Source organism: Vibrio sp. TRT 17S01 (assembly GCF_050113695.1).
Lineage (GTDB): Bacteria > Pseudomonadota > Gammaproteobacteria > Enterobacterales > Vibrionaceae > Vibrio.
In genome coordinates this window covers 1-57671 of record NZ_JBNJOG010000019.1, presented here as the reverse complement: position 1 = coordinate 57671, position 57671 = coordinate 1, and the positions used below count along the sequence as shown (strand labels likewise).

Genomic DNA, 57671 nt, shown 5'->3' with positions numbered 1-57671 from the left:
GCCTTTAATGGCTGGACGCCAGAAACCACTAGCGTCGATTACCTTGTGAACACATTAGGTTACGACAAAGTTGCTGCGCAAAACTTCAACTCACTATGGGGTGAAAACCTTGGTGTATTTTCTTACAACATGGGGATCTTCAGCGGTATCATTGTGGGCTGTTTAACAGCATGGTTACACAATCGTTTCTACAAATTTGAAATGCCCTCCATGTTGAGTTTCTTCTCTGGTCCGCGCGCAGTGGTGATTTTCTCTTACATGGCAATCATGCCCGTGGGTTTGATCACGTATTACGCGTGGCCACCGATTGCTGGTGGGCTACAATCAATTACCACTCTAATCACCAGCTCGGGTATCTTTGGTTCATTCCTGTTCGGTGTGTTCGATAAAGGTTTATTACCTTTTGGTTTGCACCATTTGATTGCATTTCCAATCGAATACACTCGTGTTGGTGGTGTGATGGAAATTGATGGTGTGCTTTACGAAGGTGTTCGTAACATCATGAATGGTCAAATGAGTTCACCGGATGCAACAGGCTACATCACTCACAACTTCACCAGTGGCCGTATTCCAATTCAGATTGGTGGTTTAACGGGTGCAGCGTATGCAATGTACGTAACAGCGAAAACAGAAAACCGTAAGAAAGTGGCGGCAATCATGGTTCCTGCGGTGTTTACTGCAGCGGTTATCGGCATCACAGAGCCTCTAGAGTACACCTTCCTATTTGTTCAGCCATTCTTGTTCTTTGCTGTGCACGTACCACTCAATGGACTTGCGTATGTGATTACAGAAATGATGGGCGTGTCTATCCACGGTAACCAGCTGCTGTTTATGGTGCCGAACTTACTGCAACCTGAGAAGGTTCATGCATGGGCACTGCTGTGGATCATCCCGCTTTACTTCGTGGTTTATTTCTACACCTTTAAGTTTTTTATCTTGAAGTTCGACTCAAAAACTCCGGGTCGTGAAGATTCAAATGAAGGTGATATTGCGCTGTATAGCAAAGAAGACTTTAAGAAGAAAAAGAAGCAAAACTCAGCAGGGTTGCCAGTTGAAATAATTAAAGCGTTAGGCGGTGCAGAGAACATTGAGAATGTCTCAAACTGTGCTACACGTCTGCGTGTCTCCCTTTACGATGAAACGCTCACTGCCAGCGATGACTTCTGGAAGAAAGAACTCAACGCTATTGGTGTGGTACGCATGCCAAAAGGAATTCAAGTTATCTACGGTGCAAACGTGATTACCATTGCCTCAGGTATCAAAGAAGCACTCGGCGTGGACTCTTAACACTTCATTTAACCAATACCAATAACAACCAATTCCTCCTGTGACCAAAAGGTCACAGGCAGGATGCTTTGTGCCCAAAATATGGAAATAAACCAAATGAAAACCATCACAAAATGTTCATTGAGCTTACTGGCATTGTCAATTTCTGGTGTTTTGTATGCTGGTGAAACCGAAACATCTACTTGGAATGAGCGTAATCCGATTGTGTTCTGGGGGGATCGTGCGAATGAAGATTGGAGCTACGTCGATAACCTCGATGAAAGCCAAAAGAGCTTTTCAGAGAAGCTAAAGCGTCTTGATATCTCAGACGACGGAGACTGGAAAGTCTCGTTTGCTGGTAACGTCAAAATTGCCTTGGATAACCGCTGGAATCATATGTATGACCCAGATGCACGCAAGCACAACGAACTGCGCTCACGCTTACAACTCTCCGCTGATGTCACCTATCAAGATTGGATGCGTGTATTTGGTGAAATTAGGACCAATTACACCAACCTTGATGCTGCTGGGCCAGTTGATGATGCGGGTACAGATTTCCACCAACTTTTCACTGAATTCAAGTTACTGGATGATGGTGAGCAGTATCTGAGTACACGCCTTGGTCGCCAAGAGATCTATCTCAATGAATGGCAGATGATGAACCGCGAACCCACTCCGGTTCAATCAAGCTGGAATGCCGTCAGTGCAAAATACAGTATGAGCGGGATTAATTTTGACGCCTACTATGGTGAGGAGGTATTCCCTCTGTTTGAGGATGGCAGTTTCAGTGGTAATTGGGACGATAAAACCAATGGGAAAAAGTCTTTGGGGCTTTTTGCTAACTGGCGCACCGACTTTGGTGCGATGCAAGCTTACGTGATGAGTAATCAACTGACTAATTCAAGCTTTGTTAATGCACCGGATGGGGATGTTGATATTCAAGTCCTCGGTGTGCACGCCCACGATTTTGTCAGTGAAGGCTTTGGCTACATGGTGGATGGTGTGTATCAGTTTGGTGATCATGCGGGTAAAGATATCTCGGCTTACATGGCGTACGCAGATTTAAACTACAACTGGAAAGCGGATTGGAACTACCGGGTGGGTATGAACCTGCACTATGCGTCAGGCTCTGATGCAGGCAGCGATAAAGTCACCACCTTCAACCCTTTATGGACAGGTGACCCACTTGGTTTTGCCCATGATGGTGCTTACGGTAACGCGATGCAATTGGGCGGTTACTCAGTAATCGAATATGCGCCAAAGCAGAGCATCATTACGGGCTTTATGTCGACGTGGCGCGCCAATACTGATGATGCGATTTATACCCTAAACCAAGATGTATTGTTTGGTGAAAATTCAGATGAACAATACGCCTACACTCAATTTTATCTGCAGTTCCACAACTACATTACTGGTAACCTCAAGACAGAAGTAAACACTTACTATGCACTTTCAAGTGACTATACCGATGATGTTGTTGGTCCTAATAGTGATGATGTTGCACGTATTGAGCTGACACTCATCTATAACTTTTAGTCTGACATTTGTTATTCGGGGTGCGTGACGTATTCCACTGCTTTTTAGCCCAAAGTGATCTTTGGGCTTTTTTATATCTTTGAAGCTCGGTTTAACGTTTATGTTTAGGTATAACAAAGCAGGATTATGTCGCAGTTTTTTATATCGCCAACCTACTGATTTCTTGTTAGTAAATATTAATTTTTCTGCTTTTGGGAAGTGATACGCAAAGTGATATTAATGTCAAAAATCTGACTCGCAAAAATACAGTATGCCCATATTTGAATATTGACTCTACTGTTATGTTTGTGAACTGCGGGCAATGGATTTGTAACATGCTGTGTTGTTACCAGTTGTTTTGTGAATGCATGTCTAGTTTATGGATTTTATCGATGATTAATTACGGAGAGGTAAGATGAATTCTCAACGTTCACTTTTAGCCGTCGCGATCGCGCTAGGACTAGCAGCATGTGGTAGTGATAGCACGGATACTGGTAATTCAGGTACAGATACGTCAACCACTACAACGTCTTTAACTGCCAAGGCCGCTGACGGTTATCTGGTAGGGGCTAATGCGTGTTTAGACTTAAATGACAATAAAGTTTGTGATGATGATGAACCGAATGCTACAACAGGTGATGACGGTGAATTTACGATTGATGGGCTTACTCAAGAGCAAATCGATCAAGGTGTTCTGTTAATAGAAGTGGTTGCAGGTCAAACAATTGACACTGATAACCCAGATGTCGTTCTGAGCAAGAGTTACAAACTGACTGGACCTCCGGGTTCTTCATTCATTAGTCCGCTAACTACCTTAGTACAAAATGAAGTTGAAAAAGGCTCAACCTTAGAAGAAGCGAAAACAGCGATTCAGGCAAAGTTGGGCACAACGTTAGACCTCACGCAAGACTACATCGAAGCGAAAAACTCTGACCAATTTGATGCGGCTGAACAAGCGGAATATGCAAGTTTGCACCGCGTTGCTCAAGTTACGGCTTCAGTGATGGCAGACAACACTGATGCGCTAACGCAAGTAGCAGCTGGAGCGGGTATCACGGTTGAAGCGCTTACCTCTTTGATCGTTGAAGAAGTTACCCGTGTGCTTGAGAATGTCGTGGCGAACATCGATGCAGCTGGTGACAGCTTTGACCCATCTGCGATTGCGTCCGACATCAACCGCGATCATATTGGTTTGGATGAAAGCAATCTAGCCGACAAAGTGAATGAAAATGAGGCCAATAAGCAGGCAGTTGTCACTGATCTTGGCGAACTTGTGAAAGGCGATGGCCTCAACTGGTTTGGTGGTGCTGATGTTGCTGACCAAGATCTTCGTTTAGAGTACGGTACGTTAAAGCTTGAAGCGGATGATTCAATCTCTGATGTTGAGCATCATTATGATTACGTTGCAGAGCAGTTCTATCCATCAAAATCACAGCCAATCAATACGAATCAAATGGTATTGGGTGAAGGTGGTTGGGTTGCTGAAAACGACACTATCGTCAGCATCAAAGTGAACGATGATGCATCCATAGAACTTGAAATGGCGACTCCGGTACTGAATGAGCGTGCGAGTGCGAAGCAGGTTGATAGGTTGATGTGAGTGGTTTGAACGTTGGTTCAATCATGAACAAAACTGCGGATGAAGGGGTATGGGGGCAAGTCATGCCAACTGCACTGACATTCCCTGATAATGCGGTAGCGTATAAGTTGTCTGTGCAAAGTGTGAATGATGGCTTCTATTCATTCAATAAAGGGGATTGGTGTATCGCCAGTAACCCAGATCGTTATGCTGCACTCAACAATATGTGTAATGGTATTAGCGCCTTTAAAGAGGGGGCTGATACATGGTTAGCCACATTGGCTGACACCGTAGCGCAGGATGAGAGCGATCGCGATGGTGCAACCAACAATGCTGATCTGATCCCGATGGCGGGTATGAGTAATGGTGATATTTTTGCTCAGTTATTGGCTGATGGTACCGTTGTTTACTACGAACGCTCTTGGGATTGGAGTGCACCGTTTACTAAATTTGCTGATGCAGGTTCATGGGAAGACATCACAGTCAATGGTCAGCAGCTTCGCAAAGTGACACTACCGGCGTCTGTGAAAGCGCAGGCCACATGGTCAAACTACGGTGCGGATAACGCGACTTATCTTGCTGTCGTTGATGGTTTTGTACGTATCACTTGGCACGTTGCAGCAGAGCGTGGCAGTGAAGAGTACATCTTTGATGCGGCAACGAAACAGTTCATTCTGGATAACTTTGTTAAGCCAGAGCCGCTGCCACAACCAGAACCAACCCCACTCAACCTACAAGCGTGTTTAGACTCACTACCTGATGCTGGTTATCAAGCAGCGGCTGGGGATGTTACTGTCTACGATGTGCAGCGTGCAGTACCATGGGCAAATGATGGTTTACCTCAAAGCTTTAGTTATGAGTTTGAGTTTCAAGGCAGCACGTTCTCTTGGCTAGACGATGTGACTTTGGTGACAGGCTTGCCAAGCTGGATCACCGACATGCAAGACACACTTGAGAAAACGCGTGTCACAATGAAAGACACTGTGGGTGATGTGATTGGTCATGAAAATGCATACAGCTCAGCGGATCATTACTTAGGTCAAGAAGGGTTTAATCCAGATGGTTCGTTTGGTTGGGGGACGGCAAAAGCCATTCTGCCTCTGGCGATTGCTGATGCTGAAAAATTGCTGAATGTACCTGCGCTGTTTGGCAGTGCGACCAATATGCCTTTAGCGTCTGAGTTTGATTACAGTGTTGATCCTGCATTGGAAATCAGACCAGGGGTGAGAACAGTAACGGTAGAAACGCCACTGACAGACATGACAGATATTTGGTCATTAGCCGTATTCGACTACCAAGAAACCTACCTTGGCAAAGAAGAAGTGACGGTCGGCGCTGGAACCATAGAAGCGTGTAAAGTCAGCAGCGAAACTTATTACCCAGCGATTTTAACAACGGACACGAAAGTGTCTTGGTTGACCAACCGTGGTTTTGTGAAAGAAGAGCGTGACGAACCTTCATGGGGTGCAACCATTACGATGGAAGCGGCGTCACTGCCAGCATCGATTCATTAAAGCAGGTATTTACCTTGTTCAAAGCCAGCGTATAACGCTGGCTTTTTTCATGGAATCAAGGAAATTATGCAGAGGCCCTTATGATCAGACTTGGAGGAAGAATTAAACTATGAGGCTGATGTTGCTCGGAGTTCATGTTTTCAATTAAACGTCTCGCCGCTTGTTTTCCCATTTCTCTGGCATTGGAATTAACGAAAGTCAGTGGTGGTTCGATAAGCTCTGCGGCTTCCACATCATCAAAACCAATAACGGAAACTTGTTCGCCGACAAACTGATCTTTACCCACCTGTCTTCCTGCACGATTGATCCCATATACCGCACCTAGAGCTGTTGCTGAATGGTGACAAAGCACAGCGGTGACTTGAGGATGATCTGACAATAACTGTTGTACCGTTTGCGCCGCAGAGGCTTGAGTCTTCTGGCATTCTACAACCCATTCTGGCTTAAATGGCAAACCAAATTGCACTAGGGTACTGCAATAACCCCCAATCCGTTCCGCTCGAGATAGTGAATTGCTTTGCCCACCAACATAAGCGATGCAACGATGCCCCTGTTTGATCAGGTGCTCTGTAGCCAGTTTTGCTGCGTAGCTGTTGTCGGGACCAACATAATCGACTTGTTTATCGACAGACGCTCGAGAAATACACACCAAAGGCAGCTTAAAGGTGTTGAGTTGATCGATATCAAACTGCTGATTTTCACCAACAGGACAAAATGCAACACCACCTACGCCTTGGTGGGCAAGGGTTCTCAAACAATGATCAAACTTTTCCTGACTCTCTCCACATTGCGCTAAAAACAGCATATAGCCTTGTTTTTCGGCTTCTTCACTTAGCCCAGCCGCCACTTCCGCATAGTAAGGATCGCTAATGTCTCTCAAGATAAGACCAATGATTTCGCTGGTATTGGAGCGCAAGTTAGCAGCTGCACGGTTGCGAATATATCCCAGGGCTTCAACTGCTTGATTCACTTTTTTCGCGGTGTCTGGGGAGATACGTCCCTTATTGCTCAACACCATTGAAACCGTGGTGACAGAGACGCCAGCGTGTTTCGCAACTTCGGTAATGGTCACTTTTTTGGATGACATAAGCCTACTAGTAATTGAAGAAACGTTTCATCAGGAAAACATACAGGTATTGTCCTGATTATTAAAGGGCGATCACATAACAATCGAAAGAAATATAACTGGATCACAAATAAATTGATAAAACGTTTTACCAAAAATTTTAGCGGTGTAAGTTCGGTTGCATAAACAAAATAAAACCCTACGTTCTCATCTTCGGAGAGTTGTTATGTCCAGCAATGCTAATAAAACCACAATGTGGGAATTTCTACAGAGTTTAGGAAAGACATTTATGCTGCCTGTCGCCCTGCTTGCCTTTTCAGGTATTTTGCTTGGGGTAGGGAGTTCATTGTCGAGCACCGCCATTCAAGAAGCGATACCTCTGCTCGATAATACGATCTTGCAATACCTATTTATGTGGATGACCAAAATCGGTTTGGTCGCATTTATTTACCTGCCAGTAATGTTTGCCATTGCGATCCCTCTCGGTCTAGCTCGTGAAGAAAAAGGGGTAGCGGCTTTCTCGGGTTTTGTCGGATACGCGGCGTTCAATCTAGCGATCAATTTCTTTCTAACCGTCAATGGTGTGCTGGCCGATGAAGCGCAGCGCACTGCCTACGGTGTTAAAAGCATTATCGGTATTGAGTCCATTGATACAGGGATCCTAGGTGCGGTCATGGTGGGCATCATTGTGGCTCGTCTTCACCAGCGTTACTACACCTTTAAAATGCCAGATGCTCTGGCGTTCTTTGGTGGTGCGCGTTTTGTCCCGATTATCTCTGCCATCGTATTAGGTATCGTCGGTGTTCTTATTCCATTTATCTGGCCATATTTTGCAAAAGGCATCAACGGCATCGGTTATGCGATTGCTGGTGCTGGGGACTTCGGTCCAATGCTGTTTGGTACTGGTGAACGCTTATTGCTACCAATTGGTTTGCACCATATTTTGGTGGCGTTGATCCGCTTTACAGAAGCGGGTGGCACAATGGAGGTGTGTAATCACACGGTATCTGGTGCGCTGAATATTTTCTATGCGGAACTATCATGCCCAACCACGCAAAGTTTTACGCCTGAAGTCACAGCGTTCTTATCACAAGGGAAAATGCCGACTTTCCTTGGCGGGTTACCGGGTGCGGCTCTGGCGATGTACCACTGCGCCAAGCCGGAAAGTCGCCATAAAATTAAAGCACTGCTTATTTCAGGTGTTGTGGCGTGTATGGTCGGTGGTATTACTGAGCCATTGGAATTCCTGTTCTTATTCGTTGCTCCGGTACTTTACTTCATTCACGCGATACTCACTGGCCTTGGCTTCATGATCATGGGTATGCTGGAAGTCACTATCGGGAATACCGATGGCAACCTAATTGACTTCCTCGTCTTTGGGGTTCTGCAAGGGACGGCTACCAAATGGTACCTAGTGCCTGTTGTTGCCGGTATTTGGTTTGCGGTTTATTACAGTGTGTTCCGTTTTGCTATTCTCAGATTCAACCTCAAAACCCCTGGCCGTGAAGTCGATACCGCAGAAGTTGACAAAGAACTTGAGGCAAGTTTTATCAATGAATCAGGCAAAGGTGCGGCAGTACTGGCAGCTCTTGGTGGGAAAGATAACATTACTGCGTTAGACAACTGTATTACCCGTTTGCGCTTATCGGTTAAAGATATGTCCTTGGTTAACGATGCCAGCTTGAAAGCGCACGGTGCGTTGGGGGTGGTGAAACTGGATGAGCATAACTTGCAGGTGGTGATCGGGACGCAGGTTCATCTCGTCAAAAATGAAATTCAGTCTTTGATGACTGCCAGCTAAAACAACATTCCCCCGTGCGGTAATGCAAGGGGGAATGAGGAGACGGTAATGACTCATCAGTATGACTTTGATACCTCAATTGATCGCACGGGGACCTACTGCACGCAATGGGACTATGTGCAAGATAGGTTTGGTAAGGAAGGTTTATTGCCTTTCACAATCTCGGATATGGATTTCGCAGCACCGAATGTTGTTCTAGATGCCTTGAAACAACGTTTGGAGCATCCGGTTCTTGGTTACAGCCGCTGGAATCACCGCGACTTTAGATCTGCAGTGACAGCATGGTTTCATCGGCGTTTTGATGCCATGTTTGACGAACAAGCGATCGTTTATGGCCCTTCGGTTATCTACATCATCTCTAGTTTGATCCAACAATGGAGCAAGCCAGGACAAGGCGTGGTATACCACGCGCCCGGCTACGATGCGTTTGATCGCATGATTGCCGGCCAGCAGCGCGTGTGTGTTCCAAGCTCACTGCTCAAAGAGCATGGTCAGTTCAGTATCAACTGGTGTGAGCTTGAGCAGCAACTGGCTGATCCAAATAACCGGATTTTCTTATTGTGTAGCCCACACAACCCAACGGGGCGAGTGTGGAGCAAAGAAGAATTAATACGCATTGCCAAGCTGTGCCAGCGACACAAAGTGGCCGTGATCTCCGATGAAATTCATATGGATATTGCGTTCAAACCGCACACACCATGGCAAGGTTTTGGGCTTGAAATGCCATGGGCATTGGTGAGCTCGGCAAGTAAGTCGTTCAATATCCCAGCCCTAACTGGTGCGTATGCCATCATTCCCGATCAGCAATGTCGTGATGATTACTTATTTAAACTCAAGCATGTTGATGGGCTTTCTTCGCCAGCGATTCTCGGTGTGCTCGCAACCATGGCTGCCTACCAAAAAGGGCATGAGTGGTTGGATGCACTAAATGACTATGTGCTTGGTAACCACAAATATGTACAAACGGCCCTAAATTCAGCGATACCGCAAATCCATTATCAACTGCCGGAAGCAACTTATCTTGCTTGGATAGACCTTTCTTCGTTACCGCTGGATATGGCGGCGTTAAACCGGACGTTAATTGATCAGTATGATGTGGCAATCATGCAGGGCAGTACGTATGGCGACGTTGGAAAAGACTACGTGCGTTTAAATCTTGGATGTCCAAGAAGCAAGGTTGAAGCGGGTGTGGCGGCGTTGATTGCCGCGATACAAGCTCAGTTGACTGGTGAATGACCACAGCAAGAGAGTGAGCATTATGTCATTGTATAAGCTTGATAATGTAATTAAACACTACGCGTGGGGGAGCAAACAGTCCGTCACCGAGCTGTTTGGTATCACGAACCCAACCAATGAACCGATGGCGGAAATCTGGATGGGGGCTCACCCAGCAGGGTGCTCTAAAGTATCGGAAACGCAGTGCCATATTTCTGAAGTGATTAATGCCGACAAATTGGGCCTGTTGGGGGACTATACGACGGCAAGGTATGGCGAATTGCCTTTCTTGTTCAAAGTGTTGGCCGCAGAAACGCCATTATCGATTCAGGTTCATCCAAGAAAAGAAAAAGCGGAAATTGGTTTTGCCCGAGAAAACCAACAAGGTTTACCGTTGGATGCGCCGAACCGCAGTTACAAAGATCCGAACCATAAACCGGAGCTGGTATATGCACTGACCTTTTACCGCGCTATGAACGGTTTTCGCCCGATAGCGCAGATCGTATCGCTGTTTCGTCAGGCAGGGTTGTATTCGTTGGAACCAGAGCTGGATTTGCTGGAGTCGACGCCCAACTCCGCAGGGTTAAAACAGTTCTTTACCACCATCATGTCGTTGGATGAAATGCGTAAAGAACGCGTATTGACGGAGCTATATACCTCGTTAAATAGGCCTGCGAAGACCGCTCAGCTAAGAGAAGCGTATCACTATATTCGAGAGTTCATGCAACACTATCAAGATGATATCGGGTTGCTGTCTCCCCTGATTTTGAACACGATTGAACTTGAGCCCGGAGAGGCGATGTTCTTGCATGCTGAAACACCGCATGCGTATGTTCAGGGAACCGGGTTAGAGTTGATGGCCAATTCGGATAACGTGTTGCGGGCAGGATTAACTACGAAATTTATAGATATTCCAGAGCTAATTGATAACACCGCGTTTATTCCCGTGTGCGCGGATGCATTAAAAGTAAGTCCAGTTTCGAAAGAAGATCGCCAAAGTTTTCCGATCCCAGTGGATGACTTTAGCCTTGATATCATCACGGTCGATCATGTCGGTAAAATTCAATTCATTCGCAGTGCAGAAATTCTGTTTTGTATTGAAGGTAATGTGGTGATTTCTTCAGGAGAGCAAGAATTAGCGCTGAAAACTGGTGACTCGATATTGATCGGTAACAATAGCCATTCCTATGTTTATAGCGGTCAAGGAAGGCTCGCAAGGGCATACAATTAAAGAACAGATGAGCAAAAGCCCTGAACGTGTTCAGGGCTTTTTCGGTTTAGTATCCCATCAATTGGAGAAGGTTTTCTGCAGTTGAAATCGCTTCTTTTCGATTGGCGATATTCAGCTTTTGATAGAGGTTTCGAATGTGAGTTTTAATGGTGGTGCCGGCCACATCAAGCTCTTGTGCAATTTGCTCGTTACTAAAGCCAGAATAGATCAGTCCAAGCACCTGCCATTCACGCTGAGTTAGTGGGCTAGTACGAACCAATTCCGGAATGTTTGGGTGGTTCACTAACTTTTCTACAAACTCTTCATCAAAGTGGACAGAGCGGCTGCGTTGCGTGGTGGAAATCTCTTTGGTGAGCTTCTGCGCACGGTGGCGCTCCAAATCACCCAGCTCCGACTTGTGACTTAATTTCTCTAAAATATGACCAATTTTGCTGCCATCTACTAGGAAGTTGCCTAAAATCCCTGTTTGGTTGGTCAGCTCCAATGCTTGCTTTAATAACGCTCGTGCAGCTTCTTCGTTTTCTTCTGTGGCAGCCAGTACCGCTTCAACAATCAAGTTACGGTTGGTATCGGTGATCAACTGGTTTTCTTGGGCTTGTTGTTGTAAGAAATCCAGTGTCTCGTGGGCTTTTTCAAGCTCACCCAAATTGATATACGCACGAGCAATATTGCGCCATTGTAGCTGGGTGAAGTGGTTGCACGCTTTCTCTGGTCGAGTCGTCGTTTTGAGCCAGTGTTGAATGGATTCCATATCTCCACGGGCTTGCCAGTATAGAATTAACGACAGAGAGGCATTGGCTGTCCAGTCAACATGGTAGGTTGACTGTTTTAGCAGATGGACAATTTGATCGATAAACTTGGCTGCTTTATCCAGCTCTCCTCGACCAATGGCTATACGTGCCAACATCGAGTAGCTATGTAAGTGCTTACTCGGTGAGTGGTTACCCAGCACATCAAGTCCTTTGTACGAACACTCTTCAGCTTCATCTAATCGATTCCAGCACCAGAGGATCTGGGCGCGAACTCGCAGCAAAAATTCATGCAATGGCACTTGATGTAACTGCTGCTCTTCAATCAGACGAAAGGCATTGTCTTGCACTTCATATGCCGCCTGAACATAACCCTGAGCGATCAAAATTTCGCTCTGCTGTAACATGGCCCAAAGCGCTTGATGGTAGACCTGATATTGACGCGCCAGTTTCTCAGTTTGCTGCATCATCGGTAGTGCACGACTCAGTTGCCCAAGCACGTGATTGACTTCGCCCACCACAGAAGTGGCGACGATTCGACTGCGGTAAACTGTGCTGTCGAGTTGGCTCAAGGCCAGCTCAGCCAGCTCTAAAGCTTTTTCTGGTTCGTTTTGGTTAATGGCGACCTGTGCTCTCAGCGCATTGAACTCACCCTGCTCATTAGTAGAGAGCTGCACGTTAAACGCGTTCATTTGGTCATCGGCTTTTTTCAGTAGATCGCCGACATCGTCATAGCGATGCTGACTTTGTGCGAGCCATGCCTGCAACATACACAGTTTAGGTTCGCTATAAAGCTGTTCAGGTTTCAAAGCGTTAATGGCACGTTCCAAGGTCTGCAACTCACCGTGGTTGAACATTTTCCAGCCATATTGAGTCAAGATATCCGCGACTAGTTGGCCGTTGCGAGCTTTTCGTGCATGGCGCAACGCTTGATGCGGTGAGGCTTGGCTCAACCACGCGTGGGCGGCTGCCTCATGTAACTCTTGTTCTTGTTGTGGAATACGTGCTAATCGTTCGTGAGAGAGAAATTCGGCAAATAGATTGTGGAATCGGAACCAATTCTGCTCCCCTTCCAACGGATGAATGAACAAACCAAAACGATTGAGGGACTCAATCATACTGAGCGCATCGTCGCGCTTGGTCAGTGCTGACACCAATGCATCGTTAAAATGGTCGAGTACGGAACACTGCATTAGAAACTGGCGGGTTTCTTGGTCGAGCAAATCAAACACTTCTTCAACCAGATAATCCCACAGGTGGCCGTGATTAAACTGGGAAACGGATTCTGCTGATTGCGCGAGGGTACGTTTTTGATGCTGTGCTTGCAGTGCGATTAACTGCAAGGCGGATGGCCAACCTTCAACATAATGGCGCAGGCTATCTGCCGTGACATCATCAATGCCGTCAGCGACTCGTTGGTTGAAGAAGCGGGTTGTTTCTTCGGTATCAAAGGCCAAGAGATCGTTACCAATCTCAATCATTAAATCACGAACACGTAAGTTTGCTGTACCAAGTGGAGGTGCGGCGCGACTGGTCACAACCAGTGTGAGATTGTCGGGCATATGTTTAAGGAAAAAGCGCATCGCTTCGTGAATATCGTCTTCTGCGATCAAATGATAATCGTCGAGTACCAAGTAGCACTCTTGATGAAATTGCGACATTTCGGCAAACACTTCGCCGAAAAGGGAGTGTAGGGAAGAAAACTGGCGCTTTTCCGCTAATTTCTGCGAGTTTGGGCAGGCATCATTGGTGGCTTTGTTCAAGGCTTTAAGCAGGTAGTTCATAAAGCGAAATGAGTCGTTGTCGCTTTCATCAATACTGTACCAGCCGACATTAGGTTTATCCGCTAACCACTGTGCTGCCATGGTGGTTTTGCCATAACCAGCTGGTGAGCGAAACAAAATAAGTTTGTAGCAAGGTGCTTGCTGGAGTATGTCGAGTACTCTTGGACGTACAATCGCATTATGCAAGCGCCCAGGACGAGTTAACTTCGAAGGAATCCACATCTTCTTACATCCTGTTCTTATATCTTCAGTGCTTCGGATGAGCACGTTATATCTTGGGTTATCAATCTATTCCCGGAGGATTGGGCGGATGGTAACGGAACTCGATCACTACGGTTATTGATCAGAGGCCCGTTTTTTACTTATTTCGCGAAGCGTAGTTTTCTACGCCTTATATTTGTGAACTAAATCACTTAAAGGTGGGTGTGAAAGCAGGCTGTTCGCACAAAACTGCACCGTTATTAGTGCAATTCTATGAATGCGAAAAAACAGAGTGTGATCTCACGTACATTCTTATCAATTCACCCAGAGACTCTCCATGCTCGGTCTTCATTAACGACTAGTTTTATTTGAGTTGGCGTTGTGATCTTAATCACTATGGATTTGGCTGCGTGTCGTGGTTAATGAGAGTTGGATCACCTGGCCGTTGTTTGTACGCCGTCTACGCCCTGACATCTCCTCCTAATACTCCTCTGGGGTAGGAGGATGTTTTGATGTCTGTCGCCATGCACGATATGGCACAGATGGATTAAAACTAAAAAAATGTAAGTGAGATTTCGGAATGAAACCTGCGCAACAAACTGCTTTTGATAAAGCTGCTTTCCAAGAAAGCGTGAAAAAACACCTCTCAGCAACCTATGCTACTACGGTAGAGCGAGCCTCTAGCCGTGCATGGTATTTAGCTATGGGACGCGCTCTAGCTGAGCTGACCACCTTTGATATGCTGCAAACAGAACAAGACGATGCTATCCGTAGTGCGAAGAGTGTGAACTACCTTTCGCTTGAGTTTTTGATTGGCCGTCTAACCGGTAATAACCTGATCAGCATGGGATTATATGAACAAATCACCGAGGCTATGAGCGAGTTAGGCCAAAACCTAACAGATTTGCTTGAAGAAGAGCGCGATCCTTCGTTAGGAAACGGTGGTTTAGGCCGACTGGCGGCTTGCTTTATGGATTCACTCGCTGCGCAAGAGTTTCCAACGGTTGGCTATGGTCTGCACTATGAATACGGCCTATTTAAGCAATCTTTTGCGAAAGGGCACCAACAAGAAGCGCCAGATGCATGGTGTGGTGTTGAAGGGTATCCATGGGAAGTTGCACGTCCTGAACTCGCTCAGGAAATTGGTTTCTATGGTCATGTCGAGGTTTATCAAGACAACGGTAAAGAGCGTCGCCGCTGGGTTCCGGGTATGGCTGTAAAAGCAATGCCGTGGGATCTGCCAATTGTTGGTTACCAAAGTGAGACGGTTTATCCGCTACGTTTATGGGAATGTCAGGCTATCGCACCTTTCTCTCTCGCCAGTTTTAATAACGGCGACTATTTTGAAGCGCAGCATGCATTGATTGATGCAGGTAACATTACCAAAGTGCTGTATCCAAATGATAACCATGAAAAAGGCAAGACACTGCGCCTGATGCAACAGTATTTCCACAGTGCAGCCTCGGTTCGAGATATTCTTCGTCGCCACGAAGAAACGGGTCATACGTTGGCCTCATTACCAAAATACGAAACAATTCAGCTCAATGACACCCATCCAACCATCGCAATCCCAGAGTTAATGCGTATTCTGATGGATGAAAAAGCGCTGTGTTGGGATGATGCATGGCATATCTGTTCACAGACATTCGCCTACACCAACCACACCTTACTGCCTGAAGCGCTTGAAACATGGGATGAATCTCTGATCCAGCGCCTACTGCCTCGTCATATGGAAATCATCTACGAAATCAACCACCGCTTCTTGGAAGAGGTTCGTGCTAAATGGCCGGGGGATGTCGCTAAGCAGCAAAAGCTGTCTATCATCCAAGATGGTTTCCACCGCATGGTGCGTATGGCTAATCTTTGTGTGGTTGGATCTTATGCAGTAAACGGCGTTGCCGCATTGCACTCAGAGCTGGTGAAACGCGATCTCTTCCCTGAATTCCATGAACTCTACCCAACGCGTCTACACAATGTGACCAATGGTATTACGCCGCGCCGTTGGCTGAAGTTCTGTAACCCGGGTTTATCGGCGTTGATTTCCGAGAAAATTGGTGATGAATGGCCTGCGGATCTAGACCAATTAGAATCCATTGCTCAATACGCAGAGGATGCGGCATTCCAGAAGTCATTCATGGCTGTGAAAAAAGAGAATAAGCAGCGTTTAGCCGATTGGGTACAAGAAAATATGGGGATCGAGCTGGATACGAATGCGATCTTTGATGTGCAAATTAAGCGCTTGCATGAATACAAACGTCAGCACCTGAACATGCTCCACATTTTGTCGCTGTACCATCGTTTGGTGAACGATCCTGAGTTTGATATGGCTCCGCGTGTGGTGTTCTTTGCGGCTAAAGCAGCACCGGGTTATCACTTAGCCAAAGAGATCATTTATGCCATCAACATGATTGCTGAAAAAGTGAATAATGACCCGCGTATCGGCAACAAGCTTAAAGTGGTGTTTATCCCAGACTACCGCGTCAGCATGGCTGAAATCATCATTCCAGCGGCGGATGTTTCTGAGCAAATTTCGACTGCGGGTAAAGAAGCTTCGGGTACCGGCAACATGAAGATGGCGCTGAATGGTGCGTTGACGATCGGTACGATGGATGGTGCCAACGTTGAGATCCGTGAAGAGGTGGGTGACGACAACATCTATATCTTCGGTTTGGAAGTGGATGAATTGGAAGCGCTGAAAGCCAGCGGGTACAACCCGTATGACTATTACAATGCGGATCCATTATTGAAAGCGTCTCTGGATTTGCTACTGACGGATGAGTTTACGCCGGGTGAAGTCGGTAAACTGCGAGCTACGTACGAAAGCTTGTTGGATGGCGGTGACCCGTACTTGGTGTTGGCCGATTTTGCATCCTACATTCAAGCGCATGAAGATATGGATAAGCAATACCGTGATCAATCAGGTTGGGCCAAGAAAGCGATACTCAATACCGCATTGGTCGGTAAATTCAGCTCAGACCGCAGTATCCGTGATTACGTGAATAACATCTGGAAATTGGAAGCTGTTCATCGTTAATCACAATCCTATTAAGCCAAGGCCATTGTGCCTTGGCTGCCTATTATTAATGAATTAAACCCTACATTTTTGAAGGTGTAAGCCGTCCTTCGGAGAGAGCGATGAAACACGATAATGCATTAAAACAAGTCGCTGAAATGGCAAAAATTGCCGACAGCTACGTTAGCGCGTGGGGAGATGAAGCGAAAGTGGAAGAGTCCACGATCCTTCACTTACTGACGTCTTTAGGTTACGACACGACAAATGATGAAACTTTGCTTAAATCTGCAGAGAAAAAACATAAAAAAGATGTTATTGACCCAGTATTAGTGGTGCGTGATAGCAAGCCTGTTCACGTCCCTTTATATTTAGGAAGCAGTGCCCGAGAGAGTGATTTTAGCTGGCGTCTGGAGACGGAGCAGGGAGAGGTACTGGAAGGCTATCTTCAATCGCAAATTGTGTCTGATGAGCGTAGTGAGGGTGGCCCTTTAGTGTTTGCTCTGCCAAGTGATCTACCTTGGGGTTATCACACTTTAACGCTGGTACGAAAACGCCGTAAGTCGCCTTATCAGATGACGCTTATTGTCACGCCGAACGCATGTTTTAAACAACCGGCGATGGAACAAGGTAAAAAAATGTGGGGGCCGAGTATTCAGCTTTACACCCTACGTACGCAGCATAACTGGGGGATTGGCGATTTTGGCGATCTAAAGCAGTTGGTGGCGGATATTGCCTCTCGTGGTGGTGATTTTGTGGGGCTAAACCCAATTCATTCGCTCTTTCCTGCAAACCCAGAAGGGGCCAGCCCATACAGCCCATCCTCGCGTCGCTGGCTCAACATCTTGTACATCGATGTAAGCTCTGTGCCCGAGTTCGCGCTGAGCGCCGAAGCGCAGCAAACCGTTGGCAGCGCAGAGTTTCAGCAGCGTCTGCAACAAGCGCGTGATGCTCATTGGGTCAACTATACCGAAGTTGCTGCATTAAAAATGGCCGTATTGCCGTTGCTGTTTGCTGAGTTTAAAGCGCGCCATTTGGATAAAAATACTGATCGCGCTAAAGCGTTCCTCGATTTTGTGGAAGTCGGTGGTGATAGTTTAATGCATCAAGCGGCTTTTGACGCCTTGCATGCGACGCTGCACGCAGAAGATTCGTCGGTGTGGGGCTGGCCAGTCTTCCCTGAGCAATATCGCCATTTCAGTAGCAATGCAGTACAAAAATTCATTCAAAATAACCAAGATCTGGTTCATCTATACATGTATTTACAATGGGTGGCTGATGTTCAGATCAAAGAAGCGCAGGTGCTAGCAGAAGAAAAAGGCATGAAAGTTGGCCTGTACCGAGATTTAGCTGTTGGGGTCGCAGACTCGGGCAGTGAAACTTGGGCAGATGACGGCAACTTAATTCTGGATGCCAGTATTGGTGCTCCACCGGATGTGCTTGGGCCACTTGGTCAAAATTGGGGGTTACCGCCACTGAACCCTCAAGTGCTAAAAGCGACAGGTTATGATGCGTATATCAAACTCCTGCAAGCCAATATGAAACATTGCGGTGCATTGCGTATCGACCATGTTCTAGGTTTATTACGTTTGTGGTGGATACCGAAAGGGGAGAACGCCACAAAAGGTGCTTATATTTACTACCCGGTTGAAGACATGCTGGCGATTTTGGCACTGGAATCCCACCGTCATCAGTGCAGTGTGATCGGAGAAGATTTGGGCACGGTACCGGATGAGATTGTCGAGATTCTTCGTGATGCGGGTGTGCACTCTTACAAGGTATTTTTCTTTGAAACATCAAAAGAGGATGGCGGTTACATCTCGCCAAAGCATTATCCAGAGCAATCGATGTCGGCACTATGCACTCATGACATGCCAACTCTCCGTGGTTTTTGGCATTGTGACGACCTGAAAACGGGTCGTGAGCTAGGTTTATACCCTGATGAAGCGCAACTAGAAAAACTCTTTAGCGATCGCTTGGAAAGTAAGCAAGGCATTCTCAACTCGGTGGCATGGCACGGATACTTGCCTGACGGTGTCGGCCGAGATGCTCAATATGTTCCGATGGACTCACATTTGGCTGAGGCTTTGCAAGAACATGTGGCTGGTGGTGCTTCTACGTTGCTGAGTGTGCAACTGGAAGATTGGTTAGAGATGGATAAACCGGTCAACATTCCGGGAACCGTTAGTGAATACCCAAATTGGCGTCGCAAACTGTCGATGAACTTGGATGAAATCTTTGCTCATCAGGGCGTTAATCGTATCGCAGAAAAGTTAACGAAAGCTCGGGCTAAAGTTAGTAATCAACGTTAATAACAAAGTGTTACATAGAGAAGTATCGAGCCTGTCACTCTACGTGCAGCGTGAATACTGTAAAGTAACCTCATGCGATTTGAAGCCCGCTGTTTGCGGGCTTTTCGCTATAAATATTGGTTCCAATTAACTGGGACAGTCAGAAAGTTAGGTTAGGGAGATAATCGCTTGAAAACCACCATGCTTGATAAAAAAACCAAGGCTTATAACCAACTTTCACACGCTTCGTTTGCTGATCCTTTTGCATTTTTAGGCCCATTTATTGACGAAAGTGGTGTGTCTTTACGGGTATGGATGCCCGGAGCGGATAAAGTCTCACTGGTGATTGAAGGAGAGGAGCGTATCGAGCTAGTGCGCGAAGACGCTTCAGGGTTTGTACTCAATCAGCCACGCGATTTGCGCTTTACTCACTATCAGCTTGCCGTGAACTGGCAAGGAGTAGAGCAGCTTCTTGATGACCCATATCAATATCACACCATTTATGCAGAATATGATGATTTGCATACTCCAAAAACCATGTATCACCACATGGGGGCCCAGTTCATCACCTTAGAACGAGACGGCCAGAAAATCAGTGGCACACGTTTTTTAGTCTATGCGCCGCACGCTTCGGCTTGCAGTTTAGTCGGTGATTTTAACCATTGGGATGGACGACGCCTCCCTATGCAGAGGTTGGATTACGGTATCTGGGGACTCTTTATTCCGGGGTTGGCTGAGGGGGCTCAGTACAAATATGAGCTTAAAGGGCCAGATGGTGAAGGTCTACCGCACAAAGCGGACCCTTGGGGCTTTTATGCAGAGCAGCACCCTTCTTTCTCTTCTGTTACTTACGATCACACGCGCTATCAATGGCAAGATGACGCTTGGCAACTGCGCGCTATCACTGAAAAGCGTAAAGACGCACTCTCCTTTTACGAACTGCATGTTGGCTCTTGGCGCCGAGATAGCAATGGCGATTTCCTCAATTATCGTGAGCTGGCGGATCAACTGGTGCCGTACTTGGTGGATATGGGATACAGCCATGTAGAGTTGATGCCGGTTTCGGAGCACCCGTTCTATGGCTCATGGGGATACCAACCTGTCGGTTTGTTTGCCCCGACCAGCCGTTTTGGCTCTCCGGATGATTTCAAATACTTTGTCGATGCCTGTCACCAAGCCAATATTGGTGTGGTATTAGACTGGGTTCCTGCCCACTTCCCATCTGATGATCACGGTTTGGCCAATTTTGATGGTACTCCTTTGTTCCACGATCCAGATCCTCGTCGTGGTTGGCATCAGGACTGGAATTCCTTTATTTACGATCTTGGACAGGAGCACGTACGTCGTTTCTTGGTGTCGAATGCGCTCTACTGGTTGGAGCAATTCCATATTGATGGCTTGCGGGTCGATGCAGTGGCATCGATGTTATATCTCGATTATTCACGCAGCCATGATCAGTGGATTCCCAATGTTGACGGGGGGAATGAAAACTATGACGCCATTGCCATGTTGAAGTGGATGAATGAGGAAGTTTACAAGTTCTTCCCCAATGCGATGACGATTGCTGAAGAATCCACGGCGTTTCCCGGTGTTTCTGCCCCAACATTTATGGGTGGGCTTGGCTTTGGCTTTAAATGGAACATGGGGTGGATGCACGACAGCCTTTCTTACATTAAAGAAGATCCAGTTCACCGCAAATACCATCACAATACCATCACATTCCCAATGGTTTATGCACATAGCGAGAATTATGTGTTGTCGTTATCACATGATGAAGTGGTCTATGGTAAAGGGGCGTTACACTGCAAAATGCCGGGTGATGAGTGGCAGCAAACAGCCAATTTACGTGCTTACTATGGTTACATGTATGGTCAGCCGGGTAAGAAGCTGAATTTTATGGGGGCAGAATTTGGTCAAACGGGTGAATGGGATCACGATGATCAGTTGCAATGGTATTTGCTAGACTTCGAGCGACATCAGGGGATTCAGAAATTAACCCGTGATCTGAATAAGCTCTATTGTAGTGAGAAAGCATTGTATGAACTCGACAGTGAACCTCGTGGCTTTGAATGGCGGCTCCAAGATGCGGCGGATGCAAGCGTTCTTGCCCATGAACGATTAAGCGATAACGGTGAGCGGATTTTAGTGATCACCAATTTTACGCCAGTACCACATGATGAGTTCCGTCTTGGTGTGCCATTAGCAGGCGAGTATCAATTGCTGCTCAATACGGATGATTTGGCTTATCACGGCAGTGGGTACAACGTGTCACAGCGAGTATCAAGTGAGCCTATCGAAAGTGAAGGGTTAGCACAGTCGTTACAACTTCATATTCCGCCACTATCAACGGTATTTTATAAACTAGTTTAATTAAATGACTTTTTAGATTTAATTCAAAATAGTCCCTACTAACGGAGTTAGTAGGGATTTTTTATACCATCATAAAAATACTTTTATTTACATAAATAATATTATCAATAATTATTTGTCATTATAGTTTTTTAACTTGACTCAAGTAACTAAATAGAAATACCGATAACGGTGATGAAGGACATCATGATATTAATCAGCCAATAAAAATAGGAATGATCTATGTTTTTTAAAAAGAATAAAAAAGAAGTGGAACTTCCAAGTGATACATTATTTTATCGCTCCATAAAAAATAATTTACCTACCATCGAATTTGATGTGAATGGCTACGTGATTGAGGCAAGCGATAAGTTTCTAGGCTGTGTCAGTTATACAAGAGATGAAGTTATAGGTCAGCATCATAAGATCTTCTGTGACAAAGAATATGTTAACTCAACCGCTTATCAAGATTTTTGGCATACCCTAAATCAAGGAAAGAGTTTTACCGGAACGTTTCAGCGATTTGATAAATATGGTGAGCTGATCATGCTTGAAGCAACCTACTTTCCAGTTTTAGACAGTAAAAATAACATTTTAAAAATAGTAAAAATAGCGGCTGATATAACAAAGTCATATGTTGATAGCCAACAAAAGAATAATATTTTTTCTGCACTGGATAAATCTCTGGCCGTAATTGAATTTGACGTAAATGGCAATGTAATTACCGCAAATGATAACTTTTTAAGTGTATTGGGATATCGACTTGAAGAAGTGAAAAATAAACATCATCGACTATTTTGCTTTGATGATTTTTACACTGAAAATCCACTGTTCTGGGAAGAACTCGGAGAAGGACAGTTTCGTTCTGGCCGTTTTAAAAGAAAAGCGTCAGATGGTCGCGCTATATATATTGAAGCTACATACAACCCTATTTTTGATGACAATGGTAAGGTTTATAAGATAATTAAATTTGCGTCAGACATTACGAGCTATGTAGAACACGAATTAGCTATTTCAGATGCCGCGCATATTGCGCATTCTACATCTGTGGAAACTGCTGAAATTGCTTTACAAGGTAACTCTTCTTTAGAAGAAAGTGCTCGTATTTCTGAAGAGCTATCAGATACGTTGGTTCAAATCTCTGGCCGGATTTTTGAACTCAACCAACGCTCGAAAGACGTGACTGATATTGTCCAGGTGATCAAAGAAATCGCGGATCAAACCAATCTGCTAGCACTGAATGCCGCGATTGAAGCGGCTAGGGCTGGAGAGCAGGGCAGAGGTTTTGCTGTGGTGGCAGAGGAAGTTCGTGCGTTGGCATCAAGGACGTCCACATCGACCAATGACATTAATAACGTGGTAAGCAGCAATCAACTGGTCGCTCAAGAGGTTTGTACCCTCGTTGAACAAGTGTCTGAATCGGCTAAGTATGGCAAGAACAAAATGTCTGAAGTGTCAGAAGTCATGAATCAGATTTACGAAGGGGCGAACAACGTTGCATCCAGTGTGTCTTTGCTTACTGAAAAGTAGCGTTTATTAAGCCAGCACGTATCGGAAATGAAAGGAAACGTAATCGCCCAACACATAGCGGAGTCGGGCGATTATTAATAAGCGATAGGCTTATATTTTTTTGAAGATGATGGAGGTATTAATGCCACCGAAAGCAAAGTTATTGCTCATCAGGTATTCCACCTCCATTTCTCTGCCACTGCCCGTGATGTAATCGAGATCACCACATTGTGGGTCGAGATTGTTGAGGTTGAGGGTTGGGTTAAACCAACCACTGTGCATCATCTCAAGGCCTAACCAAGCTTCGATAGCACCACAAGCCCCTAAGGTGTGACCAAAATAGCTCTTGAGCGAGCTGATTGGCACTTTACCAATCGCATTGGCAGTGGCATTACTTTCTGCAATATCACCACGGTCAGTGGCTGTACCGTGAGCAGAAACATAATCAATTTTTTCTGCCGCTAAGTTGGCATCTTTTAACGCCATTTCCATGCAGATCTGCATGGTTTCCATTTGAGGTTGCGTTACATGGGCTGCATCGCAATTGCTAGCAAAGCCAATGATTTCAGCGTAGATCTTAGCTCCGCGCGCTTTGGCGTGTTCGTACTCTTCAAGCACTAAAGTGCCCGCACCTTCACCAATAACTAAGCCATCGCGATCACTGTCGTAAGGACTTGGTGTGGTCTTTGGTGCGTTATTTTTTAAGCTGGTCGCGAATAAGGTGTCGAATACGGCTGACTCTGTTGGGCAAAGCTCTTCACCACCACCGGCAACCATAACGGTTTGATAACCGTGTTTAATCGCTTCATAGGCGTAACCAATGGCTTGGCTACCAGAGGTACAGGCGCTGCTGGTTGGAATTACGCGGCCTTTCAAACCGAAGAACAGACCAACGTTAACCGCTGTGGTATGTGGCATCATCTGCACGTATGTTGTAGCGGTGATGGCTTTGGTGGTTTTTTCATTCAACATCACACCGAATGCACCAATCGCATCGGTACTACCAGTTGAAGAGCCGTAAGCGATACCAGTTTGACCGTTTGTCAGTACTTTATTGCCAAGAAGGCCTGATTGAATCAACGCATTTTCAGTCGCAACGGTTGCCAATTTAGAGACTCGACCCATCCCGCGAACTTGCTTACGCTTGTAGTGTTTCGGTAATTCAAAGTGATCGACCGGAGCGGCGAGTTTGGTGTTGAGGCCATCATACTGCTCATAGGTTGGCATATATTGGGTGGCATTTTCACATGCACGCAATTTAGGCTCAATCGCCTGCCAATCATTTCCAAATGCAGTAACACCAGACATGCCAGTAACAACAACTCGACGGCTCATATTAGGCCTCCATTAACAGAAATCACCTGACGCGTAACGTAAGCAGCGATGTCTGACATCAAGTAGCTCACCAAGCCCGCAACTTCTTCGGGTTCGCCCATACGACGCATTGGTACTTGTGGCAGGGCATGCTCTTTGACGTGTTCATCCACCATGCCAGTGTCAATTAACCCAGGTGCAACACAGTTTACGGTGATTTTTCTTTTCGCCAGCTCCAGTGCAAGTGACTTTGTAGCACCAATTACGCCTGCTTTTGCCGCTGAATAGTTGGTTTGGCCGCGGTTACCCATTAAGCCTGAGACGGAAGCCAGCGTGACAATACGGCCCCCTTTGCGCTTTTGTACCATAGGCATCACACATGGGTGGAGCACGTTGTAGAAACTATCAAGGTTGGTATGGATCACGCCATCCCATTCTTCTTCTGTCATGGCTGGAAAAGCGGTATCACGAGTGATACCCGCGTTGTTCACCACGCCATAATAAGCGCCATTTTGTTCAATATCAGCTTCGAGTTTCGCACGGCATTCTTCACGGTTGCTGATATCAAACTGAATAAGACGACCGGAGCCACCGTTCTCGACGATGGTGTCCAATGTACTTTGGGCGCCTTTTTGATCGCCCATGTAATGTACGGCAATGTTAAAGCCATCCTGAGCGAGCTGGATAGCAATGGCGCGGCCAATGCCTTTACTCGCGCCTGTAACTAAGACCTGACGGGTCATTGTTGACTCCTGATTTTCATTTCTTTTAATTTTTCTTCTGATGGCACATACACATTCAACTGACATGATGCGACTGGCTCGCCCTGATATTCAAGTTGGGCTGAAAAAACGGCCATGCCATTATCTTCCATGACTTTTTGGGCATAAATATCCAGTGTTTGTCCTTGCTGGAATACGTCACAGTTTGCGTTATAACGTCGGCTACCCAATAAAAAACCAATAGGAGGCTCTTGGCCTTGTTGGCGTGAGTGATAACCCGACCAAGCGGCAACTGACTGAGCCATAAATTCAATACCCACGTAGGCGGGGATGGTGCCAGTTTGGTGATCAAAAAAGGGGTTATGATCGCCAATGTCTACCTGACAATGGATAGTGTCGGCTTGAACGTCGATGGCACGATCAACCAGAATCATTGGCTTATCGTGTGGAAGTAATTGATCAATTGAAGGAATGTCAGTCATTAACGTAACCAAAAATCAGACTAATATTATTGCCGCCAAAAGCAAAAGAGTTACTCAATATCGCTTTGCGATTGAGATGGGTTGTTTCTTCAACCAAGTTAATTTCAACGTCTGGTGCTTTGTTAGTGCAGCGCTGTTGCGGCAGCGGCAAATCATGTTTGAGAATGTGCCATGCAATGGCTGCTTCGGTTGCACTGGCAGCACCTAGTGTGTGTCCAGTCAACGGTTTGGTGGAGCTAACTGGAACGGCATCGCCAAAGACGCGATAAATCGCTTTGCTCTCCATGCTGTCATTGAGTGGTGTTGCTGTTCCGTGTGCATTTACATAACCAATATCTTCCGCTTTAAGGCCTGCACTTTTGAGTGCTTTGCGCATGGCTTGCTCCGCGCCATTGCCTTCGGGATGCGGCGCGGAAATATGATGGGCATCTGAGCTGTCGCCTGCACCGAGTAGAGCAATGTCTGACGGTGTTCGGCTCAGCAGCATAAACGCTGCTGACTCACCGATATTGATACCGTTGCGATCAGCGCTAAATGGTTGGCAAAGGGTTTGAGAAAGTGCTTCTAATCCATTGAAGCCATTCAATGTTAGCTTGCAAATGGTGTCCGCTCCACCGGCGATCACGGCATCGACAAGGCCTGCTTCAAGCATCTGCTTCGCTGAGATAAATACCCGACCGCTTGAGGAACAGGCGGTAGAAATAGCGTAGCATGGGCCAGTTAAACCGAAGTAGGCTGCGATAAATTCGCTGCAGTTGCCTAGCTCTTGTTTGCGGTAGTGGTAATCAGAAGGGAACTCGCCAGATGCGAGCTTTTCATCAAAGGCGATTTCACCATCACCGATGCCGGAGGTACTGGTGCCAACGATAACCGCGACACGATCAGAACCATATTGGTCGATGGCCGTGCGGATGCAATCTTCAATCTGCAGCAGTGCCGACAGTGCGAGTTGATTGTTACGTGAACGATACTCGGCTAGTGGCTCAGGGATCTCCGGCAGCGCTTCTTTGACTCGACCGATGATGGTCGGCGTGCCCGTGTTGAGAATTTCTGCATCCTGCTCCATGTGGGCATTTTCACCAAGCGTTAGGCTTTGGTGAATACGCATTGCTTGATTGCCCATTGCAGAATGAAAGCCACAGTCTTGAATAAAAATGGGAGAAAAAGAGTGTGTAAGCATGATGGCTATCTACGGTTGTTCATTGTGGGTTTGATAATTAAGCGTCTGGATTTTTATCGAGTAATCCAACAGCTCGTTATGAAATAAGATATCGCCGTCTAAAGGTTTGTCTGCACCATAGCGTACAGTGATAACTTTTTTACCCTGCTGGTTGTAGACCGTTCGTGTCTGTTTGGTGTCTACCATCGACCACCTTACCTTATTTAACGGTGCTTCCCAAGTGCTTTGCGGCCACAGCGTGATCATCAGATTGAACAGTACTTGCTCTGGTTGAGGCAGTGAACCTTCTAAGCCATTGAGCACTTGTGTATTGAGCTGCTCATTTTGATAATCCAGCGAAAGTATCCGGGTTCCCCATGAAGAAAAACCAGCGAGCACCACTTGGTTATTTTTGACTTGTAGTTGCACAGGTAGCTGCTGGGTGTTTGCGCCTTTCTCTGTATGCCAAGTGGCGGAAATAAGCTGACTGGCTGTGACTTGATAACCGAGAGCGGCTGGTTGAGGGAGCTCAACATAAGTGTCTGCGGCAACTTGTACGCTCGCCGAGCTGGAATCTGGGACTAACGAACAAGCCGTAAGCGAACTGGCAAGCGCGATTAAGCCAGCAAAACGTATAGCAGTGCGTTTGATCATTTTGTCTCCTGTGGCGCTGCGATTGCGATAGGTGATAATAGCCAAGCGATAAAAATACCACTCAGCACCGTGACACCAAAACTGTGAATAGCATGCGTTTGGCTTAACGCAAGCAAGCCAAAAGAGAGCAAGGTTGTCATGGCAGACAGTGTGATCGCAAGTAGTGTGCTATGGCTTCGAGCTTGTTCGGCAAAGAATAAGGTGTAATCAATGCCGATGCCAATGATGAGGATCAAAGCCAATAAATTAAACAGATTCAACGTTGAGCCAACAACCACAGTGATAGCAATGCCGACACAACAAGCAATTAATGATGGTAATAGAATACGAATCGTGTGTTTAAAGCCATAGCGCTTGGTTAGCAGTGCTCCAATCACTAGAATCGCAATCGCCAATAGCTCCATAATTTTTATGAGGTACTGGCCAAATAAGACTGAAATATCTGCTGCTTTATCGAGATAGGCCATATCTGGTTTTTTTTCTGTGACTCCGCGTATTACCTCAGGATTTTGCACCTTATTTAACAGCACAACAGCGGCTACTTGTTGTGGTTCCGCCGTAGTCTCAACCTGTCCAAGATACAAAAAACGCACAGCTTCAGAGACGGGATTTGCCAAATAATCCTGCAAGTGAACGGGCGTGTAATCTGCATCAAGTTTTGGTGTGGTTGCGAGTTTGAGCGAGTGAGCAAGCGGCCGCGCAAAGTTGCTGTACAGAGTTTTGATCAAATCATGGTCTTGGTGCTGACGCTGCTCTGAACCAATATACTGACTCAAACTTTGATAATCCGAAATAACATGGTCTTGCTGCCAACTTAGTAGCTGCTGATCGAAGCGTTCTAACTTTTGCATCAAGGTTTCGTTGTTCTCAGCACTGACCACGATCATTTGCTGGGAAGGCTGTAACCCGCTCAATGTACTTATCAGCTGTTCTTGCGCTTTGAGATCACTTGGCATCGCCTGAAGCTGGCGAATATCATCATTGTAGGTGACTTGAGTTAGGGCGGCTAAGCTGAGCAGCAAAATGGTACTAGGCAGCCCGATTCGGACGTAAGGACGAGTCCATAACTGAAACCATTGCTGCCACAACGTTTGCCCCGGAAGTGACCGTGCTTTCGCTGGTGAGGCTGCCAAAATGGGATACCAAGCCACTACGGTCGCGTAGGCGGCTGTCAAACCAATCGCAGAAAACAACGCCAGTTGTTGCAGGCCAGGGAATGGGGCAATGAGCAATCCCAAATAACCTATCAAACTGGTGACCAACCCTAATGTGATGGCCGCTAGAATATGTTTGAGCCCTTTGATGCTGTGCCACTGATTTCCTGCCGCTAGACGGTCAGTGAGGTAGTGGAACGCATAATCAATTGAAACCCCAATTAGGCTGGCACCGAAGACGAGACTAAATAAATGAACTTGGCCAAATAACCACGTAGTGATCGCTAGGGCAACCAATAAGCCAACTGAGATAGAAAGCAATGCCAGAGTGAGTGGCGTAATGCTGCGGAAGACAACGGTGATGAGTAAGATCACGCCGAGCAAAGAAAACAGCCCGATGGTGCTGATTTCTGATTTTGCACTTCGGGTACCAAAATCGGCATAAAAAAGTACACCAGTATGCGCAGTTTTTACTTGGTATTGGTTTTCTAACTGTTTTTCAAGCTGCTCGATCATTGGTACGGCTTGCTGGGCAGATAGACTGTATGGAGAATTTTTAAGCTCTGCGGTTATCAGCAGGTAGGTGTTTCCTTCAAACTCTGTTGTTAAGTAGCCATCTTTGAGCTGAAACTGTGATGATGTGGCACTGATATGCGCCAGATAGTCGCGAAAAATTAAGAATGGGTCGTTTTTGAGTTCTTGCCCAGTCACACCTGAAAATGGGTTATATAACGACTGAATGACCTTTTGCACTTGTTCTTGAGGTGATGACGCTAACCTTGTTCGTTGCTCTGGTGTCAGTTGTTGGAATCGATGCTCGAAATAGTATTTTGCCCAAAGACGTTGTTGTGCTTCAGAGATACGTCCCGTGACCTTGTCGAAATACTGACTTTGTGACAATTGAAGCTCAAACTCGCTCGCAGCTTGATGCAGTTTTACTTGCTCAGAGGCAGTGAGAACAAACACCACCTTATCGCTCATATTCGCGGTGACTTTATTAAATGCTTGTTCTGCCAATGGGTTTTGTTGATCCGTTGGCAGCAGCTTTAGAATATCTGTTTCAATGGGGGAGTGAGCAGTAAACGCCCACTGTTTTACCAGCAATGCGCTGCAGCTAAGTACAACTGCAAGCCATAGAAAAGCGACCGCTTTACTTCCAATCCAGTGTTTAGAAAGAGAATTGCGCTTTCTCTGCATCAGTTAATACCTCGGGCTGATGAGTTTGGTTGGTAAAATGGATTTGGGTTTGATCGCCTCGAATTTCTTGCAAAGTCAGCGTATCGATATCGTCTTTCCCCACTAAAGTAATGTGTTGAAATACCGCATTTAATGGGGCTTTTTTAGGTGTGAGAGTAAGTGTCCACTTACCGTTATCTTCAATGAAATCCAGCGTAAACTGTTCACTCAATGCCTTGGTGTCACCATGAAAGACAGCTAAAAATATATGGCTAAAGTAAAATGCCATTGGGTTCTGCTCTGCTGTTATGGTTTGTGCTGGTTGGTTGGCAAACGTCTGGCGAAGCTTATCTTTGGTTAAGGTAAGGTTGACCGGAAATGGTGCAGTTTGTTGCCATAATAACCCAGCTGATTTATCGAGAGTAAACCGGCCTGAAGATGTCAGTGGTTGCTCAAACATCTCGATATGTCGTTCCTGACTGAAGTCACCACGAACTAACTGGTGTTGGGCAAGCTGAGTTTGAAGCGAGGCTAAATCGGTGACCTGAGCCAAGCACACTGGTGATACTGACAAAAGCAAAGAGAGCAGCAATCGACGCATTAGAGGCAAGCTCCTGTTTGGTGCCAATGTAGAACTTTATCCGTGAATACTTTGGGCGATACAAAACACATTTCTTGGTCTGCCATAGAGACCGCGACTTGTGTAGTATGCGCTTTACACATACGTTGACCTGTTTGCGCATCAAAAACAATGTAATCGACCCGAAGACGATTTTCCCACTCGGTTAAAGTGGCCGTCACACGGATTTGGTGATTAAACGGAATGGCTTTGACGTATTTGACTCGAGTATCGATCACCGGCCACATGTAACCAGATTCATTCATCGCCAGATAGCCGTAATCAATTTTGTCCATCAATACGCGGCGTGCTTCTTCGAAGAAACGGAAATAATTGCCATGATACACAACGCCCATGGGGTCGGCATCTTGAAATGAGGTGACTAATGTCACCTCAGAATTTAGTGGGTATTGAACGTCGCTCATCAATTCTCCTGATATAGCGGCCAGTAACCTTGCTGAATGCGACCAATAAAGTGGCGCAGGTCGGCTTCAAGTGGGCGATCTTCTGTAACGAAATCGAATTCGCTCAATACTGCATCGCGAATCATCTTGAGGTTACTGCTCATGTGAGTCTCATCAAGCTCATCTCGGTGGCGGCGAATTTCCAGCGCTTGCGTTGCAGCAAGCAGTGAAGCGGCCGCAACCTGCTCAGTCAACTCAAGAACACGCAAACAGTCACGTGCCGCAATGGTGCCCATGCTGACTTTATCTTGGTTGTGACATTCGGTTGAACGAGAAAATACGCTTGCAGGCATGGTGTGTTTCAGCGCTTCGGCAGTCCAAGCTGAGACGCCAATTTGGACGGCTTTAAAACCATGGTTAATTGGTTTGCGCTCACCTTCTGCTCCAGTGAGGTTAAATGGCAGGCCATTGTTAAACTTGTAGTCCATTAACTGAGCCATTTGTCGGTCCAGTAGGTCAGCTAAGTTAGCGATGCCTGTTTTCAATGTATCCATAGCCATGGCAATGTGGCCGCCGTAGAAATGACCACCATGCAATACACGTTCATTATCGCCATCGATAATTGGGTTGTCGTTAGCACTGTTCAGCTCGTTTTCGATCATCTGGCGTAGCCATGGTAGAGAGTCTTGAACGACACCGATGACATGCGGCGCACAGCGTAGTGAATAACGATCTTGTAAGCGGTCACTGTTACGTGGTGGACGGTCTGCTTTGAGATCATCTCGTAGCCATGCAGCAATTTGCTGTTGACCCGGATGCGGTTTGACCGCGAACAATGCTTCGTCAAAGTGGAAATCATTCCCATGCATGCCCACAGAAACCATCGCGGTGATCTTAGTACAAAGCTGAGCTAGATACTCTGCACGTTTGTACGCCAAACAAGCGAGAGCGGTCATCACTGATGTACCGTTCATCAAAGCTAAACCTTCTTTTGGCTTAAGTTTGATTGGCTTAATACCCAGCTCTGCGTATACCTCGGCAGTTGGACGGATCTCACCTTTATAAATCACATCACGTTCACCGATTAAAGCGGCAGCAAGATAAGAGAGCGGCGTAAGATCACCACTTGCGCCCACAGAACCCTCTTGAGGGATGCGGGGTGAAATATCGTGGTTAATCAAGGTAATGATTTGGTTGAGTAAATCGTGTGTGACACCGGAAACACCTTGCGCCAAAGAACACAAGCGTGTTGCTAAAACGGCTCTTGCTTGTTCATGTGTCAGGACTTCTCCTAGGCCACAACCGTGGAAACGGGTAAGGTGCAAAGGAAGCTCATCAACAAGGCTTGGTGGGATTGCAACCGTGCAGGAGTCACCATAACCGGTAGTGACACCGTAAATGACGCCTTCTTCTTTCAGAAGGCGCTCAAGGAAGGCAACACCTCGGTCTATCTTAGCCGTGTACTCTGGTGTGGTGTTAATTGTCGCTTCTGCGCCCTGAGCGATAGCGACAACATCTTCTATAGTCAGGCGCTCTGCGCCAAAAGTAATACTATTTGGGGTTTGCTTCGTCATGTTGCTGGTTACTTAAAGTCCAAAAGTTGAAAAAGTTGTACCACTGCAGCGGTGCTTTTAAGGTGTAAAATTCAAGACGGTCAGCGTATTGTTGTACAACCCGTTTCAATGCAATTTGTCGCTCTTTTCGTGGCAAGACTATTTTGTCGCTAAAATGCTCAAAATAGACATTAAAATGTGGTTCATTGCGAGTATCATCACGTAATCCAAACAACAGGAACACCGGCGCTTTGAGAATAGAGGCTAACATAAATGGGCCTTGAGGGAACGGCGCAGGCTTACCAAGAAAGTCTGCCCAGACTGATCGACTCTCTTTGCTGGTGGACGTTCGATCGCCGACAATGACAATCCATTCGCCTTGTTCAATCTTCTGCTGTAGCAAGATCGCGGTGTCTGGTCCCAATGAACTTACCTGTATTAGGTTTAATTCGGAATTTGGGTTAACTGCTTTCATTACAGTGTTGAAACGTTCAGCATGTTCTGTAAACACTAATGCATTGATCTTGATATGTTTATGGCGTCTGCTTAATGCTCGACAAAGTTCGATATTCCCAAGGTGTGAGCCTAAGAGCACCACTCCTTGCTGGTTAGCCACAATTTGCTCGAAGTGTTCCTGTCCGTGAATGGTCAGATTATCAACCGAGAAATCGCCTTTCCATGCTGCGAGTTTGTCGAGCATGGTGTGACCAAAAGAGAGCAAGTGATGATAACTGTCTAGTGGTTGCGTCAGTTGGATGTCTCGCTCAGCCGCATAGATGTGTAATTGCGCTAAGAATTGTTCGGAGGCGGTTCTGGCTTGCTTTCCGGTCAGATGGTAGTAGCGCATCACCAGTTTCAGGAGTACATTAAAGGCTTTTCTGCCCAGCACACTGTAAATTGTGAGCATGAGTTTGATACCAAGAATGGTGCCTCGTTCCTGATGTTTAGACCAGTGCTGTTGCTTGTTAGCTTTGGATTTTCGAGTGAGTAACGCTGGGATTCTTGGGATCATTCCAAAAAATAGTCGGGTATGCATCCAGCTGATCTTTAGGTTATCGGTGAGTGCATCGAAATGAGAAATGCCGCCTTCAGGATATATCACCCGTGTTTCAACAAATTCAATGTCAGTTCCTTCCCAATACATACGCACTAAGATTTCAATATCGAAGTCCATACGTGCGCCAATATCGTACTTATCCAGCACTGCTATAGTTTGTGCCAGAGGATAAGAACGAAAGCCACACATGCTGTCTTTAATAGCAAAGGAAAGGGTTTCTATCCATACCCAAATATGGGTGGCATAGCGGCCATACAAGCGAGACTTAGGGACGCTTTCATCGTAGATAGGTTGACCAGAAATTAAATGTTCAGGTTGCTGTTGTGAAGCGAGGATCAGTTTTGGTAGCGCTTCAACATCGTGCTGTCCATCAGCATCAATTTGGATTGCGTGTGAATAACCAAGTTGATGCGCCTGACGAAGGCCTGCCATTACCGCGCCACCTTTGCCTTGATTTTCAGCAAGAGTCAGCAGATGGACGTGGGGTTGTTCAGCGACGTCTTCTAGTGCCTGCTTGGTTTGCAGGTTGCTGCCGTCATCAATCAGTAATACTGGGTATGCAAAAGGAGCGAGTGATGCAACAACGTCAGCCACGGTACTGCCATGGTTATAACAAGGGATAAGAAAGCAGGGGTTGTGCTCACTCACTGGCTTCACCCAGTTTCATTTTTCCTGAAGAGTGAACAACCAGATCACCATTTCGTTGTGAGGTGTATTTGAAGCTCAGTTTTTGTTTCTCGTCATCCCAACTTAATGTTAATAGTGCTTCAGCCTCTGGGAGGATTGGCTCTTGAAACTTAATAACTTCCATCCCTTTGAAAGCGGGTGGAGTGTTAAGAAGTTCGACTGCATAATGCAGCGCCCAGTCGATTTGAGTTACCCCCGGAAGCAGAGGAAAGTGACTGAAGTGGCCGCAAAAGTCCAAGATATCTGCGTCTGCTTTGAATGTCAGCGACGCCTGATGAGCGTGAACTTCGGTAGAAATGATCGTGGGTTTTCGTTTAGCCATACAAATGTCGATTTTTATTGTTGAAAAAGAGCTTCAATTTCTGCGGTTTGTCGTTTTCCTTGACTGTTCAACGGAATCTCGTCGAACACTCGAAAACGTCGCGGCACAGCAATTGGCTCAAGCCATTGACGCAATTCATTACGCAGAAGTAGCCAGAACTTTCCTTTCCCTGATAGCGCAAACTGCTGTTTTCCCTGTTGGTTAAGGACGATTGCTGCAACTAAAGTCAGTCGGTCGCCTTCCATCATTGGGATCACGGCGGTTTCTTCTACCCAACTTAGTTGCTCAACGCGTCGTTCTACTTCAACCAAAGAAACGCGTTTCTCTTCGACCTTAATAATACGGTCAGTGCGTCCTTTGAGCTCAAAATGCACTTTATCATGGAAAATGCATTCGTCGGCAGTTTGATACCAATTGTTGGCATCGATATGCGGAGATTTTAGTTTGAGGCAGGACTCTTCATTTAGTTCCGCTTCAATACCGGGAAACAGCTGCCATGGCGTGGTAGCGCTATGCTGCTGTCGAAAAGCGATACCACCAGTTTCAGTACTGCCATAGACCTCAATAGGGTATTGACCAAAAAGCTCACAAGCGTGGTTGGCCGCTTGATTTGCTAATGGCCCTCCAGAAGAAAATGCCATGCGCAGCTTTGTTGACTGGTGCTCTTCATTAAGTCTTTTTAGTAATGCAGGACTGCTGATGAGTGTCGTGTTAGGGCCTGCGTGGGAGATCACCTGTTCAGGGAACTCAAGGTTGTAAGCGGCAAATGGTCTTGCAGCGCACAGTGGCCAAAGCACACGGAATAACAACCCATAAATGTGCTGGTGTGAAACCGTACTTTCTATTTGTGTCGCACTTAACTGCTCTCCCCATAAGCGCTGTAGAATGTCGATTTCACTTTCAAGCTGTGTCAGCGTTTTTTCAATGGCTTTTGGAGTACCGCTGGAGCCAGAGGTAAATAACGTTAAGCGAATGTCAGCCAGAGTGAGCATTACTGGGACGGTGCTTTCTTGACTAAATGTATGCTGATGAATGACCAATGCATTAATGCCTGAGGGTACCTCGACTTCGCTATCGACGAGTAGCAAGTCGAAATGGATGGCTAACTCATTCAATGCGGCTGGTTGATAATTTCCCGGTAGAACGAGTGCTTTTCCTGCAGCACAAACAGCAAAAAAACCGACAGCAAACTGATAGCTATTGCCGCAACATAGGGCAATGTTGTTACCCGTTTTTGTCGAGAGCACTTGACTTAACTGAGTCACATCTTGCAAAAACTGTTGCCAATGATTGATGTGATTCCCCGTAAAAGACACAGGATAATTGTCTGGCCGCTTTGCAGATAACAATGTTCTAAGTGGGGTAAAGTTCATTGGGGGGTGATTCATCAGTTAGGTATCCTTTCGCACAAATTGTCTGACTATCCATTCCAGAGCAAATAGGCCGCCGGCAAGCAAGTAGCTGATCAAACCGTTATATAACGTCCATACTTTGATACTTTGAAAACACGTGTAAAAGGCAATGGCACCATTGAAAACAAAAAAGCCACACCATACCAAAGTGACGTTACGTGTGTAACGCACACCACTCTCGGGAAGATCTGGCTCTTGTAAACGAGCGAGGCGCTCAATGATGGTTTGTGGTTGTTGTAGGCTATGAGCAAATACAGTGAACATACAAACGTTGACCACAACAGGGTAAAAGGTTAACCAACCATGTTGTTTAAACCAGATCCCTAAAGCAGTGAGAACCAATCCGGTCACACCACTTATCCATGCAAGTTGTTTGAGCTCTCTGAGTTTAGCCTGACTTGCTGAAACAATTCTCAGCAGGAAGACCGCAACGAGCAGTCCCCCGACAACCGTCAGGCCGAACTTATCGATACCGAAATATACGGCAAAGGGGTAGGCGAGCAGAACAATTGCGGACAGTGCTGTCAGCAATTGACGCATCAGTTACCTTTCAGAAGTTCAGTCACGGATTCCACAACGTCATTCACGGTGCGAACGGCTTTAAACTCTTCTGGCTTGATTTTTTTACCAGTGACTTTTTGTAGATGAACAACAAGGTCTACCGCGTCGATACTATCGAGATCGAGATCCTGATACAGGTGGGCATCCGGCTGGATATCCGCTTCATCGATTTCAAACAGCTCTACTAGAGCACTTTTCACTTGTTCAAATACTTGTTCTTGATTTACTTCTGTCATGTTCAAATTTATAAATTATTGGCTGGATTGAGATGAAATATATTTTGCCAGATTTGCCACCGATGCAAAATGCTCACGTGTGTTTGCATCGTCTGCATCAATCACAATATTAAATTTCTTCTTAATCGCCAAGCCTAGCTCTAATGCATCGATAGAGTCTAAACCAAGACCGTCACCAAAAAGTGGTGCTTCTGTTTCGATGTCTTCAATCGAAATGTCTTCTAGGTTTAGAGCATCAATGATCAACTGTTTGATATCGTTGTGTAGTACTTCCACTGGGACCTACTTTGAGTTATTGATTTGATGGAAAAATAGCTTCAGCCAAATGACGATTTAACTGCCGAGCGGCTAAAGTTGGGTTTGTCGCCCCTTCAATAAAGGGTTTCACGTCAACTTTACCTTTAATTTCCACATGGAAAAAGGGTTTCGTGTCAGGAACCTGATACCATTTTTTTTCTTTTGTTAAGAAGCTCGGAGAAACCGTAATATGGATTACACGGAGGTCTCGCTCAGTACGTATTGCAATTTGAGCTGCGCCGCGCTGTAATTTTGATTTTACTCCGGGTGTGGTTCGGGTTCCTTCTGGAAATACCAGTAATACATTACCACGTTCAAATCTTTCATCGCATTGCGCTAATAAATCATCGGGTGCTTCATTTGGAATATAGCCTGCCGCTTTTACGATATGTTTCATAAATGGGTTCGACCAAATAGCAGATTTCACTAAGCAATCAACACGTGGTAATTGAGAGGCAATGAGGACGTAATCAATAAGGCTTGGGTGATTGGCGACAATCAGACAATTTCTATCCTGAATGAGCGTATCTGCCCCCGTTATTTTATAGTCAATAGCGCCGGTATATTTCATTAGCTTGCAGAAAGCATTAAAGCTATAGCGAATAACGCCCTGAACTTTATATTCGCGCATTGCTAAATCGCGTGTAAATATACTGATCACAGGAATAAGCACAAAGCTAAGAATTAGCCCACCAAGTCCAAACACAGCAAAACAAAATCCAGTGGCAAACACGCGCCAGTACTTATTCCAGTTGAGCATTAGCGTTGCCACGTCCAACTTTGTTGTTTGGAATGAATTTGCCAACGGTTATGTGAAGTTAGGAAGTGACGCAAAAACGCTAAGCCTTGTGGTAATGCTTGGTCGTTTTGCTGACTACGTGTATTGGGTTGCGCTGCAAATTGAACCGATTCACCAGCAGACAGCACGAGGCCAATGGCATAACCTTGAAATTGATTCTCTTCGTATTGCTGATAAGGGGAAGGTAGTGGTTCGTCAAAATCAAGCACCAGAACTTTATCGGTTGGATTTGCTTGCAAGTACAACCAAGCTTCAAGCAGGGCACTTTGGAAAGTGTTGTCGGCTGCAGCGATAGACGTTAAGGGAATTGGCTTTTTTGTCGCAATGGTTGAAAGCCCTGCCGCTGTATTGTGAACCGATTGAGAAAAGGCCATTGGTGATGCCTCTTCGCCACAAAGAATATCGTTGATGAGTTGTGCGCTTCTTTGTAGCTCTCCGTGACGACTGGCAAAAACCAGATAATCTACGTCGTGTTGGTTCAGTAGCTCAATCGCGGTTTGAACAGCCATTTTGCTAAGAGAACTCATTCGGCGGCGCATCATTGGTGGGATGGCACTTACCTCTAATTTCCCTTCTTCGGGCCACTGAAGATCTTGAGCCCAGCTATTCCATGCTTGTGAATCATGCAATCCCAATGAGTTTGCGGACCAAGCGTCTATATTTACAGACATTATTTGTTGTGTATTTGACATATAATATTGAATTGTTTCGTTTACAGCTAAATACTATTGCAGCCTATTCCACACAACCTTCAAAAAAGGAAATAATATGAAATCATTAAAGCTATTAAGTTCACTATTTTTAGTGCTTCTACTAGCCGGCTGTGGTCGCGTGCAGCCTATTATGACAGTGGAGGATACTCCAGTTGCTTATAATCTTCAAAGCAAACAAGTCAAAATGGCTATTCTGCAAGCCGCTACTAATCGCGGTTGGATTGTTGATGAAGTTAAACCGGGTGAATTAAGTGCCAAACTTCACGTTCGCTCTCATTTTGCAGAAGTAAAAATTCCGTATAACGAGAAATATTATTCAATTCTTTACGTTAGCTCAGAAAACTTGCGCGCAGAAGATGGCAAAATTCATCGTAACTACAACCGCTGGATCAACAATTTAAATGTTGATATTAAAAAACAGTTGTCACTGACAGCTGCAGCACAATAATAATACAAACTTAAGTTAGGTTTTTTCGTGTTAAATCAAAATATTGACCCTTTTAATGCTCTAGAGGCAAAAACGGAAGCGCAAAAGCTTTCATTTGCCCCCATTGTTTTTCACACAGCCCGTACACTTCGGGATTTAGGCCTTCTGGCTGCACTCGATAAAGCGGGTTCAGAGGGAATGAGTACTGAACAATTGTCACAAGAGACCGGTGTCTCTGAATATGGCGTAAAAGTCTTACTGGACATGGCGATCAGTGCCCATATCGTTCTTTGGGAAAAACCTAACTATTCTCTAGCCAATCTTGGTTTCTTTCTACTCCACGATGGTATGACGAATGCCAACATGGACTTTACGGCAGACGTTTGTTACGCCGCGATGATGCATTTAACCGAATCCATCCAAGAGGGTAAACCAGCTGGCCTAAAAGAACTTGGGGATTGGGAGACCATTTACCAAGGGCTGTCGACGTTACCGGAAAAAGCCAAAGAGAGCTGGTTCAAATTTGATCACTTTTACTCAGATCGCTCTTTCCCTATTTTGTTGAAAGAAGTGTTTGCGGCAAAGCCAAAGCATATTGTTGATATCGGTGGTAATACGGGCAAATGGGCGATGCAATGCTGCAATTATAATGCAGATGTTGAAATCACGATTGTGGACTTACCCCAACAGCTTGAAATGGCAATGGCAAATGCTAAGGAAAATGGCTTTCAAGAGCGAGTGCACCCTTTCCCTGCCAACATGTTAGACAAGCAACAGAGCTTACCAGAGCACGCTGATATTTGGTGGATGAGTCAATTTCTAGACTGCTTTTCACCAATGGAGATCCTAAGTATTCTGCAACGTGTTAAAGCTCAGCTCACGCCGGATTCGCATGTCTACATCCTAGAATTGTTCTGGGACTCCCAAAAATATGAGGCGGCTTCTTACAGCTTAAACGCTACTTCTCTTTACTTTACTTGTTTGGCCAATGGTAACAGTCGGTTCTATCGTAGCGATGACTTTTTAGAGATCGTTGAAGCGGCGGAACTGGAAGTGGTTGAGCGCACTGATGATATCGGTCTTGGTCATACGTTATTAAAACTAAAAGCAAAGGCTTAGTGTCCTAGCCCAAATGAGCAAAAATAAATGAAGAAGCAATCAACGCAGGTGGTCGTGATTGGCGCTGGTCCTTCCGGCTCCACCGCAGCGGCATTGTTACATGCCCAAAATATTGATGTTGTTGTGATTGAAAAATCACAATTTCCAAGGTTTTCTATCGGCGAAAGCCTACTGCCTGCATGTATGGAAGTGGTTGAACAGGCGGGGATGTTAGAGGCTGTTAATCAAGCAGGATTCCAATATAAAGACGGCGCTGCTTTTCAGCGAAATGGGGTTTACACCCAATTTGATTTTACCGATAAATTTTCAGCAGGACCGGGGACGACGTTTCAGGTTCAGCGTGCGCACTTTGATAAAGTTCTGGCAGATTCTGCGAGCGAGCAAGGTGTTGAAATTCGATATCAACATGAGCTGAAAAGCATCGAGTTTGTGGATGCGCATTCTATTTTGCAGGTTGGTGTAGAGGGGGGTGAAGACTACCTTTTACAAGCTGATTATGTGTTGGATGCGAGTGGGTTTGGACGTGTGCTGCCAAAACTACTGGAATTGGAAGAGCCATCTTGTCTTCCGCCGCGTAAGGCCATCTTCACCCATATTGTTGATAACATTGATGCTGAAAGTATCGATTATGATCGCAATAAAATCTTGATTTCAGTGCACCCTGAACACCAAGATGTGTGGTATTGGTTGATTCCATTTTCCAATGGCATATGTTCATTTGGTATTGTAGGTGAACCTGAATTTTTCGAGCAGTATTCGGAAGATAAGATCGCCGCAATTCAGCAATTAGTTAATGAAGAACTAGGGTTAGCGGCATTACTACAGAATGCGGAATATCCTAACCCAGCAGGTGAACTCGGCGGCTACTCTGCCAATGTGAAACATTTGGCCACGTCGCATTATGCTCTACTTGGTAATGCTGGCGAATTCTTAGATCCGGTGTTTTCCTCCGGTGTGACCATTGCAATGAAGTCGGCCCAGTTTGCAGTTGATTGCGTGGTGCGCCAGCTCAATGGTGAAACGGTTGATTGGCAGAAAGAGTACGCCGATCCGCTGATGGTTGGTGTCGATACTTTCCGGACGTATGTGGAAGGATGGTACCAAGGCACATTGCAAGACGTAATTTTTTATCAAAATCCTAACCCGCGTATTAAGCAGATGATTTCCTCAATACTTGCTGGTTATGCATGGGATGAAGCTAACCCGTATGTTAAAGAATCAAAACGTCGACTAACCAGCTTGGCTGAGTTTATTAATCAAGACTAAGCAAAGTGAACCTCTTTAGAAGCGCGATAGGTATCGCGCTTTTTTTATACTTAAAAATCAGCCAGTTTCTTTAATTTGACTACGCTTACTACATCGTTGTTGTGATGAGGGGAGGCAGCGTTACGTGATGAATCGTTCTCCCTCATGAGGTTCAAACCGTATCAAGAAGGGGAAGCGCATGAAATGGCCGTCAGCATGGGTACTTGTGGCGATTGGTTTGGTGCTGAATATCATGGCTATTCTGGTGTCGAGTGTGGTTCTTGATCAATTGAGTCAGGAGGTCAGCGTGCTTGATGAGCAAAAAAATGCCAACAGTTACGCCATTCAGTTAGCGTGGGATAAGGTTGAAACCTTAGAACGAAAGCGTGAATTTATGCTGCTGCACTTGGATCAAAACAAGTTTTTATCCGGTGAGATTAATGAAGTATTAAGAGGCCAGCTTTCTCCATGGGTTAATCAAGCCGTTCCTCCCATTCAACAAGACAATCTAGCGACGTTAATGACGTTAATTAATCAAGCACAACAACATGAGCGAGATAGGATTGATGGCCATTACTTAGCGAACTTATCCATCACCGAAACCATGGCCGAGTTAAATGAGCGTAGTGCACGTTACAAAGTGTTTGCTCTGTTTCTACAAATTTTTGGATTGGCGCTCATCTTAGCCAGAGACTTAGCGCGAAAACGCTAATTACTCTCTTGATTACTCTTCAATATTAGGGTGTTGTTTTCCCTGATATTGCTGTACTTCTCGTCTTAGCCCTTGAAACGTTGCTAGGGCACTGTCTGTCGCAAGTTTGTTCACTAACCAATCTGGCAGTTGTCCTTGGGGGTTGGCAAAAGCGGTATATTCAATATGGGTGGTGCCGTTATCTAATTTTTCTAACACCCATTCAGCAGATACCCCAGTAATACGAAGGTATCCTTCTTGTTTGGGAAACGTCGCGGGAGCATCACGGATCACCAGTTTAAAGGTTTGTTCATTCACTTGATATTGTGAATAGGTCACCATATCGCGATCGGCAGCTGGCCATGGGGCGGCAAATTGGGTGTAAACGATGTTTTCGTTCGCACTGATCTGTTTTAGAACTCGGCTGTGGGAGACATTATCTATCCATTTGGGAACGTGCTCACTGTCTTCCAGTAGCAGCAAAAATGCGGAATAGCTGGTGGGGATAAACATTTGAGCGCGAATCTCAACCAAGCCATCACTGTGTGGCCGCGTATGCAGTGTGATGCCATCGTAAGTTTTTGCAAACTGCCATCCCCTTTCTCCGGAGGCGAAAGCGAGCGGAGCGAAAAGAATGAATAATAATCCTAAGCGACGCTGCATCATGGCCTCCTGCCGTTTGCGAATTTAGCGAAATAACCAACGGTTAAGCGGTGTTTTTTCTGTCGCTACAACCAATAAGTAACTGAAAACCAATGTTCCTATTAATACGATAGCATCCTTTGGAGCATGAGTAAGCCCAAAGAAACCCGCCACATTCATCATCACAATCACCATGGGTAGATGACAGACATAGACAGGCAAGACACGCTTACTCAAGGAAAAAACAATCGCGTTTCTGCCTAAATCCGGATGGGTTAGCAGATATATCATGATTCCTGTTGCCCAAAAAATGGTGCCAAATAAGAAGTCATTAGTATTAAATATTTGTCCCATTCCATGAAGCCAATAGGCCTCCACAATGTGGATAGAGAGCCCCAATCCAGTAAGCCATATTGCTTTTGATGCAGAAAATTGGAACTCAGATTGTCGCAGCGTAAAACCTATTGCGACCATCAAGGTTGCAAAGAAAGGGCCGTTACGAGTGAAGAACGGACTTGGAAGCTCAGTTAATACGGCATAGCTACCAGCAAGAACGCCATAACAATACAGTGCTAGTGATAACGGGAGGATCCAGCGACTGAGCTTGAAGTCTATTAACGCTGCTATGATCACAATGGCGCTGAGTAAAGCTGGAATAAACCACAAGTGCACCAAACCGCCTTCAAGCAATGAGTTAAGTGGTGTTTGCAGCAGATAGCTCCAATAACCTTGTCTTTCCGCTAAGTAACCATGTTCTAAAAGTACGCCCCAATTAAATGGCATAAGCAAACTGATCACGCTCCAGATTACCCAAATACGAATCAGTGGAGAGCCGTAATTCAGGACTGTCTGCCAAGGTTTATTGGTCAATTTAGGTTGGATGAGGTAGCCGGCGATAAGAAAAAATAGTGGAACGGCAAAGCGCGTTAACTGGTTGAAAACATAGCCAAACCAAGGCTCTCCATCAAGAGTGAAGTAGGAGAGGAACATTTGGCAATGCAACATAATAATTGCGATCATGGCGACGAGGCGCCCTAGCTCTAGGCTGGCGATTTTGGACGTATCAGACATCATAAATACCTAAATAAAATTCGACTCGGAGAGTCGCAAATCATCGAAAAAGTGGCCTCAAACTATCAGGAGAAGAAATTGAAAATAGCGTTTTAAATCAAAGTGTAGAATGGTTTACGTCGTAAAAAGTAGGATTTGAGATACGGGTCAGGTATTCAATGAAAGTCGTTTTAAATGAGTTTAATACTTGCAAAAAAGTACGACCGTGCTAAAACTAATTTAATGACTGTGGATGTTGGTGGAAAATGAGTAAAGGGCGAATCACACGTGAGAACATACTGGCACAGGCGTTTGCGCTGGCAAGTGAAGGTGGTCTCGAAAGCCTGACGATAGGTGAGTTAGCGAAGCACTGTGGTATGTCAAAAAGTGGTTTGTTTGCTCATTTTAACTCCAAGGACAACTTGCAAGTTGGTGTTATTGAATACGCACAACAAGTGTTTGCCGAAAAAGTGATTGTACCCGCGAGAGGTGCATCATCACCGGATCAAGAGAGCAAAATACGTCTGCTGCTAACACGCTGGTTAAGCTGGAATCACTCTTTTCAAGGTAGCTGCATGTTTCTTGATGCATGGAAAGATGCGGCGACAAACCAATGTCCGATCCAGCAAGCGCTGAGAAAAGCCATTTCGGTGTGGGTTGATTATCTGCAAATTCAAATTGCAAAAGGGGTTGAACTCGGAGAGTTCGATCAGCACTTATCGCCACGTCAGGCGGTGTTTGAGCTCTATGGTTTATACCTCAGTGCTAATTTGTTCTACACCATCCATGGCGAGCAAATGAGTGCCGAGCATTTTTGGCAAGGTGTCGACAAGCTATTAGTGAGCTGGAAAGCGGCATGATGTGGGTTGCATGAGTCGATTACAGGCTCGTTAGATTGCTGAGGCTTTAACAGGCAGGATGATCCTGCCATTAATTTTATTAAAAAATAGTACGGTCGTTCGTTTTTGCGAACTACGTTAAGGAAAGCGACCATGAGTGAGAAGATTTATTTCAATACGTCCAACAAGTTCAGTTTGAAACGAAGTTTGGTCAATATGACAACTCGGCTGCACCATACTCTCGCCCCGAAGCATGCGGAGAAGACGGCGCGCAAACTGCTGCTTACACCAGTCCGGACTCAACCTAAAAATGCTGAACCGATAGAGTTGGTAAAAGGTGAGGTGCAGTCGAAGGAAGGTGTACTCAAAACTTACCGTTTGGGCTCTGGCCCTGTATGGGTTCTAACGCATGGTTGGTCTGGCTCTGCCAGTCAGTATTATCCGCTTATGGAATACATAGCCGAGCGTGGTTTTACTGCGCTAGCGTATGATCATTCAGCCCATGGGGAAAGTGGTGGCGTTTATGGTCATATTCCTGGATTTGTTGCAGGTTTAGAGGCCATTCTAGATAGTGTTGATGACGTTGCTGGACTTGTTGGACATAGTATGGGAACCGCTTCTGCGCTTGAATGTCATCATCAAAAGCTTATCAATAAACCGATGTTGCTCATCGCTCCAGTATTGGATTATGTTGATAATTTATTCAGTAGTGTTGCCCGCTCTGGCTACTCCATGAAACTGTTTAGCAAAATCGTCTCCCAAGTTGAAGAACAGTACCGCTATCCTATTCAGTCGGTCGATCCGTACCAAAAGCTTGGATTACGCCATGCACTGACGTATATCGTCCATGACGAAGAGGATAAATTTACGAAATTTTCAGTTTCACAGAAAGCTGCAATGGAAATGGAAAACGTAACGTTACTCGCAACGCAAGGTCAGGGGCATGGGCGAGTAATGAAATGTCCCGAAGTCTTTACCGCGTTTAATGCACTAATAGATTCTGACTAAACAAAGCCTAGGAGTTGGCAGACAGTAATGAGGGTAAGCCTAAGAGTTAGGTTGATAGAAATTATGGGAAATACATCAATGTAATCATAATGTTAATGTATGTCGTTTTGATGTTGATTGGGTTAACAAATTCGCATCGATTATTATCTCCATTGTTGAATATGTGTGATGCTGCATGTTGCTACTTGGTCGGAACTTTTAGCCGGTAGCGCTTGTGCCATTAGGCCATATTTAGGAAGCATAATAATGAACAGAAACGATAGTGTCCCTTTGCCCAACAACACCCGAGAGTGGTTTTTTAACCGAAACAGCCTCATCATCCTTGCTGATGTTGCGCTGTTTTTGGCTCTCTATTTATTCCTACCTTTTGAAAGTGATATCGTACTTGGTATCAGCTTACTAATATTTATCGCGGTACTGTGGTTAACCGAGGCGCTTCACGTGACGGTGACGGCGATATTAGTTCCCATCCTTGCCGTGCTATTTGGCGTATTTGATACCCAAACCGCTTTAAATAACTTCGCGAACTCGATCATTTTTCTTTTCCTTGGCGGTTTTGCGCTTGCTGCTGCAATGCATCGTCAGGGGTTAGATAAAGTCATTGCCGACAAAGTATTATTGATTGCCAAAGGTAAGATGAGTGTTGCAGTGGTTATGCTGTTTGGTGTCACCGCGGGTCTGTCTATGTGGATTAGTAACACAGCGACCACAGCCATGATGTTGCCACTGGTGCTTGGTGTATTGAGTAAAGTGAACTCCGAGAGTGGTCACAAAACTTACGTATTTGTTCTACTTGGTATTGCCTACAGTGCCAGTATTGGTGGCATCGCCACGATAGTGGGCAGTCCTCCCAATGCAATTGCTGCTGCCGAGGTAGGTTTAACCTTTACTGATTGGATGGCATTTGGCTTACCAACTTCAATCATTCTCCTACCTGTCGCGATTGGGGTGTTATTTTTAATATTAAAGCCCAATTTAAGTGGTGAGTTTGAGCTCAATTATGAGCCAGTGAAGTGGGACAAAGGCAAAGTAGTGACGTTAAGCATTTTTGCGGTCACAGTGGTGCTTTGGATCTTCAGCAAACCTATTAATGCGATGATTGGCGGTTATGCTAAGTTTGATACCCTTGTTGCGCTTGGCGCAATAGTCGCGGTGAACTTTGCCCGTGTTGTTCATTGGAAAGATATTGAGAAAACCGCCGATTGGGGAGTACTGCTGTTGTTTGGTGGTGGTATTTGTTTAAGTAATGTTCTTAAAGCAACAGGTGCTAGCGTATTCTTAGCCAATGGTTTAAGTGCGTGGATTGCTCAATGGGGGATCTTGCTCATTGTGGCTATTATTGCTCTCTTTGTGGTGTTCTTAACTGAATTTGCGAGTAATACAGCGAGCTCTGCACTACTTATTCCTGTTTTTGCTAGTGTGGCGGAAGCGTTTGGTATGTCGCCTGCGATCTTGTCCGTATTGATTGCTGTGGCGGCTTCTTGCGCATTTATGTTGCCAGTCGCAACGCCGCCCAATGCGATTGTTTTTGGTTCTGGTCACATCAAGCAAAGTGAAATGATGCGAGTGGGAATCATACTTAACATAGCTTGTGTCGGTGCCCTTACAGTGATAGCCATGACATTTTGGACTTAAGCTCAAGTGGTAAATTCGATATTGAGTCATAGCCAGAGTGAATGCTCTGGCTATTTGCTTTTCCTGCCAAAATAGCTTCGATTTAGTCACAAACCGAACAATAACCCTGTGAATTGGGTGCAATGTTCAAACTTCTTACTTCCTGTCTCTTATTTGTTACTGATATCATGTCGCATTATTGAAATAACCTCGTGAAAATGGATTTCTTAAAGAATGAAAGATCGCGTACTGGTTTCCATTTCTTCGGTAAACGGGACCAAACATTTTCATTTTAGCCGTAAGTTTCGTCGTGTTTTAAAAGGGCTAAGCTTGTTTAGCCTCGCAGCCGTCGTTGCGACTGGAATTGCGATTAACTATCTGATGGGTGAGCGAGAATTTGCGCTCTTAAAGAGCCAAGAGTTTGAACAACGCTCCATGTCTCTTACAGAAGAAGTCACCTCACTGAAAGCACTGAAGAGTAATTTAGAAAGCGATTTAGTTGAGCGTGAAGAACGCTTTAATGTGGTTTCCGATCGATTGGGTGATCTGGAACGAGTATTAGGCATGGGAGATGCGGACGGCAAACTTGAACTGCGGCTTGATACTGCAGCGATTACGTCTTCCGTTCGTATGGTGATGCTGACCCAAATACCAAGTGGCCCCCCTGTACACAATGCACGGTTATCTTCAGGCTACGGAAAGCGTAAACACCCGGTCACGGGATCATACAAAATGCACCGTGGGTTAGATTTCGCAGTGAATACGGGAACCCCGATTTATGCACCGGCTGATGGGGTTGTTGAAGTCGTGCGGCCAAGTAACAAGGGATCGGGAAATTTCCTTCAGCTTCAACACTCTTATGGCTTTAAGACATCCTTCTCGCACATGAGTAAGTTTAAGGTGCAACGCGGAGAGTTTGTTCAAAAAGGAGATTTAATCGGTTACTCCGGTAATAGCGGTTTATCGTCGGGCCCGCATTTGCATTACGAAGTGCGTTTTGTTGGTCGGGCACTTGACCCTCGTCCTTTTGTTGACTGGGGTGTGGATAATTTTGATACAATTTTTAGTAAAATCAGAGGCATTCGATGGGAATCTTTAGTAAACAAAGTCGAATTAAGAGTCAGCAATCAGCTACAACTCTCATCGCACAAGGTTGTCACGTCTCCGGACAGCTAAAGCTGGAGAGTGATATTCAAATCGATGGGTTGGTTGACGGTCAAGTCCATGTGAACAACTCATTGTTGATTAGTGAGTCCGGCACGGTAAAAGGCGATATCTTTGCCACACGTGTGGTGATCAACGGCATCTTTGATGGTAATTGCCATGCAGACAAGATTGAAATCCTAGCAAAGGGTCAAGTGACAGGCACTCTGTACACCGATGACTTAAGTATCGATCAAGGGGGCAAGTTCAATGGTGTAACCCAACCTGCGAAAGCTAAGCAGGTGGTGGATATTAAACGCAGCGCCGCTGAGACCAAACCAGAGCAACCAACCTCCGAAAAAAAGAAGACGGCAACTAGCTAATTACCACTGATATTTGTGGTCAATCACGCTTGTTTGATCACAATCATCTTCTAATTTGGCGAACCTCATTTTGTCACCAATACTTAGAGTGATTTCATGAAAAAAGAAGGGCGTCGCCATGAAAAATGAACTCGATCCGAACAAAATTCTTCAGGCTTATGAAATGGTGATGGAGCATGGTGCTCCTACGGAGCATGGCAAAATTTATGAAGGCGTAGAAGCTTTTTCCGACTACGACGGCTATAACGTTTACATGCGAGGAAATGGTGTTGAGTTGAAAGTTGGCTTCCACAATACCTATCACTTGGAGTATGACCAAGAGCATCTGCGGAATAGTTTTCTGAAAAAAGTCGCCATGTTAGCGAAATAACACAGACATATCGCAGGTAAAACAAAGCCCTGCTTGATATACCGACAGGGCTTTGGGAGAAAGATTAGTCTTCTTCAGCCAGTGCACACTCTTCTGAATAGTCTTCACTTGCGTCTGGTTTGCTACGACCATTCAATGTATGGAAACGCTTACGACCACGTGCAAGTTGTGCGTATTTTAACCAAGTTCTTTCTAGCTTAGTTTTCGCTTTTCCTGGGTTTTCCATTACTTTTAGAAAGTGTTTTTCTTCAGCATTTTCTGGGTCTAATTCGCCTTTTTCAAGAGATAGCATGGTATCCCCATAAAAGATTAGGATTTCTTCCTCAGCAAGCGTAAAATCGCCAGACTTAGCAAAGCCTCTCGGGAATTTAGTGTTGTCGTAAAAACGTTTTTTGCCTTGACGAAATTCGATGTCAGACATATCACACAGCCTCTATACCTGTAGTCATGATTCAAGGCGAAAATTAGGCGTAAATTCTAAAAAAGAAAAACAAAAACTTTCTGTCGTTAAGATAAATATTGATTGTTAATCTGGTTGTACTCATACCAGGAGAATTTTTATGGACGTAAAGGTCTTTCGTACATTTTTAGAGCTAGCAAAGGTTCGGCACTTCGGACGTGCAGCTGAGAACCTCTATATCACGCAGGCCGCGGTCAGCGCGCGGATCAAACAACTTGAAAGTTACTTCGATACTCAATTGTTTATTCGTGATCGAAATAACATTAAGTTGACCTCTGCGGGCGAACGTTTAGTTGGGTATGCCGAAGTAATGGTGACGACTTTACAGCAAGCTAAACTCGAACTTTCTCTTGAAAGTGGCAAAGCTCTGCAGTTAACCATGGCGGGGACGCCCAATGTGTGGGATGCGTATTTGCAAAACTGTTTAAGTGTTGTGACGGATTCATTTAGTGGCTATGGCTTTATGGCTGAGGTGATGGGACGAGAAGTCTTAGTTCGCAGCTTGCAAGAACGTACGCTTGATATGGCCTTCGCTTTTGATCAGATAAAAGCAGACGAGTTATCTTGTAAAAAAGTCGCGGATGTCGTGCTGGTACTGGTGTCTACAAACCAAGAGAACATTAATACCGTCTTTAATAACCAATACGTTTATGTTGACTGGGGAACTAAGTTTGCTTCAGAGCATGCTGAGCGTCATCCTAAGGTTCCTGCGCCATATTTACGCACTTCAACGGCGCGTATTGCTCTGGATTTTATTCTTGAAAAGGGTGGCAGTGCATATTTGCCTGTTTCGCTTGTTGATCCATTTATCAGTGCTGGTCAGTTGCATAAAGTTTCCGGCGTTGATGAATGGTGTCGGCCGATTTATTTGAGCTATCGCAAAGCAAGCACTTCGGTTGACGCGATTAAACAAGTGGAAGAGTTAGTGAAGGATATCGACCCGCTTACAGCTTATAGCTTGCAGCAACTTGCTGACTTGCCAGTCGATGAATAAATTGGCGCAGATTGAAAAGCCCTGACGAAAGAGTCAGGGCTTTTTTGTTTGGGATTATAAGTTCATCAAGCTTTCAATCGATTCTTCAAGGCTTTTGCTTTGATAGGTGCGTATTGAGCGACCATCCGTTGCATCAATAGTGATTTCACTGATACTGCTCGTATCGCTCTGCTCAATAGCATCAAGTGATTGTTCTACGGTTTGACAGGTGAGAATACGATCATCTGAGAATTGGATCGTGCAAGTGTGAAGATTCATAGCCAACATCCTTTTATTTGTTGTCCTAGCCATTACTAATTTAGTAATGGATGAAGCAGTAAGCAAATGTTCTACCTCCAAGTTTTGAATGCTAGTTGTTAAAGTTGCAGCAAGGTATCTTATAGAGTTCCGAAAATGGCTAGTTTTTGTGTTCAGTCTCATTAAACTGAACTGACATTGGAAATGGAAAACCGAGTCGGAATGATGAATCAGCAGATGCTTAATGCTTTTCGAAGTGCACGAATGAGTCGCGATGCACGTTTTGATGGTCAGTTTTATATTGCGGTTAAAACAACAGGGATTTTCTGTCGGCCGATCTGTCCAGCCACATTACCCAAAGAGTGCAATGTAGAGTACTTTGTCGACAAAGCTCAGGCTATTCAAGCAGGTTACCGACCTTGTTTACGTTGTCGTCCCGACAGTGCACAAGACTCTTGGGCTTGGAAGGGCACAGAAACCACGTTTCAGCGAGCGTTAACCCTAATCGATCAAGGTAGTTTGCAAACAAGCCCTTTAGCTGAGCTGGCTAACCGAGTTGGAGTCAGTGATCGCTATTTACGTCAGCTGTTTCAGAAATACTTAGGTATGTCACCGAAGCAATATGCATTGGCTCATCAATTGATGTTTGCCAAACAATTGCTTCATTCAAGCGCCTTAAGTATTACGGACATTGCTTATGCCAGTGGATTTAATAGCACGAGGCGATTCAATGATGCGTTTCTAAAAGTATTGCAATTGTCCCCACGCCAAATCCGTCGTTCAAACGATAAATCCAATTTAGCCAACTCAATTGAGTTGAGTTTCCATGGTGAATTAGACTGGCAACATATGCTGTATTTTTACCAGTTGAGAGTAGTCAAGGGATTGGAGACTGTTGAGACAAACAGTTATCAACGTTATAGCCAGATAGATGAAAAACAAGTGTGGTTCAGTGCAAAAAAGACGACTGAACGTAGTATAACCATTGAGTTTGAACTGGAAGAACTCACCCAATTACGCCAACTTGTGAAGCAAGTAAGACGCCTTTTTGATCTTGATGTGAACACGACACAGATTGAGCAGCATCTTCATACGATTGAGCCAAGTCTGATAAAGCAGAAGGGAATCCGCATTCCGGGAGTATGGAGCCCTTGGGAAGCGGGAGTTCGTGCGATTTTAGGGCAACAAGTGTCGGTGAAAGCGGCTATTACGCACCTTAATGCTTTGGTCAAAACTGTTAAGGGGGAAGATGTGAAGGCCTTTCCTACTCCAACTGAGGTGGCATCGATAGATTTAAGTTTTCTTAAAATGCCACAAAGTCGCAAGGAAACACTGACTCGCTTTGCTCAATACATGATAGAGCATCCGGAAAGTGAGCCTGACAACTGGCTGTGCTTAAAAGGGATCGGGCCTTGGACGGTGAGCTATGCGCACCTAAGAGGATGTTCGCAACCAGACTGCTTTTTAGATAACGATTTGGTTGTGAAGAAAGCATTGAATACATTTACTCATTTAACCAAACAGAATGTCTCTCCATGGGGGAGTTATGCCACTTTTCATTGTTGGAGCCATGCATGACACATTACTACACCATCATATCGACGCCGTTAGGAAAACTCACACTGCAAGCCAGTGATGAAGGTATTACGGGGACTTGGTTTGAAACGCACACGACTAAGCCTGAACAGTTAGGAATTGAATCGCCAAGCCATTTTGTGTTGCAACAAGCTGCGAAGGAACTAACGGAATATTTTGCAGGAAAAAGGACAACGTTTGAGGTGGCTGTTGCCGCTTCCGGAACGGATTTTCAGCGTAAGGTTTGGCAAGCGCTTCGAACCATTCCTTATGGTCAAACATGGAGCTATCAGCAATTAGCAGAAGCGATCGATAACCCTAAGGCCGTCCGAGCGGTGGGACTTGCGAATGGCAAAAACCCAGTATCGATCATCGTACCGTGTCATCGCGTGATTGGTAAAAATGGGAAGTTGACGGGATATGCTGGTGGTGTTGAACGCAAAGAAGCGTTACTGAAACTAGAAGGTGTTTAAGGTTAACTATGAAAGTGAAGGCTTTCGCACCCTAGCGCAAAAGCCTTATCGATAAAACTAAAACAGATGGGTATTGAGCATGAGATGGACAGCGATGCTGACGCCATAGCCCACCATAATAATGGGAGCCCATTTTAAATGGCCAAAGAAGGTGTATTTGCCATGCGCAACCCCCATTAACGCAACGCCAGCCGCGGAGCCAATTGAGAGTAAACTACCACCGACACCAGCAGCGAGCGTGACAAGTAACCAGTTACCCATCGACATTGTGGGTTCCATCGTCAGAACGGCAAACATCACGGGAATGTTATCGACAATGGCTGACAAAATACCCACCATCACATTGGCCCAAATGGGGTCCCATTGGGTGTACATGACTTCCGATATCATAGCTAGATAGCCAAGCAGGCTTAGTCCGCCAACACACATTACAACGCCATAGAAAAACAGTAATGTATCCCACTCTGCATGCGAAACACGTTTGAACACGTCAAACGGAACCACTGAACCAAGCCGTTTCAATGCATAATCGTCACGGTTTGCAATGGCTCTTGCTGCTTTCTTCGCGAGAGAGCGTTTTAGGGTGCGGCGTAAGAAAAAGCCGAAAAATTGCAAGTAGGCGAGCCCCATCATCATGCCCATAACTGGTGGGAAATGAAGTACCGCGTGGAACGCAACGGCCGTTGCGATCGTTAGGATGAATAAGCCAACAATACGACGAGCGCCGCGTTTTAGTTCTACATGTTGATGGATCACGTTCGGTTTGGCATTTGGTATAAAAAAGGACATTAAAAGTGCAGGAACCAAATAGTTAACGACCGATGGTAAGAACAGTGGCATAAACTCAGAGAATGAGACGTGGCCTGCTTGCCACACCATTAAAGTGGTGATGTCTCCAAATGGGCTGAATGCCCCGCCCGCATTGGCGGCGACGACAATATTGATGCATGCCAGATTAATGAAGCGAGGGTTATCTCCAGCGACTTTCATGACCACAGCACACATCAGCAAGGCGGTTGTCAGGTTATCCGCTATCGGTGAGATGAAGAATGATAAGAAACCTGTCAGCCAAAATAGTGTTCGAAAATCAAACCCTTTCCCTGTCATCCATGCTTGTAACGCATCAAACAATCGGCGTTCTTCCATCGCACTGATGTAGGTCATCGCAACCAGCAAGAACAACAGTAGCTCGGCGTATTCCAATAAATTGTGCTCTAACGCTGCTTTGGCAATTTCGATTTGCCCGTGTTGTTGGTAAACATAGCCAATCATTGCCCAGATCAAACCGGCCGCTAATAACACAGGTTTCGATTTTCTGAGCTGTAAATATTCCTCTAACATCACCAAAACGTAAGCAATGCTAAAAATGATGATAGCAGCGTATCCGATGGTGGATTGTGTTAAAGGAAGTGGTGTTTCTGAAGCCGTTGCGGCAAAGGATAGAGGAGAAAAAAGAGAAAGTAGTAACAAGACAAGCCATTGTCTGAACATATGCGCTCACTCCTTAATTATAAGAATTATGCAGATTCATTGTAGAGAGCTTTTGTTTTTTGAATTGTGAGGCAGATTCAATCTGATTGATTTTTCGACATTTGTCGTCAGGTTTTTAAGAATAGATGAAGAAGTTGAGTTGAGTTTGTTAGGTTTATTGTGAGATTAGCGATGCGGTTCATGCGCTTTGTCACAAAATATTATGGTTAATGACGAGTTATGAATAGCTAAATGAGTGTTTGACTAGGATCATCACCTTATTCTGCGATTTGCTTCAAAATCCTATGCGTTCTGTTCCACATGACAAAATAGATAGGTGTCTACAATGTCCAACTCTAACCAATCCACACGTAAAGTGACGTGGGGCTGTTATGTTGCCCTTGCGTTCGCGGTGGTCTTTTTCTCTGGCCTGCTCCAATCGAATGAATGGTATGGCGTGTTTGATTTCACAACCCTAAATGGTTCTTTCGGTAAAGTCGCGTATGCCGTGAACGAAACAGCCGATGGTGTTGAAGCGGCAACAACAACGCTACGCGGTAAAGGCGGTAGTGGTGCGCGTGATGGTTTCCTTTTCGCATTAACTTTGATCCCGACTGTTATGTTTGCACTGGGCATGATTAATGTCCTAGAGCACTATGGTGCGCTTGATGCTGCGCGCAAACTGCTTACCCCTTTACTACGTCCATTAATGGGTATTCCTGGCAGCTCAGGCCTTGCGTTGATTGCCTCTTTACAGAGTACCGATGCTGGTGCGGCGATGACTCGTCAGCTAAAAGACGAAGGGCGTTTAACGAAGCGTGAAACTGATGTGTTTACCATGTTCCAGTTTACTGCAGGCGCAACTATTGTGAACTTCTTCTCTTCAGGTGCTGTTCTTTTCACACTAACTATGGCTGATGGTTCACTTGCGGTGACGTCTTCTATCGGTCTAGCTGTCGCTGTGATGTTTGTTTTCAAGTTTGTTGGTGCGAATTTGTTCCGTATGTACCTCAACATGACTGAAGGTAAAGAAGACAAATCATCACAAGGCAATCAAGAACTGAAAGAAGAGGCTGCACAATGAGCGAAGTAAAAGCAAAGAAACCAATGGTGACAGACATCTTCGTTGAAGGTGCAAAGAAAGGGTGGGTGATCGCTACAACTTCAACCGTGCCTAACGTATTAATGGCATTTGTGATCATCAAAGCGCTGCAAATTACAGGTGCACTTGCTCTGATGGGCAGTATCTTTGAACCAGTAATGGCTCTATTTGGTTTACCGGGTGAAGCTGGTGCCGTTCTGATTGGTGCATGGATGTCAATGGGCGGTGCAGTTGGCGTTGTGATTACCTTGTTCGACCAAGGCATCTTAAATGGTACTCACATTGCCATTTTGGCTCCTGCCATTTACCTAATGGGTTCTCAAATTCAATATATGGGACGTATCCTTGGTCCTATCGGAACCGAAGGCCGCTACATTCCAATTATGGTTGCGATTTCGGTTTTTAATGCTTTTGGTGCGATGCTTGTGATGAGTATTCTGGTTTAAAGCTGCCATTGAATAAAAAGCCCCGGTCATGTACCGGGGCTTTTTAGTTATTAGGCTTCAGCTTTAGAGAGTTTGACTTCTTCTTCTTTCTCACCTGCTTGAGGATCGTTAAATCGGCTCTCGTCCAACACGCCTTCAGATTTGGCAACAATCACAGAGACACAGCTGTCACCCGTGATATTGACGGCAGTGCGGATCATATCCAAAAGTCGGTCCACACCCATGATTAATGCAATTCCTTCAAGAGGCAGGCCAACTTGGTTAAGTACCATTGCGAGCATGACAAGGCCAACACCAGGTACACCAGCTGTTCCCACTGATGCAAGGGTAGCAGTCAGAATGACCGTGAGGTAATCGGTCATGGTTAGGTCAATATTAAATGCCTGAGCAATAAATGCAGTAGCAACACCCTGCATGATCGCTGTGCCATCCATGTTTACCGTTGCACCCAGTGGCACGGTAAATGAGGCGACTTTATTGTCCACACCCATACGGTTTTTAACTGTTTCCATTGTTACTGGAATCGTGGCGTTAGAAGAGGCTGTTGAGAAGGCGAACATGATCGCGTCTTCCATCTTCTTCAAAAACGTAATAGGGCTAAGGCCAGTAAAGCCTTTTAACATTAAGCTGTATGTGATCAGACCGTGCAATAACAATGTGCCAGCAAGGACAAGGAAATACTCTGCTAAGTTAATGATGGCGCCAAGGCCTAAACCAGTAAACAGCTTTGCCATAAGGAAGAACACGCCGTATGGCGCAAGGTTCATCAATAGTGCAACGAGCTTCATGATCACTTCGTTTAGATCTGAGAATACAGCGGCAATGCGCTCTCCCGGCTTGCCTGCAGCACTGATCGCAATACCAAACAACACAGCAAATACAATCACCTGGAGGGTTTTGCCTTCGGCCATTGCACTGATTGGGTTGGTTGGGAACATATCAATGATCACTTGACCAAGCGATGGTGCTTCTGCTGATTTAAACGAACTTGCCGCAGTAAGGTCGGCACCTGCTCCCGGTTGGAAGACAGTTCCCATTGTGAGCGCAAGTGTAATAGCAACGGCGGTAGTTGCAATGTAAAAGCCGAGTGTTTTACCACCCATCCGGCCAAGGGTTGAAATGTCTTTTAATGAACTAGTACCACATACTAGTGAGACAAAAATCAGCGGGACAACCAGCATTTTTAAGCTGGCGATAAAGATTTTTCCGCCCACCTCGAATAATCCATTAACGATATATGCGTCTACAAATCCATTGTCAGCAAATAGGGCCCGAATAGCGAATCCTGTCAAGATACCCGCAACCATACCTAATATTACTCGGCCAGTTAGCGACATCGGTTTCTTGGTATTCATCTTGAACACTCCTTATAGTTAATAGCCCTCAATTGCGTCAATTGAACTCGAATTTGCATACTCAGGTTCATCAATGAACAATGCTAGTTGGTATGAGTTTTTGTGCATATTTTAGCAATTGAGGCATTACTTTACGTCATTGCAAAGCGGAGCAGGAGGTTATCAGGCGCTTGAAAAAATCAGAAAATAAAATCGAGTTCACACATCTTACCTGTGATCTGAATCACTATAAATTTGCAGAATTTAACATTGCTATAAAGTTATTATTTAGATTTATTTTCTATTAGATCGTATTTTTAACGAAGAAAAGTGACTCTTTAAAAGCTACTGATTTCCCATTACATGAGAAAGTGAGTGCATAAAACGGATATTACCGTGTTTTGAATATGCGTTGGCAGAACCGAGTTATGTCGGTGTGCTCACATCGCCACCACATAAACTTGCCTGTAGGAGCAATAACTTGCTCAAAACTGGGCAGCTTATTGCTTCACTCAACCTAACTCACTGATTCTACAGCGCTTAATCCTTGGCATCCCCCTTGCTCTATCTCCTTCGTTCAATCAACCACTCATTCAAAAATGGATTAAAGGAAGGATTACGATGCCAACTCCATGTTATATCTCTATC

General features: G+C 45.3%; 51 protein-coding genes (1 of these 51 running past the window's edge). 26 read left to right on the top strand and 25 right to left on the bottom strand.

Features of this window, described 5'->3' with window-relative positions; translation table 11 throughout:
• From ACQEXS_RS20130 to ACQEXS_RS20115, 4 genes are all read left to right on the top strand, one after another.
• A protein-coding gene (locus ACQEXS_RS20130; protein WP_427014988.1) for a PTS transporter subunit EIIC crosses the window boundary here: on the top strand, positions 1–1287 show its 3' portion. 300 nt of this gene lie to the left of the window's left edge; the window shows 1287 of its 1587 coding nt (coding positions 301–1587); its start codon lies off the left edge, out of view; it ends in the stop codon at positions 1285–1287.
• 96 nt (positions 1288–1383) lie between these two features.
• Positions 1384–2802, top strand: coding sequence for a hypothetical protein (locus tag ACQEXS_RS20125; protein ID WP_427014987.1), 1419 nt, complete (start codon positions 1384–1386; stop codon positions 2800–2802).
• Positions 2803–3196: 394 nt separating this feature from the next.
• Entirely contained in the window at positions 3197–4381 is a 1185-nt protein-coding gene (locus ACQEXS_RS20120; RefSeq protein WP_427014986.1) for a hypothetical protein, read from the top strand.
• A 23-nt stretch (positions 4382–4404) separates the two neighbouring features.
• Complete coding sequence (locus ACQEXS_RS20115) at positions 4405–5874, top strand: hypothetical protein (RefSeq protein ID WP_427014985.1); 1470 nt, start codon at positions 4405–4407, stop codon at positions 5872–5874.
• Positions 5875–5938: 64 nt separating this feature from the next.
• On the opposite strand, the gene malI is transcribed toward ACQEXS_RS20115, so the two are convergent.
• A complete protein-coding gene (malI, locus tag ACQEXS_RS20110) occupies positions 5939–6961 on the bottom strand; it encodes a Mal regulon transcriptional regulator MalI (RefSeq protein WP_427014984.1) in 1023 nt (340 codons plus the stop codon).
• 205 nt (positions 6962–7166) lie between these two features.
• Between malI and malX the strand changes: the two genes are divergently transcribed.
• The 3 genes from malX to manA are packed head-to-tail and all read left to right on the top strand — an operon-like array spanning position 7167 to position 11187.
• Complete coding sequence (gene malX / locus ACQEXS_RS20105; RefSeq protein WP_427014983.1) at positions 7167–8741, top strand: maltose/glucose-specific PTS transporter subunit IIBC; 1575 nt, start codon at positions 7167–7169, stop codon at positions 8739–8741.
• Between the two features lie 48 nt (positions 8742–8789).
• Positions 8790–9977: a MalY/PatB family protein gene (locus tag ACQEXS_RS20100; RefSeq protein ID WP_427014982.1), complete on the top strand. Its 1188-nt coding sequence runs from the start codon at positions 8790–8792 to the stop codon at positions 9975–9977.
• Positions 9978–9999: 22 nt separating this feature from the next.
• Complete coding sequence (gene manA, locus ACQEXS_RS20095; RefSeq protein ID WP_427014981.1) at positions 10000–11187, top strand: mannose-6-phosphate isomerase, class I; 1188 nt, start codon at positions 10000–10002, stop codon at positions 11185–11187.
• A gap of 46 nt (positions 11188–11233) precedes the next feature.
• On the opposite strand, the gene malT is transcribed toward manA, so the two are convergent.
• Complete coding sequence (gene malT, locus ACQEXS_RS20090) at positions 11234–13942, bottom strand: HTH-type transcriptional regulator MalT (RefSeq protein ID WP_427014980.1); 2709 nt, start codon at positions 13940–13942, stop codon at positions 11234–11236.
• A 559-nt stretch (positions 13943–14501) separates the two neighbouring features.
• Between malT and ACQEXS_RS20085 the strand changes: the two genes are divergently transcribed.
• The 4 genes from ACQEXS_RS20085 (at position 14502) to ACQEXS_RS20070 (ending at position 23101) form a co-directional block, all read left to right on the top strand.
• Positions 14502–16955: a glycogen/starch/alpha-glucan phosphorylase gene (locus tag ACQEXS_RS20085; RefSeq protein WP_427014979.1), complete on the top strand. Its 2454-nt coding sequence runs from the start codon at positions 14502–14504 to the stop codon at positions 16953–16955.
• A 101-nt stretch (positions 16956–17056) separates the two neighbouring features.
• Positions 17057–19243, top strand: a complete 2187-nt coding sequence (malQ, locus tag ACQEXS_RS20080) for a 4-alpha-glucanotransferase (protein WP_427014978.1) — start codon at positions 17057–17059, stop codon at positions 19241–19243.
• A gap of 180 nt (positions 19244–19423) precedes the next feature.
• Entirely contained in the window at positions 19424–21592 is a 2169-nt protein-coding gene (gene glgB / locus ACQEXS_RS20075) for a 1,4-alpha-glucan branching protein GlgB (protein ID WP_427014999.1), read from the top strand.
• A gap of 222 nt (positions 21593–21814) precedes the next feature.
• A complete protein-coding gene (locus ACQEXS_RS20070; RefSeq protein ID WP_427014977.1) occupies positions 21815–23101 on the top strand; it encodes a methyl-accepting chemotaxis protein in 1287 nt (428 codons plus the stop codon).
• A gap of 90 nt (positions 23102–23191) precedes the next feature.
• On the opposite strand, the gene ACQEXS_RS20065 is transcribed toward ACQEXS_RS20070, so the two are convergent.
• The 17 genes from ACQEXS_RS20065 to ACQEXS_RS19985 are packed head-to-tail and all read right to left on the bottom strand — an operon-like array spanning position 23192 to position 38380.
• A complete protein-coding gene (locus tag ACQEXS_RS20065; protein ID WP_427014976.1) occupies positions 23192–24415 on the bottom strand; it encodes a beta-ketoacyl-ACP synthase in 1224 nt (407 codons plus the stop codon).
• Positions 24412–25137 carry a 3-ketoacyl-ACP reductase FabG2 gene (locus ACQEXS_RS20060; protein WP_427014975.1) on the bottom strand — a complete coding sequence of 242 codons (726 nt, stop codon included), beginning with the start codon at positions 25135–25137 and terminating at the stop codon, positions 24412–24414. Before ACQEXS_RS20060 ends, ACQEXS_RS20065 begins: the two co-directional genes overlap by 4 nt.
• Positions 25134–25598, bottom strand: coding sequence for a hotdog family protein (locus tag ACQEXS_RS20055; protein ID WP_367990436.1), 465 nt, complete (start codon positions 25596–25598; stop codon positions 25134–25136). Before ACQEXS_RS20055 ends, ACQEXS_RS20060 begins: the two co-directional genes overlap by 4 nt.
• Complete coding sequence (locus tag ACQEXS_RS20050) at positions 25591–26778, bottom strand: beta-ketoacyl-[acyl-carrier-protein] synthase family protein (protein WP_427014974.1); 1188 nt, start codon at positions 26776–26778, stop codon at positions 25591–25593. The genes ACQEXS_RS20055 and ACQEXS_RS20050 overlap by 8 nt, the downstream gene beginning before the upstream one ends.
• A gap of 9 nt (positions 26779–26787) precedes the next feature.
• Positions 26788–27411 carry a DUF3261 domain-containing protein gene (locus ACQEXS_RS20045; protein ID WP_427014973.1) on the bottom strand — a complete coding sequence of 208 codons (624 nt, stop codon included), beginning with the start codon at positions 27409–27411 and terminating at the stop codon, positions 26788–26790.
• A complete protein-coding gene (locus tag ACQEXS_RS20040; protein WP_427014972.1) occupies positions 27408–29762 on the bottom strand; it encodes an MMPL family transporter in 2355 nt (784 codons plus the stop codon). The genes ACQEXS_RS20045 and ACQEXS_RS20040 overlap by 4 nt, the downstream gene beginning before the upstream one ends.
• The gene (locus ACQEXS_RS20035; protein WP_427011966.1) at positions 29734–30342 is read right to left on the bottom strand and encodes an outer membrane lipoprotein carrier protein LolA; all 609 of its coding nucleotides are present in this window, start codon (positions 30340–30342) and stop codon (positions 29734–29736) included. Before ACQEXS_RS20035 ends, ACQEXS_RS20040 begins: the two co-directional genes overlap by 29 nt.
• A complete protein-coding gene (locus ACQEXS_RS20030) occupies positions 30342–30785 on the bottom strand; it encodes an acyl-CoA thioesterase (protein ID WP_427014971.1) in 444 nt (147 codons plus the stop codon). Before ACQEXS_RS20030 ends, ACQEXS_RS20035 begins: the two co-directional genes overlap by 1 nt.
• A complete protein-coding gene (locus tag ACQEXS_RS20025; protein WP_427014970.1) occupies positions 30785–32338 on the bottom strand; it encodes an HAL/PAL/TAL family ammonia-lyase in 1554 nt (517 codons plus the stop codon). The genes ACQEXS_RS20030 and ACQEXS_RS20025 overlap by 1 nt, the downstream gene beginning before the upstream one ends.
• Positions 32316–34022, bottom strand: coding sequence for a glycosyltransferase family 2 protein (locus ACQEXS_RS20020; protein WP_427014969.1), 1707 nt, complete (start codon positions 34020–34022; stop codon positions 32316–32318). The genes ACQEXS_RS20025 and ACQEXS_RS20020 overlap by 23 nt, the downstream gene beginning before the upstream one ends.
• Entirely contained in the window at positions 34015–34383 is a 369-nt protein-coding gene (locus ACQEXS_RS20015) for a 3-hydroxyacyl-ACP dehydratase (RefSeq protein ID WP_367990428.1), read from the bottom strand. The genes ACQEXS_RS20020 and ACQEXS_RS20015 overlap by 8 nt, the downstream gene beginning before the upstream one ends.
• Before the next feature lie 14 nt (positions 34384–34397).
• Positions 34398–35771: an AMP-binding protein gene (locus ACQEXS_RS20010; RefSeq protein WP_427014968.1), complete on the bottom strand. Its 1374-nt coding sequence runs from the start codon at positions 35769–35771 to the stop codon at positions 34398–34400.
• A gap of 3 nt (positions 35772–35774) precedes the next feature.
• On the bottom strand, positions 35775–36335 hold the full coding sequence (locus ACQEXS_RS20005) for a septation protein IspZ (RefSeq protein WP_427014967.1): 561 nt from the start codon (positions 36333–36335) through the stop codon (positions 35775–35777).
• Entirely contained in the window at positions 36335–36592 is a 258-nt protein-coding gene (locus ACQEXS_RS20000; protein WP_367990425.1) for an acyl carrier protein, read from the bottom strand. The genes ACQEXS_RS20005 and ACQEXS_RS20000 overlap by 1 nt, the downstream gene beginning before the upstream one ends.
• 15 nt (positions 36593–36607) lie before the next feature.
• Positions 36608–36868 (bottom strand): phosphopantetheine-binding protein, encoded by a 261-nt coding sequence (locus ACQEXS_RS19995; protein WP_427011972.1) that lies wholly within the window; start codon positions 36866–36868, stop codon positions 36608–36610.
• A 16-nt stretch (positions 36869–36884) separates the two neighbouring features.
• Positions 36885–37649, bottom strand: a complete 765-nt coding sequence (locus ACQEXS_RS19990) for a lysophospholipid acyltransferase family protein (RefSeq protein WP_427014966.1) — start codon at positions 37647–37649, stop codon at positions 36885–36887.
• Complete coding sequence (locus ACQEXS_RS19985; protein WP_367990422.1) at positions 37649–38380, bottom strand: beta-ketoacyl synthase chain length factor; 732 nt, start codon at positions 38378–38380, stop codon at positions 37649–37651. The genes ACQEXS_RS19990 and ACQEXS_RS19985 overlap by 1 nt, the downstream gene beginning before the upstream one ends.
• A gap of 76 nt (positions 38381–38456) precedes the next feature.
• On the opposite strand from ACQEXS_RS19985, the gene ACQEXS_RS19980 reads away from it, so the two are divergent.
• The 4 genes from ACQEXS_RS19980 (at position 38457) to ACQEXS_RS19965 (ending at position 41904) form a co-directional block, all read left to right on the top strand.
• Positions 38457–38849 (top strand): hypothetical protein, encoded by a 393-nt coding sequence (locus ACQEXS_RS19980; RefSeq protein ID WP_367990421.1) that lies wholly within the window; start codon positions 38457–38459, stop codon positions 38847–38849.
• A 27-nt stretch (positions 38850–38876) separates the two neighbouring features.
• Positions 38877–39947, top strand: coding sequence for a methyltransferase (locus tag ACQEXS_RS19975; RefSeq protein WP_427011974.1), 1071 nt, complete (start codon positions 38877–38879; stop codon positions 39945–39947).
• A 27-nt stretch (positions 39948–39974) separates the two neighbouring features.
• Positions 39975–41213, top strand: a complete 1239-nt coding sequence (locus tag ACQEXS_RS19970) for an NAD(P)/FAD-dependent oxidoreductase (RefSeq protein WP_427014965.1) — start codon at positions 39975–39977, stop codon at positions 41211–41213.
• 178 nt (positions 41214–41391) lie between these two features.
• Positions 41392–41904, top strand: coding sequence for a DNA mismatch repair protein (locus ACQEXS_RS19965; protein WP_427014964.1), 513 nt, complete (start codon positions 41392–41394; stop codon positions 41902–41904).
• Positions 41905–41916: 12 nt separating this feature from the next.
• On the opposite strand, the gene ACQEXS_RS19960 is transcribed toward ACQEXS_RS19965, so the two are convergent.
• The gene (locus tag ACQEXS_RS19960; RefSeq protein ID WP_427014963.1) at positions 41917–42546 is read right to left on the bottom strand and encodes an START domain-containing protein; all 630 of its coding nucleotides are present in this window, start codon (positions 42544–42546) and stop codon (positions 41917–41919) included.
• 24 nt (positions 42547–42570) lie between these two features.
• Positions 42571–43596, bottom strand: coding sequence for an acyltransferase (locus tag ACQEXS_RS19955; protein WP_427014962.1), 1026 nt, complete (start codon positions 43594–43596; stop codon positions 42571–42573).
• A gap of 245 nt (positions 43597–43841) precedes the next feature.
• Between ACQEXS_RS19955 and ACQEXS_RS19950 the strand changes: the two genes are divergently transcribed.
• The 6 genes from ACQEXS_RS19950 (at position 43842) to ACQEXS_RS19925 (ending at position 48932) form a co-directional block, all read left to right on the top strand.
• Positions 43842–44435 (top strand): TetR/AcrR family transcriptional regulator, encoded by a 594-nt coding sequence (locus ACQEXS_RS19950; RefSeq protein ID WP_427014961.1) that lies wholly within the window; start codon positions 43842–43844, stop codon positions 44433–44435.
• 132 nt (positions 44436–44567) lie between these two features.
• The gene (locus ACQEXS_RS19945; protein WP_427014960.1) at positions 44568–45422 is read left to right on the top strand and encodes an alpha/beta hydrolase; all 855 of its coding nucleotides are present in this window, start codon (positions 44568–44570) and stop codon (positions 45420–45422) included.
• A 246-nt stretch (positions 45423–45668) separates the two neighbouring features.
• Positions 45669–47057, top strand: a complete 1389-nt coding sequence (locus tag ACQEXS_RS19940; RefSeq protein ID WP_427014959.1) for an SLC13 family permease — start codon at positions 45669–45671, stop codon at positions 47055–47057.
• Positions 47058–47270: 213 nt separating this feature from the next.
• Positions 47271–48212, top strand: a complete 942-nt coding sequence (locus ACQEXS_RS19935) for a M23 family metallopeptidase (RefSeq protein ID WP_427011981.1) — start codon at positions 47271–47273, stop codon at positions 48210–48212.
• Complete coding sequence (locus ACQEXS_RS19930) at positions 48122–48562, top strand: bactofilin family protein (protein WP_427014958.1); 441 nt, start codon at positions 48122–48124, stop codon at positions 48560–48562. Before ACQEXS_RS19935 ends, ACQEXS_RS19930 begins: the two co-directional genes overlap by 91 nt.
• 118 nt (positions 48563–48680) lie before the next feature.
• Positions 48681–48932, top strand: coding sequence for a DUF3081 domain-containing protein (locus ACQEXS_RS19925; protein WP_427014957.1), 252 nt, complete (start codon positions 48681–48683; stop codon positions 48930–48932).
• A gap of 64 nt (positions 48933–48996) precedes the next feature.
• Here the strand turns inward: ACQEXS_RS19925 and ACQEXS_RS19920 are convergent, their stop codons facing one another.
• Entirely contained in the window at positions 48997–49353 is a 357-nt protein-coding gene (locus ACQEXS_RS19920) for a DUF413 domain-containing protein (protein ID WP_367990410.1), read from the bottom strand.
• 139 nt (positions 49354–49492) lie between these two features.
• Here ACQEXS_RS19920 and ACQEXS_RS19915 point away from each other — a divergent pair, with 139 nt between their 5' ends.
• Positions 49493–50386: a LysR family transcriptional regulator gene (locus tag ACQEXS_RS19915; protein ID WP_367990409.1), complete on the top strand. Its 894-nt coding sequence runs from the start codon at positions 49493–49495 to the stop codon at positions 50384–50386.
• A 54-nt stretch (positions 50387–50440) separates the two neighbouring features.
• Here the strand turns inward: ACQEXS_RS19915 and ACQEXS_RS19910 are convergent, their stop codons facing one another.
• Entirely contained in the window at positions 50441–50644 is a 204-nt protein-coding gene (locus tag ACQEXS_RS19910) for a hypothetical protein (protein ID WP_367990408.1), read from the bottom strand.
• Between the two features lie 183 nt (positions 50645–50827).
• Between ACQEXS_RS19910 and ACQEXS_RS19905 the strand changes: the two genes are divergently transcribed.
• A complete protein-coding gene (locus ACQEXS_RS19905; RefSeq protein ID WP_427014956.1) occupies positions 50828–52201 on the top strand; it encodes a DNA-3-methyladenine glycosylase 2 family protein in 1374 nt (457 codons plus the stop codon).
• Positions 52198–52671 (top strand): methylated-DNA--[protein]-cysteine S-methyltransferase, encoded by a 474-nt coding sequence (locus tag ACQEXS_RS19900; RefSeq protein ID WP_427014955.1) that lies wholly within the window; start codon positions 52198–52200, stop codon positions 52669–52671. Before ACQEXS_RS19905 ends, ACQEXS_RS19900 begins: the two co-directional genes overlap by 4 nt.
• A gap of 57 nt (positions 52672–52728) precedes the next feature.
• Here the strand turns inward: ACQEXS_RS19900 and nhaD are convergent, their stop codons facing one another.
• Positions 52729–54162: a sodium:proton antiporter NhaD gene (gene nhaD / locus ACQEXS_RS19895; protein WP_427014954.1), complete on the bottom strand. Its 1434-nt coding sequence runs from the start codon at positions 54160–54162 to the stop codon at positions 52729–52731.
• A gap of 325 nt (positions 54163–54487) precedes the next feature.
• On the opposite strand from nhaD, the gene ACQEXS_RS19890 reads away from it, so the two are divergent.
• Together ACQEXS_RS19890 and ACQEXS_RS19885 are read left to right on the top strand one after the other, a co-directional pair.
• Entirely contained in the window at positions 54488–55225 is a 738-nt protein-coding gene (locus ACQEXS_RS19890; protein ID WP_367990404.1) for a nucleoside recognition domain-containing protein, read from the top strand.
• Positions 55222–55689, top strand: a complete 468-nt coding sequence (locus ACQEXS_RS19885; protein WP_367990403.1) for a YjiG family protein — start codon at positions 55222–55224, stop codon at positions 55687–55689. Before ACQEXS_RS19890 ends, ACQEXS_RS19885 begins: the two co-directional genes overlap by 4 nt.
• 50 nt (positions 55690–55739) lie before the next feature.
• On the opposite strand, the gene ACQEXS_RS19880 is transcribed toward ACQEXS_RS19885, so the two are convergent.
• Positions 55740–57044, bottom strand: a complete 1305-nt coding sequence (locus ACQEXS_RS19880) for a dicarboxylate/amino acid:cation symporter (protein ID WP_427014953.1) — start codon at positions 57042–57044, stop codon at positions 55740–55742.
• Positions 57045–57671: the final 627 nt, after the last annotated feature.

Coding starts and splice junctions, on each gene's coding strand:
- ACQEXS_RS20125 (WP_427014987.1), top strand. CDS start 1,384: ATGAAAACCATCACAAAATGTTCATTGAGCTTACTGGCATTGTCAATT.
- ACQEXS_RS20120 (WP_427014986.1), top strand. CDS start 3,197: ATGAATTCTCAACGTTCACTTTTAGCCGTCGCGATCGCGCTAGGACTA.
- ACQEXS_RS20115 (WP_427014985.1), top strand. CDS start 4,405: ATGAACAAAACTGCGGATGAAGGGGTATGGGGGCAAGTCATGCCAACT.
- malI (WP_427014984.1), bottom strand. CDS start 6,961: ATGTCATCCAAAAAAGTGACCATTACCGAAGTTGCGAAACACGCTGGC.
- malX (WP_427014983.1), top strand. CDS start 7,167: ATGTCCAGCAATGCTAATAAAACCACAATGTGGGAATTTCTACAGAGT.
- ACQEXS_RS20100 (WP_427014982.1), top strand. CDS start 8,790: ATGACTCATCAGTATGACTTTGATACCTCAATTGATCGCACGGGGACC.
- manA (WP_427014981.1), top strand. CDS start 10,000: ATGTCATTGTATAAGCTTGATAATGTAATTAAACACTACGCGTGGGGG.
- malT (WP_427014980.1), bottom strand. CDS start 13,942: ATGTGGATTCCTTCGAAGTTAACTCGTCCTGGGCGCTTGCATAATGCG.
- ACQEXS_RS20085 (WP_427014979.1), top strand. CDS start 14,502: ATGAAACCTGCGCAACAAACTGCTTTTGATAAAGCTGCTTTCCAAGAA.
- malQ (WP_427014978.1), top strand. CDS start 17,057: ATGAAACACGATAATGCATTAAAACAAGTCGCTGAAATGGCAAAAATT.
- glgB (WP_427014999.1), top strand. CDS start 19,424: ATGCTTGATAAAAAAACCAAGGCTTATAACCAACTTTCACACGCTTCG.
- ACQEXS_RS20070 (WP_427014977.1), top strand. CDS start 21,815: ATGTTTTTTAAAAAGAATAAAAAAGAAGTGGAACTTCCAAGTGATACA.
- ACQEXS_RS20065 (WP_427014976.1), bottom strand. CDS start 24,415: ATGAGCCGTCGAGTTGTTGTTACTGGCATGTCTGGTGTTACTGCATTT.
- ACQEXS_RS20060 (WP_427014975.1), bottom strand. CDS start 25,137: ATGACCCGTCAGGTCTTAGTTACAGGCGCGAGTAAAGGCATTGGCCGC.
- ACQEXS_RS20055 (WP_367990436.1), bottom strand. CDS start 25,598: ATGACTGACATTCCTTCAATTGATCAATTACTTCCACACGATAAGCCA.
- ACQEXS_RS20050 (WP_427014974.1), bottom strand. CDS start 26,778: ATGCTTACACACTCTTTTTCTCCCATTTTTATTCAAGACTGTGGCTTT.
- ACQEXS_RS20045 (WP_427014973.1), bottom strand. CDS start 27,411: ATGATCAAACGCACTGCTATACGTTTTGCTGGCTTAATCGCGCTTGCC.
- ACQEXS_RS20040 (WP_427014972.1), bottom strand. CDS start 29,762: ATGCAGAGAAAGCGCAATTCTCTTTCTAAACACTGGATTGGAAGTAAA.
- ACQEXS_RS20035 (WP_427011966.1), bottom strand. CDS start 30,342: ATGCGTCGATTGCTGCTCTCTTTGCTTTTGTCAGTATCACCAGTGTGC.
- ACQEXS_RS20030 (WP_427014971.1), bottom strand. CDS start 30,785: ATGAGCGACGTTCAATACCCACTAAATTCTGAGGTGACATTAGTCACC.
- ACQEXS_RS20025 (WP_427014970.1), bottom strand. CDS start 32,338: ATGACGAAGCAAACCCCAAATAGTATTACTTTTGGCGCAGAGCGCCTG.
- ACQEXS_RS20015 (WP_367990428.1), bottom strand. CDS start 34,383: ATGGCTAAACGAAAACCCACGATCATTTCTACCGAAGTTCACGCTCAT.
- ACQEXS_RS20010 (WP_427014968.1), bottom strand. CDS start 35,771: ATGAATCACCCCCCAATGAACTTTACCCCACTTAGAACATTGTTATCT.
- ACQEXS_RS20005 (WP_427014967.1), bottom strand. CDS start 36,335: ATGCGTCAATTGCTGACAGCACTGTCCGCAATTGTTCTGCTCGCCTAC.
- ACQEXS_RS20000 (WP_367990425.1), bottom strand. CDS start 36,592: ATGACAGAAGTAAATCAAGAACAAGTATTTGAACAAGTGAAAAGTGCT.
- ACQEXS_RS19990 (WP_427014966.1), bottom strand. CDS start 37,649: ATGCTCAACTGGAATAAGTACTGGCGCGTGTTTGCCACTGGATTTTGT.
- ACQEXS_RS19985 (WP_367990422.1), bottom strand. CDS start 38,380: ATGTCAAATACACAACAAATAATGTCTGTAAATATAGACGCTTGGTCC.
- ACQEXS_RS19980 (WP_367990421.1), top strand. CDS start 38,457: ATGAAATCATTAAAGCTATTAAGTTCACTATTTTTAGTGCTTCTACTA.
- ACQEXS_RS19970 (WP_427014965.1), top strand. CDS start 39,975: ATGAAGAAGCAATCAACGCAGGTGGTCGTGATTGGCGCTGGTCCTTCC.
- ACQEXS_RS19965 (WP_427014964.1), top strand. CDS start 41,392: ATGAAATGGCCGTCAGCATGGGTACTTGTGGCGATTGGTTTGGTGCTG.
- ACQEXS_RS19960 (WP_427014963.1), bottom strand. CDS start 42,546: ATGCAGCGTCGCTTAGGATTATTATTCATTCTTTTCGCTCCGCTCGCT.
- ACQEXS_RS19955 (WP_427014962.1), bottom strand. CDS start 43,596: ATGTCTGATACGTCCAAAATCGCCAGCCTAGAGCTAGGGCGCCTCGTC.
- ACQEXS_RS19950 (WP_427014961.1), top strand. CDS start 43,842: ATGAGTAAAGGGCGAATCACACGTGAGAACATACTGGCACAGGCGTTT.
- ACQEXS_RS19945 (WP_427014960.1), top strand. CDS start 44,568: ATGAGTGAGAAGATTTATTTCAATACGTCCAACAAGTTCAGTTTGAAA.
- ACQEXS_RS19940 (WP_427014959.1), top strand. CDS start 45,669: ATGAACAGAAACGATAGTGTCCCTTTGCCCAACAACACCCGAGAGTGG.
- ACQEXS_RS19935 (WP_427011981.1), top strand. CDS start 47,271: ATGAAAGATCGCGTACTGGTTTCCATTTCTTCGGTAAACGGGACCAAA.
- ACQEXS_RS19930 (WP_427014958.1), top strand. CDS start 48,122: ATGGGAATCTTTAGTAAACAAAGTCGAATTAAGAGTCAGCAATCAGCT.
- ACQEXS_RS19925 (WP_427014957.1), top strand. CDS start 48,681: ATGAAAAATGAACTCGATCCGAACAAAATTCTTCAGGCTTATGAAATG.
- ACQEXS_RS19920 (WP_367990410.1), bottom strand. CDS start 49,353: ATGTCTGACATCGAATTTCGTCAAGGCAAAAAACGTTTTTACGACAAC.
- ACQEXS_RS19915 (WP_367990409.1), top strand. CDS start 49,493: ATGGACGTAAAGGTCTTTCGTACATTTTTAGAGCTAGCAAAGGTTCGG.
- ACQEXS_RS19910 (WP_367990408.1), bottom strand. CDS start 50,644: ATGAATCTTCACACTTGCACGATCCAATTCTCAGATGATCGTATTCTC.
- ACQEXS_RS19905 (WP_427014956.1), top strand. CDS start 50,828: ATGGAAAACCGAGTCGGAATGATGAATCAGCAGATGCTTAATGCTTTT.
- ACQEXS_RS19900 (WP_427014955.1), top strand. CDS start 52,198: ATGACACATTACTACACCATCATATCGACGCCGTTAGGAAAACTCACA.
- nhaD (WP_427014954.1), bottom strand. CDS start 54,162: ATGTTCAGACAATGGCTTGTCTTGTTACTACTTTCTCTTTTTTCTCCT.
- ACQEXS_RS19890 (WP_367990404.1), top strand. CDS start 54,488: ATGTCCAACTCTAACCAATCCACACGTAAAGTGACGTGGGGCTGTTAT.
- ACQEXS_RS19885 (WP_367990403.1), top strand. CDS start 55,222: ATGAGCGAAGTAAAAGCAAAGAAACCAATGGTGACAGACATCTTCGTT.
- ACQEXS_RS19880 (WP_427014953.1), bottom strand. CDS start 57,044: ATGAATACCAAGAAACCGATGTCGCTAACTGGCCGAGTAATATTAGGT.